At 56.2% G+C, this 57,671-nt stretch carries 42 protein-coding genes (1 of these 42 cut by a window edge); 26 read left to right on the top strand and 16 right to left on the bottom strand.

The window, feature by feature from the left end:
• Window positions 1-520: 520 nt before the first annotated feature.
• From ABIB48_RS08395 to ABIB48_RS08340, 12 genes are all read left to right on the top strand, one after another.
• Window positions 521-1,237: an IspD/TarI family cytidylyltransferase gene (locus ABIB48_RS08395; RefSeq protein WP_354212716.1), complete on the top strand. Its 717-nt coding sequence runs from the start codon at window positions 521-523 to the stop codon at window positions 1,235-1,237.
• Window positions 1,230-2,447 carry a CDP-glycerol glycerophosphotransferase family protein gene (locus ABIB48_RS08390; RefSeq protein ID WP_354212715.1) on the top strand — a complete coding sequence of 406 codons (1,218 nt, stop codon included), beginning with the start codon at window positions 1,230-1,232 and terminating at the stop codon, window positions 2,445-2,447. The genes ABIB48_RS08395 and ABIB48_RS08390 overlap by 8 nt, the downstream gene beginning before the upstream one ends.
• Window positions 2,444-3,682, top strand: coding sequence for an oligosaccharide flippase family protein (locus tag ABIB48_RS08385; RefSeq protein WP_354212714.1), 1,239 nt, complete (start codon window positions 2,444-2,446; stop codon window positions 3,680-3,682). The genes ABIB48_RS08390 and ABIB48_RS08385 overlap by 4 nt, the downstream gene beginning before the upstream one ends.
• A 77-nt stretch (window positions 3,683-3,759) precedes the next feature.
• Window positions 3,760-4,173 (top strand): LbetaH domain-containing protein, encoded by a 414-nt coding sequence (locus ABIB48_RS08380; protein ID WP_354212713.1) that lies wholly within the window; start codon window positions 3,760-3,762, stop codon window positions 4,171-4,173.
• Window positions 4,174-4,310: 137 nt separating this feature from the next.
• On the top strand, window positions 4,311-5,624 hold the full coding sequence (locus ABIB48_RS08375; protein ID WP_354212712.1) for an O-antigen polymerase: 1,314 nt from the start codon (window positions 4,311-4,313) through the stop codon (window positions 5,622-5,624).
• The gene (locus ABIB48_RS08370) at window positions 5,617-6,390 is read left to right on the top strand and encodes a glycosyltransferase (RefSeq protein WP_354212711.1); all 774 of its coding nucleotides are present in this window, start codon (window positions 5,617-5,619) and stop codon (window positions 6,388-6,390) included. The genes ABIB48_RS08375 and ABIB48_RS08370 overlap by 8 nt, the downstream gene beginning before the upstream one ends.
• Complete coding sequence (locus tag ABIB48_RS08365; protein ID WP_354212710.1) at window positions 6,297-7,457, top strand: glycosyltransferase; 1,161 nt, start codon at window positions 6,297-6,299, stop codon at window positions 7,455-7,457. The genes ABIB48_RS08370 and ABIB48_RS08365 overlap by 94 nt, the downstream gene beginning before the upstream one ends.
• A gap of 303 nt (window positions 7,458-7,760) precedes the next feature.
• Window positions 7,761-9,248: a tyrosine-protein kinase domain-containing protein gene (locus tag ABIB48_RS08360; RefSeq protein ID WP_354212709.1), complete on the top strand. Its 1,488-nt coding sequence runs from the start codon at window positions 7,761-7,763 to the stop codon at window positions 9,246-9,248.
• A gap of 138 nt (window positions 9,249-9,386) precedes the next feature.
• Window positions 9,387-10,796, top strand: coding sequence for a sugar transferase (locus tag ABIB48_RS08355; protein ID WP_354212746.1), 1,410 nt, complete (start codon window positions 9,387-9,389; stop codon window positions 10,794-10,796).
• 241 nt (window positions 10,797-11,037) lie between these two features.
• A complete protein-coding gene (locus tag ABIB48_RS08350) occupies window positions 11,038-12,831 on the top strand; it encodes a DUF4012 domain-containing protein (RefSeq protein WP_354212708.1) in 1,794 nt (597 codons plus the stop codon).
• Window positions 12,832-13,005: 174 nt separating this feature from the next.
• Entirely contained in the window at window positions 13,006-13,632 is a 627-nt protein-coding gene (locus ABIB48_RS08345; RefSeq protein WP_354212707.1) for an LPXTG cell wall anchor domain-containing protein, read from the top strand.
• Window positions 13,633-13,733: 101 nt separating this feature from the next.
• Complete coding sequence (locus ABIB48_RS08340) at window positions 13,734-14,192, top strand: VanZ family protein (protein ID WP_354212706.1); 459 nt, start codon at window positions 13,734-13,736, stop codon at window positions 14,190-14,192.
• 47 nt (window positions 14,193-14,239) lie between these two features.
• On the opposite strand, the gene sufU is transcribed toward ABIB48_RS08340, so the two are convergent.
• The 3 genes from sufU to rfbA (ABIB48_RS08325) all read right to left on the bottom strand — a co-directional run bounded on the left by sufU (window position 14,240) and on the right by rfbA (ABIB48_RS08325) (window position 17,580).
• The gene (sufU, locus tag ABIB48_RS08335) at window positions 14,240-14,701 is read right to left on the bottom strand and encodes a Fe-S cluster assembly sulfur transfer protein SufU (RefSeq protein ID WP_354212705.1); all 462 of its coding nucleotides are present in this window, start codon (window positions 14,699-14,701) and stop codon (window positions 14,240-14,242) included.
• Window positions 14,698-16,008, bottom strand: coding sequence for a cysteine desulfurase (locus tag ABIB48_RS08330; protein WP_354212704.1), 1,311 nt, complete (start codon window positions 16,006-16,008; stop codon window positions 14,698-14,700). Before ABIB48_RS08330 ends, sufU begins: the two co-directional genes overlap by 4 nt.
• Before the next feature lie 711 nt (window positions 16,009-16,719).
• Entirely contained in the window at window positions 16,720-17,580 is an 861-nt protein-coding gene (gene rfbA / locus ABIB48_RS08325) for a glucose-1-phosphate thymidylyltransferase RfbA (protein WP_354212703.1), read from the bottom strand.
• 54 nt (window positions 17,581-17,634) lie between these two features.
• On the opposite strand from rfbA (ABIB48_RS08325), the gene rfbB (ABIB48_RS08320) reads away from it, so the two are divergent.
• The 3 genes from rfbB (ABIB48_RS08320) to ABIB48_RS08310 all read left to right on the top strand — a co-directional run bounded on the left by rfbB (ABIB48_RS08320) (window position 17,635) and on the right by ABIB48_RS08310 (window position 21,713).
• Complete coding sequence (gene rfbB / locus ABIB48_RS08320; RefSeq protein ID WP_354212702.1) at window positions 17,635-18,696, top strand: dTDP-glucose 4,6-dehydratase; 1,062 nt, start codon at window positions 17,635-17,637, stop codon at window positions 18,694-18,696.
• Entirely contained in the window at window positions 18,697-20,118 is a 1,422-nt protein-coding gene (locus ABIB48_RS08315; RefSeq protein WP_354212701.1) for a sugar nucleotide-binding protein, read from the top strand. It begins immediately after the preceding gene.
• Window positions 20,119-20,633: 515 nt separating this feature from the next.
• Window positions 20,634-21,713: an IS110 family RNA-guided transposase gene (locus ABIB48_RS08310; RefSeq protein WP_354212700.1), complete on the top strand. Its 1,080-nt coding sequence runs from the start codon at window positions 20,634-20,636 to the stop codon at window positions 21,711-21,713.
• A 420-nt stretch (window positions 21,714-22,133) separates the two neighbouring features.
• Here ABIB48_RS08310 and ABIB48_RS08305 read toward each other — a convergent pair whose 3' ends face one another.
• Window positions 22,134-23,108 carry an acyltransferase family protein gene (locus ABIB48_RS08305; protein WP_354212699.1) on the bottom strand — a complete coding sequence of 325 codons (975 nt, stop codon included), beginning with the start codon at window positions 23,106-23,108 and terminating at the stop codon, window positions 22,134-22,136.
• Window positions 23,109-23,305: 197 nt separating this feature from the next.
• Between ABIB48_RS08305 and ABIB48_RS08300 the strand changes: the two genes are divergently transcribed.
• Window positions 23,306-24,619: a UDP-glucose dehydrogenase family protein gene (locus tag ABIB48_RS08300; protein WP_354212698.1), complete on the top strand. Its 1,314-nt coding sequence runs from the start codon at window positions 23,306-23,308 to the stop codon at window positions 24,617-24,619.
• Between the two features lie 346 nt (window positions 24,620-24,965).
• Window positions 24,966-26,675: a right-handed parallel beta-helix repeat-containing protein gene (locus ABIB48_RS08295; RefSeq protein ID WP_315914140.1), complete on the top strand. Its 1,710-nt coding sequence runs from the start codon at window positions 24,966-24,968 to the stop codon at window positions 26,673-26,675.
• A gap of 91 nt (window positions 26,676-26,766) precedes the next feature.
• Here the strand turns inward: ABIB48_RS08295 and ABIB48_RS08290 are convergent, their stop codons facing one another.
• Window positions 26,767-27,708 (bottom strand): glycosyltransferase family 2 protein, encoded by a 942-nt coding sequence (locus ABIB48_RS08290; protein ID WP_245932003.1) that lies wholly within the window; start codon window positions 27,706-27,708, stop codon window positions 26,767-26,769.
• Window positions 27,709-28,271: 563 nt separating this feature from the next.
• Here ABIB48_RS08290 and ABIB48_RS08285 point away from each other — a divergent pair.
• The 4 genes from ABIB48_RS08285 to ABIB48_RS08270 are packed head-to-tail and all read left to right on the top strand — an operon-like array spanning window position 28,272 to window position 33,314.
• Window positions 28,272-29,468 carry a hypothetical protein gene (locus tag ABIB48_RS08285; protein ID WP_354212697.1) on the top strand — a complete coding sequence of 399 codons (1,197 nt, stop codon included), beginning with the start codon at window positions 28,272-28,274 and terminating at the stop codon, window positions 29,466-29,468.
• Window positions 29,453-30,910, top strand: a complete 1,458-nt coding sequence (locus tag ABIB48_RS08280) for a tyrosine-protein kinase domain-containing protein (RefSeq protein WP_354212696.1) — start codon at window positions 29,453-29,455, stop codon at window positions 30,908-30,910. The genes ABIB48_RS08285 and ABIB48_RS08280 overlap by 16 nt, the downstream gene beginning before the upstream one ends.
• A gap of 2 nt (window positions 30,911-30,912) precedes the next feature.
• Entirely contained in the window at window positions 30,913-31,809 is an 897-nt protein-coding gene (locus tag ABIB48_RS08275; protein ID WP_354212695.1) for an O-fucosyltransferase family protein, read from the top strand.
• Window positions 31,810-31,814: 5 nt separating this feature from the next.
• Window positions 31,815-33,314 carry a lipopolysaccharide biosynthesis protein gene (locus ABIB48_RS08270; protein ID WP_170120864.1) on the top strand — a complete coding sequence of 500 codons (1,500 nt, stop codon included), beginning with the start codon at window positions 31,815-31,817 and terminating at the stop codon, window positions 33,312-33,314.
• A 14-nt stretch (window positions 33,315-33,328) separates the two neighbouring features.
• Here the strand turns inward: ABIB48_RS08270 and ABIB48_RS08265 are convergent, their stop codons facing one another.
• The 11 genes from ABIB48_RS08265 to rfbA (ABIB48_RS08215) form a co-directional block, all read right to left on the bottom strand.
• Window positions 33,329-34,633 (bottom strand): Coenzyme F420 hydrogenase/dehydrogenase, beta subunit C-terminal domain, encoded by a 1,305-nt coding sequence (locus ABIB48_RS08265; RefSeq protein WP_354212694.1) that lies wholly within the window; start codon window positions 34,631-34,633, stop codon window positions 33,329-33,331.
• Window positions 34,630-35,793 (bottom strand): polysaccharide pyruvyl transferase family protein, encoded by a 1,164-nt coding sequence (locus ABIB48_RS08260; RefSeq protein WP_354212693.1) that lies wholly within the window; start codon window positions 35,791-35,793, stop codon window positions 34,630-34,632. The genes ABIB48_RS08265 and ABIB48_RS08260 overlap by 4 nt, the downstream gene beginning before the upstream one ends.
• Window positions 35,790-36,548 carry a CDP-alcohol phosphatidyltransferase family protein gene (locus ABIB48_RS08255; protein WP_354212692.1) on the bottom strand — a complete coding sequence of 253 codons (759 nt, stop codon included), beginning with the start codon at window positions 36,546-36,548 and terminating at the stop codon, window positions 35,790-35,792. The genes ABIB48_RS08260 and ABIB48_RS08255 overlap by 4 nt, the downstream gene beginning before the upstream one ends.
• An 80-nt stretch (window positions 36,549-36,628) precedes the next feature.
• A complete protein-coding gene (locus tag ABIB48_RS08250; RefSeq protein WP_354212691.1) occupies window positions 36,629-37,792 on the bottom strand; it encodes a glycosyltransferase family 4 protein in 1,164 nt (387 codons plus the stop codon).
• A gap of 15 nt (window positions 37,793-37,807) precedes the next feature.
• Complete coding sequence (locus ABIB48_RS08245) at window positions 37,808-43,237, bottom strand: PKD domain-containing protein (RefSeq protein ID WP_354212690.1); 5,430 nt, start codon at window positions 43,235-43,237, stop codon at window positions 37,808-37,810.
• Between the two features lie 29 nt (window positions 43,238-43,266).
• Complete coding sequence (locus ABIB48_RS08240) at window positions 43,267-43,953, bottom strand: DUF4352 domain-containing protein (protein ID WP_354212689.1); 687 nt, start codon at window positions 43,951-43,953, stop codon at window positions 43,267-43,269.
• A gap of 4 nt (window positions 43,954-43,957) precedes the next feature.
• Window positions 43,958-44,959, bottom strand: coding sequence for a glycosyltransferase family 2 protein (locus ABIB48_RS08235; RefSeq protein WP_354212688.1), 1,002 nt, complete (start codon window positions 44,957-44,959; stop codon window positions 43,958-43,960).
• An 8-nt stretch (window positions 44,960-44,967) separates the two neighbouring features.
• A complete protein-coding gene (locus ABIB48_RS08230) occupies window positions 44,968-46,032 on the bottom strand; it encodes a glycosyltransferase family protein (protein ID WP_354212687.1) in 1,065 nt (354 codons plus the stop codon).
• A complete protein-coding gene (locus ABIB48_RS08225) occupies window positions 46,029-47,213 on the bottom strand; it encodes a DUF1972 domain-containing protein (RefSeq protein ID WP_170120865.1) in 1,185 nt (394 codons plus the stop codon). The genes ABIB48_RS08230 and ABIB48_RS08225 overlap by 4 nt, the downstream gene beginning before the upstream one ends.
• Before the next feature lie 102 nt (window positions 47,214-47,315).
• Entirely contained in the window at window positions 47,316-47,777 is a 462-nt protein-coding gene (locus ABIB48_RS08220; protein WP_110104606.1) for an FAD synthase family protein, read from the bottom strand.
• Window positions 47,778-48,216: 439 nt separating this feature from the next.
• Complete coding sequence (gene rfbA, locus ABIB48_RS08215; protein ID WP_354212686.1) at window positions 48,217-49,089, bottom strand: glucose-1-phosphate thymidylyltransferase RfbA; 873 nt, start codon at window positions 49,087-49,089, stop codon at window positions 48,217-48,219.
• Window positions 49,090-49,140: 51 nt separating this feature from the next.
• On the opposite strand from rfbA (ABIB48_RS08215), the gene rfbB (ABIB48_RS08210) reads away from it, so the two are divergent.
• The 5 genes from rfbB (ABIB48_RS08210) to ABIB48_RS08190 all read left to right on the top strand — a co-directional run.
• Window positions 49,141-50,178: a dTDP-glucose 4,6-dehydratase gene (gene rfbB / locus ABIB48_RS08210; protein WP_354212685.1), complete on the top strand. Its 1,038-nt coding sequence runs from the start codon at window positions 49,141-49,143 to the stop codon at window positions 50,176-50,178.
• Window positions 50,175-51,620, top strand: coding sequence for a sugar nucleotide-binding protein (locus tag ABIB48_RS08205; RefSeq protein WP_354212684.1), 1,446 nt, complete (start codon window positions 50,175-50,177; stop codon window positions 51,618-51,620). Before rfbB (ABIB48_RS08210) ends, ABIB48_RS08205 begins: the two co-directional genes overlap by 4 nt.
• The gene (gene lhgD, locus ABIB48_RS08200; protein ID WP_110104609.1) at window positions 51,617-52,810 is read left to right on the top strand and encodes an L-2-hydroxyglutarate dehydrogenase; all 1,194 of its coding nucleotides are present in this window, start codon (window positions 51,617-51,619) and stop codon (window positions 52,808-52,810) included. Before ABIB48_RS08205 ends, lhgD begins: the two co-directional genes overlap by 4 nt.
• Window positions 52,811-53,250: 440 nt before the next feature.
• On the top strand, window positions 53,251-55,869 hold the full coding sequence (locus tag ABIB48_RS08195; RefSeq protein WP_354212683.1) for a WecB/TagA/CpsF family glycosyltransferase: 2,619 nt from the start codon (window positions 53,251-53,253) through the stop codon (window positions 55,867-55,869).
• Window positions 55,870-56,073: 204 nt separating this feature from the next.
• Window positions 56,074-57,671, top strand: the 5' portion of a protein-coding gene (locus tag ABIB48_RS08190) for a DUF4082 domain-containing protein (RefSeq protein ID WP_354212682.1). It continues 283 nt past the right edge of the window; the window shows 1,598 of its 1,881 coding nt (coding positions 1-1,598); its start codon is at window positions 56,074-56,076; its stop codon lies beyond the right edge, outside the window.

Genomic DNA, 57,671 nt, shown 5'->3' with positions numbered 1-57,671 from the left:
AAGGAAGCACTGACAGATTCGTATAGAATAATCTTTCCCAGCATGGATGATATTGTTGGCTCCTGATCGCCTAACGACGTCGTCTCGGCACAACACGGCCTTAAGCCATTGCTGATTCAACGTTGGGCCATGGACTGGCTTCGAAATCTGCCTATTAAGAACTAAGGAGAAAACTGAGGGGACAGTACTGCCTAACTGCTCAGAATCTCGACGCATCCAACGATCCATAGACTATCGAAGCAGCTACAGGGACCTAACCACATACATGCAACTTGAGTGCGGCCTAATGGTCGCTTCACTAATAAATCGCTTCAAGCAAACTTTCAACATCAGAAATTCGAATAAAAAATCCAAGATAGCAAACCGATCTCAGATCCCCAATACATCAAGCATCAGCACACTAGATAAGACGAAGTGGAGACGTTTTTATCCTTGAAAAGGACTGTACACCTTTAACAGACTATAAATTGCCATACGGCAGCACTGCGTAAACATAACAACGAAGGCGTGATCGCTCAAGATGCAAGACAGCCACTGCACCTGCATACTACTGGCAGGAGGGCTGGGGACCCGTTTCTCAGCAAACGGCCCAAAACAGCTCGTTGAACTGGACGGACGTCCAATTCTTTCTCACTCGTTCGACATAGTTGCTAATTCAGATAAAATTGATGAGGTTATAGTGGTCGTCAATCCTATGTGGCACCAACACATAAAAACTGCCATTTCAAAATCAGAACCTATTGGTAAAAACATACAATTTGTGATGGGTGGCTCGAATCGCAATGAATCCGTCCTAAACGGTATCCGAAAAATCCAGCGATTTACCGTCAGAGACAAAGTTTTAGTACATGATTCTGTTAGACCCCTAGTTACTCAGAAACTAGTAGAACGTGTCGTCAGTGCATTGGACACTGCAGATGCAGTAATTCCAGTAATAGAATCTGAAGATCCGCTGATAAACGTCGTTAAAAACAAGGTTATGGCCATCCAGTCACGCAAGCAGGTCCTAAGAGGACAATCGCCTCAGGGTTTTAGACTTGAAATATTACTTGACGCCTTTTCCAGAGCAAGCTCAGACGAAATACGTAGCGCAACAACACTGTACGAGCTAATACTCCAATCGGGCGTAACAGAAAATATTTCTACTGTTCCAGGTGATTTTTCAAACATCAAGGTTACACAGCCAATCGATCACGCAATCGCACTGTCGATACTTCAGGAGAGCAGAAATGTCTAAGACAAATATGCTAATCAATTTCTGCAATAGGATTTTACCCAAAAAAGATCATATTACCATTTCGGGTTACCCTTCAGACGAAGGAAACGTGATCGAAACGATACGAGTGATTCACGATTTAACGACAGCTAAAATTAACGTTTTAGTGGATGATCCAAATATTTGGGATCTAGAAAAGAAATACACACGCGTGCGATTGATGAAGAAAAATTCCGCCAAGGGTGTATATTCCTATTTGACATCGCAATTAGTTCTGTTCACACACGGTCTATTCGGATCCATAGAACCAGTTATTGGTAAGCAAATTTACGTAAATCTGTGGCATGGCGATGGAATTAAACAAAAACCGGAATTTTCTCACTTGGAAACATCGCCTTTCCCTGCAAATTATACTGTCGGGACCAGTCGAGTACTAGCGGACCAGCGCGCTGTCGACCTGCGATACTCTGAATCATCAGTAATTATGACTGGTGCGCCACGCCTCGGTGCAATGCTGAGAACCGACGCCTGCAACAAAATTAAGAATCGTCTCTCTGAAATTACGGGCTTTGAGAAATACGTAATTTGGATGCCTACTTTCAGGACTGCTGGAGTTGTTGGTCGAAATCGCGCACGCTTCGATTCGTCCATTACAGAGTCCGGATTTGCATCTGCACTAAATGATTTGCGTGAAATTTTACATTCTCAGGACACCGCACTCGTAGGTAAATTTCATCCGTTGGAGAAGAACAGCATGGCCAGTCTCGTTGATCTGACCATCTCAGCGGAAATGCTTGATCAGCTGGAGAGCTCTCTATACCTGGTCATAGGAGGCTCGTCGGGCTTGGTGACTGACTACTCCTCGGTATGGATCGAGTACCTGATACTTGATAGACCAATAGCATTTTTCACACCCGACCTAGAAGAATACACCAGCCGGCGAGGGCTCTTCCCTCACGACATCATGGACCGTCTGCCCGGACTGAATCTGAATTCAACGGCAAATATCTCACAATTCGCTTACAGCATTGAGCACGGTGGAGAAGAACTCCTGAGAGCCAGTACACGGACTTGGTTAGGTATTCCACAAATTAGTGATTCACCCGCCTCTGACCTGGTTAACTGGCTTTCCAAGCTTCCCGAATTACGAGAATTACTCATTCAGACACCACCCACACCTATTATGAATTTTGGCCCAGTCTTTTCAAGGAAGACACCCACCTTAAAATGAAGCGACCTATAAAGTTGCTGGCCGGCTTCTCCGGATCAGCGCTCATTGCAGGGATCTCGAGTCTGGTTACCATCCCAATGCTAGTCGCAGGCATCGGGTCTCAGCCCTGGGCGCTTATCGCTGCTTCTCAGGCACTCGGAACCATAATTGCCGTTCTCGTGCAGTTGGGTTGGGGAGCTACAGGAACTGCTGAAGTCGCAGCCATGCCGTGTGACAAACACTTCGCCTTCTACTCGAAATCCGTTCAGTACAGGTGCCTCGCGTTCCTACTTTCAATGACAGCATTGACCCTTTGGATAGTTTTGACCCAATTGTCGAAGACAACCACTACAGAGTGGAACTTTTTTGTTATCGTTGGTTTTGCAGCAACGGGCCTTTCGGCTAATTGGTTTTTCGTTGGGACGAAAAATCCTACAACCATGCTGATAAGCGATGCAATCCCGAGAGCATTTATTACTGTTACTGGGTCTATTTGCACGATGTTCCTAGGGAATATCTGGGCGTACAACTTTGCAATTATTTTGGGGGCATTATTACCAGTATTCTTCTCTTCATATTTGATAGCAAAAAAATATGGAAAACCAATCGGTCATTATTTTATATGGGATACTTCAACAGATCGTCGAGTGCTTATCGAGCAATTGCCTGGACTTGGTACTGCATTAGTCGCAACTGTCTACAAGCAGCTCCCCCTGCTGATTTTGGCATCAATCACGCCAGCTGCTGCAGCGCCGTTCGCTCTTATAGATCGAATCTACAAATTTGCACTCGCAGGATTGCGGCCCATCTCTCAACTGCTTCAGACCACCATCCCGGCAAAATCTGCGGTTGAAACAGCAATTCGCGCGCGATCGAGAATTCCAAAAATGCTCGCATTATCAATGTTATTCGCGATTGGGTATCTAATGTTCGTGTTTACTTTCGGAGAGACGATTGGATCGAACAGCATTAGACTGTCACCATCCCTTATAGCGTTAAGTTCGCTAGCCCTGTTAATGTCGTTCACTAACCAATGGTTAGGAATGGGCGCATTGGTTGCCTTGAACGGGAAACATGAACTTCTCTTGGCTGTAACGATTGGTGCAAGCATATGTGCGATAATCGTCTTTCCTCTTATTAGTAATTTCTATTCAATCGGAGCAATACTCAGTATTGCAGTTGCCGAAACCATAATATTTTTAGTACAGATAATTTGCGTTAGAAAACGATACAATGCAGTATTATCGGTCAGATAGTCAGATTCAAGGAGGACGGACCTATCTATAGTCCACCCAAAGGCCCCGTAGATCACCTAGTCAACTGGTGCATTCGAATGCAGAAGAATCCTTTGATCGGGAAGCTATTCCGCCATGCGCTGAAGCTTCGCGGTATCGACATCCCCCCACAGACTCTTGCGCCCGGTAAGAATCTCTTTCTTCGACATGCAGGAAATGTTGTAGTTCACACAGATGCTCGTTTGGGGAATAACATTATGTTGCACCAAGGCACGACCATTGGACGCGCCGACATATGGCGTGAACCGGACGAAAGTTTCATGGGTTTCGAAATCCAAGACTTCGTAATTCTTGGAGCAAATGCAGTAGTCGTGAGCAAAACCGGTAAATTGATTATTGGAAAAGGCACAGTTCTTGGGGCAAATTCCGTTCTGAATCAGTCGACAGGACACTGGGAAATTTGGGCAGGAAATCCTGCAAAAAAGATTGGTAACAGGAAATCAGAGCAGTAAATAATTCCTCAGCACACTACCCAGAACGACTGCACTCATATGACGCGCAATCATCCAGCCTATTTATAAATTTACTTTATATACCACTGTCCATAGGCGCCTCATTATTAATTGCAATTCAAGTTGATGACCTACGAATGTCGATTGTATTATTTCTTTCCTCAATTCTATGCCTTACCGGTATTTGGCGGTCCTTCAAAAGCGGATTTCGTCCCGCAGCTTTGGTGTTCTACACATTTTCTTTCTGCTGGATAGTGGTGGCCTCAGCTATACAGATTAATGAAGGCGTTGCGGCTTGGAGAGATAGCACAGTTCTTCTAGATACACACCAAGTATCTCGTGCTTTGGAACTTACCCTGCTCGCATTTATGGCTTTCGGCTGTGGCGAATTCTTCTCCAGCGTCAAGAAAAAGAACTTGATTCGATTTTCTGTGGCGTTTGAGATTCGGCCCTGGATGTTATTTGTATATGGAGTCTGTCTGGTAGTTCTCACTCCTCTTGTCATACGGAGCTCTGGTGGCCTAGGCGGTCTCTTCTCTAGTAGAAATGAATTATCTTCAATGCGCCGGAGTGCCGGCGTCTCCATAGACGTCCTGGGTGGACCTGCATATGCTGTAATCCGCATTCTTCCGGGCGCATTAGCAATCGCCATTATTCTACTGCTAATTGTGTATTCAAAATCTCTCCCCAAACGGGCTAAAAGACAACAGACGATTTTAATCCTTGCGGTGATTGCTATTGGAGTAACACTAGTTATATACATAAATCCCTTCACTAGTACTCGATATACGCTGGCAACATTTCTAGGGGCCACACTGCTGATTTTTTTCCGAGTGCGGAGCGTAAGATGGGGATTTATTTCTGCAGTTGGCATGATGTTTGCAGTTCTCGTCGCATATCCCTTTGGTAATTTATTCAGATACTCTGAGACCGTGAGCTTAAGATCAGGCGTCGATGCGTATACAGGTCCTGATTTCGATGGATTTCAACAGATAATCAACACCCTCAATTATGTTCAGGAGAATGGGCACACATTCGGAAATCAGATCTTGTCTGGAATGGGATTCTTCATTCCGCGTAGCGTCTGGGAGACAAAATCCGAGCCTGCAAGTTACGCAGTAGCAGAATCTGCAGGATATAGCTGGACAAATCTTTCTTTGCCACTCCATGCTGAGTTTTACATGGAGTTTGGATACATTGGAATGATAATTCTGATGATTTTTATGGGCTGGTTAATTTTTCGACTTGACGAAATATGGCTCTACTCAGCGACAGCTCCGCATGCCGTTATTAGTGCCTATATTTCATTTGCCATGTTGGGTATTATGAGAGGCCCAATCGGCGCACAGATCCCGACTTGGGGACTTGTGGTCGCCCTGCTCTATATCGCTGTTCGCGCCGCCAAAACTAAAAACTCTATCGCTATTTCGAGGACTTTTGATCATGAATAAAAGCTGGACAATCATTACAGTAACATATAATAGTGAGGCTGTCCTTAGTAAATATTGGGCTAATGTTAGGCTACCACCAAATGTACAGTGGATAGTAGTAGACAATGCCTCCGAAGATGACTCTGTGCGAGTGGCCAGGCAAATCGGTGCGAAAGTAATAGAGCTAGAAGAGAATGTGGGTTTTGCTGCAGCCAACAACATTGCATTGGCAGAGTCAAACGCAGAATTTATAGTTTTTGTGAATCCGGATGTACGTGTGGTTGGGAAGGACTTTGATAAGATTTCTGAAGTTTTATCCGAGAATCCTTTGAGTTTGGTCTCTCCGCAACTCGTTTCCCTTGACGGAACGCTTCAGCCAAATGGCCGAATGGGTCCCTATCTAATATATAAGGTTCTTAATCGTATTTTTCCCAAGCTGGTTACTGGTCGTTATACTAACGTGTTCGAGTCACACGAGACTGGTGCCGTGACATGGCTAACCGGAGCAGTCGTAGCCGGTAAAAGAGACGTATTCCATCGATTACAGGGCTGGGATGATCATTTCTTCGTCTATTACGAAGATACGGACCTGGCATTACGTGCTGCTCATCTCGGCATTAAGTCGATGGTAATCGGCCAACTAAATTGGGTCCACGGATGGGCTAGAGAGGCCAGCGGCCTAAACTTTCGGGGGTGGATGCTCGAGTATTCTTCAGCTTTAAAATTTTATCGGCGTTATCCAAAATACTTGTTCTTGCCAAATCCTTGGTCGTTGGGTTCAAAATGAAATATCTCATCGACGTACTGGCGTCTACTGTCGAATCTGGCGGGATGAAACTTCATGCCACTGAAATGATTCGAGCTTGGATGGAAGATTTTCCTGAAGATGATTTGGTCATTCATGGGCCTGAATGGATTAGGAAGGAGTTCTCGGTCTATAATTGCACTCTCGAAATTTCGCAGAACGAGAACGCCGTTTTTCGATCGTATAACCAGCTATTTCGGACGGCGAGACTGGCTCGGAAACATGCTACTGACGCCGTAATTTCGTTCAGTCCGATTGTGACCCCTTTCGTCGGTAAGCGTCAGTCAGTGGCATTCCAACATGACTGGCGCCATAAGCTGAACCCACAGGAGTTCCCACTTACACAGCGGCTTTACAGGAAGTTATGGGAAATATCTGCGAAATTTGCTGATATTAATGCCTGCATTTCCGAGAAAGCGGAGCTCGAAACCTTGCGCTTCGTTTCTGGTAGCCAGACCTTCCTTTGCCCCAACGGCCGGGACCACGCCAGATTCTGGGATGTTGATAACATCGAACGGTTTCAAGGGATGGTAGTAACATACGGCCACCACAATAATAAAAGACCTGAACTGGTCATTTCAGCATTTGGACTTCTCAGATCGAGTGGAAATATGCCTCCGGGGATGCGTCTGACTGTTTTAGGCGCGAAGAATGATTACCGCAGAACTTTAGTGGCACTGGCTGAGGCGCATAATGTTTTTGATTATGTTGATTTTCCAGGATTTGTTAGCGCCGAAGAATACGTGGCGATCATGACTGGAAGTTCTGTTGTTGTGCTAGTTTCTACTGACGAGGGTTTTGGCCTTCCTATAGCAGAAGCAGAGTATCTGCGAATACCTGCTGTTATTAGTTCCGACAGTGGTATGGCCCAGATCTTTGGTGATGCTGCGATAGCTGTGGACCCAAATGCCCATGATATTAGCAAGGGCATCTTGTCCGTCTGGAATGATTCTCCGGTCAACGACGATGCCACAGATCGCGAGCCCTTATGGCGATGGGGCGATGCTGTAAGAGAGTTGCGTCGTCGGTTGGACGGTTGTCATGTATAGAAGGATTTCTCGATCTTGAATTGTTAGGTCATAGGAATCTTTGTTTGGCATGGTAGGTGTAATGACATATCTTGGTGCTGAATATCCTGCTGTGAGGTAGTCGCAGTTTTGAGTGGGTACTGTCAGCGGGCAAGTGCTATTTTTCCCAAGCTGCTCGGTTTTTCTTGGGAAGTTTAGCGCCGCGAATGCTCCCAGGATGCATTGCGCTAGCACCGGATACAATGGTATGAGATAGCGCAAGTCAATTTGGTCCTGACGTCTACGGACACGGGATTATGGAAAATTTATGGGGGGAACCCACTTTTGGAATTACAGGATTACATACGCATCCTGCGCCGCAACTGGATTATGATAGTGGCGCTTAGTCTCATTGGGCTAGCTGGTGGTGCCGGGTTCTCTGTGCTCAGCAAACCTGTCTACACCTCTAAAACACAGCTTTTTGTAGCGACACAGAACTCAGGGTCTGTACAAGACCTGCAGACTGGAAACACTTTCATCACTGCGAGAGTCTCGTCCTATGTCGTTACAGCCACGACACCAACCGTGCTTCAACCTGTCATTGACACATTGGGGCTTGATGTTACGTCCCAGCAACTCGCCTCGAGTATTAAGGCCAGCTCAGACCTGAAAACCGTACTAATAACTATCTCAGTCAGTGACAATTCTCCCGTGCAATCGGCAGCCATTGCTCACGCTGTAGCCACCAGTCTAATCACGGCCGTCGACACATTAGAAAAGCCGACAGACGGAGGTGTGTCGCCGGTCAAACTATCAGTGGTAACACCCGCAACCGCACCAACACAACCTTCCTCACCCAATCTAAAAATAAATCTGGCTCTCGGATTGGTCATTGGTCTAGCTCTGGGTATAGCTGCAGCACTGCTGCGGACAACCCTGGATACGCGAGTTCGCAGTGAAAGCGATCTGCGGCGCTTCACCGAAGCACCGGTGTTGGGCGGCATTGCCTTTGAGCAGGATGCGCTCAAGAATCCGCTTTTGAACGAAATATCCGGTCACAGTCAACGCTCAGAGTCTTTCAGGCAGCTCCGAACCAATCTTCACTTTGCTCAAATCACCAATAACAGCAAGACTTTTCTACTGACGTCCTCGCTGCCGGGGGAAGGCAAAAGCACTACGGCCACCAATCTAGCTCTCGCAATGGCGGAGGCTGGCCAGAGGGTCGCTCTCATTGACGCGGACCTGCGCCGCCCCATGGTGGCAAAGTATCTGGGGCTCGAGGGTTCTGCAGGGTTGACGACAGCGTTGGTCGGCGATGCCAACATCAAAGATCTCCTCCAGCCCTGGGGTGTTCATGATTTACATGTGCTTACCTCTGGTGTTATACCGCCAAACCCTAGCGAACTGCTGGGCTCAGAGGCTATGTCAACCTTGATACAGCGATTAGAGGAGCACTTCGACGCAATAGTCATCGACGCCCCACCCCTTCTGCCCGTCACGGACGCAGCTGTTCTAGCCCAAAAGGTCGGCGGTGTCATTGTCGTGGTGGGTTGCCACACTGCAAAGCAACCGGAAGTTACAAAAGCCATGGCTACTCTCCAGCTGATCGATGCCAATGTCCTAGGCGTCGTGTTGAATAGGATTCCCGTCAAAGGAGCTGACGCCTACGCCTACAGCTATTATGGCTACAGTGCGAACATGGAAACGGAGAGGCAAAAACAATCCAAGCCGTCCAACTCAACAACTAACGTTGAAGGGTCTCTGGAGCCTCCCGAGGATGACTTTGACAAGTTGTTACGAGGAGCGGAGACCAGAGCCTCTAGGCGAGGGTAATTTCCGCGTCTTGATTAACAAGTTCACTCCAGTAACTGCAGAACAATCGAATTCACCACAGTTCTGGATATCCGCCTCTTTTCACTCACACGCATTTTGGGGAAACAATTGAATTCAAAGAACTGGCGCAAACGCTATGTGCGCCGTATAGGAGCAGTCGACGCAGTCGTTGTGCTGTGGGCTATTATTGGTGCGCACCTTCTCCGCTTTGGTCTGACAAGTGCAGGTACCAACCCAATAGCCGGCACATCCATGGCATCCTACGTAACGGTTTCAACGCTTCTCCCCTGCCTGTGGTGGTTCATGCTCGGCGCTTGGGGTACAAGGGAGACGCGCGTTCTCGGCGCCGGGCCCGAAGAATATAAACGCGTATTTGCGGCGAGTTTGTGGCTATTCGGTGCAGTGGCGATCGTATCTTATGCGTTTCAGCTAGACTTGGCACGAGGCTACGTTGGAATAGCTTTCCCTACCGGAACTCTGGGTTTGATTGCAGGTAGGTGGATATTACGCCAGCATCTAAGTCTAGAGCGTAGCCATGGAGGAAGTGCATCCCGAATCTTGGTGGTGGGAGGCGCGGCGGCTGTTGGACATCTGGTGCAAGCTCTACAACGGCATCCCCATGCAGGTTACTTACCGGTGGCGCTTCACATTCCTGGCCACGACGATCAAAGTGTTACCGGGATACCGGATTTGCCCTTGCTTGGATCGGCGCAAACAGTGGAAAGTATTCAGCAAGCTGTGGCTGTTTGCGGCGCGGATGCTGTGGCCATCACGACAGGAGTACGTCTCAGCCCTTTAATCATGCGCCAATTGGGATGGGCATTGTCTACTTCCGGTACTGACTTGATTCTAGCACCCGCTTTAACTGACATAGCCGGGCCCCGCATCCATACCCGCCCAGTGGCGGGGCTCCCCCTCATACACGTCACGACGCCAAGGCTCGAAGGTGGAAAGCGAGTTGCTAAGCGGCTCTTCGACATGTCATTGTCGGGAATCCTCTTGCTATTCTTCGCACCGCTCATGGCGCTGGTGGCCGTGTTCATCAAGGGTGACAGTAGGGGTCCCGTATTTTTCAAACAGGACCGAGTTGGAGTTCTCGGAGAACCCTTCCGCATGTATAAGTTCAGGTCTATGGGTGTAGATGCCGAAGCTCGCCTGCCTGAACTCCAAACGGATAACGATGGCAGTGGCCTGCTGTTTAAGCTGAAGTCCGATCCACGCGTGACCCGTGTTGGTGCGATTCTACGCCGCTTCAGTATCGACGAGCTTCCACAGCTTATTAACGTTCTAAACGGCGAAATGAGCCTTGTCGGCCCCCGTCCTCCACTGCCGGCCGAAGTTGCAGACTACGAGGATCACGTGCGCCGCCGCTTACTGGTCAAACCTGGCCTCACCGGGCTGTGGCAGGTCAGTGGTAGGTCTAACCTCTCGTGGCAGGACTCAGTAAGGTTAGATCTCTACTACGTTGAAAACTGGTCTATGACCGGGGACATGGTGATCCTAATCCGAACCATTCGCGCCGTTCTGCAACGCGATGGCGCCTACTAATCGTTAGCTTTTGCAATTCAATTTTTTAGTAGAAAGACATTTAAATGTTACTTTCCGTAATTACGGGCGAAATCGTAGGTAAGCTGCGGAGCTCCTGGTGGATGCGCCTCAGCAAGGGGCACCCATAGGTATGTCGGATCCGACTGGGAGCAAGTATCAATCACAAAATTTAGAAAACGGTGCCCAACGAGTCCGTAAGAGCGCTCAGCGGGAAACTCGAAAGAGCAGGCGGCGCAAGCGCGTGCTCAGGCCTATTTTCGCGGCTCTCGCTCTTCTGGTGTTGGTGGTAAGTGCAACAGCATGGTTGGGCTTCCGAGCCATGGAAATCAAGGACAACCTTGAGGTCACAAACCAACTGTTGCCGGTCCTCAAAAAGGACCTGCTGGCCAATGACGTTTCCAGTGCAACCGCCACCGTAAACTCTCTGTCGGAGCACACTGCAGCTGCAAAGAAGGCTGGCACGGATCCCCTCTGGAAGCTGGCCAGCGGGTTGCCTTGGATAGGTCCCAACCTAGCCGCAGCCTCAGAAGTGAGTACAACAGCGGATGATGTGGTGACCCTTGCCGCGAAACCATTGGTGGGCGCCTTTCAGTCCTTGGATTGGAAAGCCCTCACCCCAGTTGACGGAGCCGTGCAGCTTGCCCCACTCCAAAAAGCTGCTCCCAGCGTAGTTTCCGCCGCCAATTCAGTGGAGCTCTCCTACCATCGGCTTGCCGGTATTGACCAGAAGCCTCTGCTTACACAAATCTCAGAACCCTTGAATAGCGCTAAGGACCAGCTGAATGAATTGCGGGGGCTGCTATCCACTGCTGCTGACGCTGCTGAACTAGTGCCTGCCATGATGGGCGTGGATGGACCACGGGATTATTTACTGCTGATTCAAAACAACGCAGAAGTCCGTGCCAGCGGCGGCATCCCCGGCGCACTTGCCGTACTCCATGCTGAGAATGGGAAAATTACTCTCACAAATCAGGACTCAGCCAGCGCCATGGGTGCAATCAGCCCCGCCATCAAGGTGGATCCGGTACAGGAAACCATCTTTTCCACCCGCATGGGCAACTACATGCAGGACGTCAACATGACACCTGACTTCCCCACAGCTGCTTCCACGGCCAGATCCATCTGGCTGCAGCGCCACCCTGGGCAAGTAATTGACGGCGTCATCTCCATTGACCCGGTAGCGCTTTCCTTGGTCATGAAGGCAACAGGTCCCATCACGGTGAACCCTGCCCTGCCAGAGGGCGCCAGCATCGGTGAACTGCCCACCCAATTGACCAGCGCCAATCTGGTTCCTGTGTTGCTTTCTCAGGTGTACGCCGAAATTCAAGAGCCAGTACTCCAAGACGCCTACTTTGCAGAAGTTGCGAAGAAAGTCTTTGATACTGTGGCCTCTGGCAAAACTCCCGGGGATAAACTCGTTGAGTCCTTAGCTACGGGTGTCAGTGATAACCGGATCCTGCTGTGGTCAGCACGCGGAAATGAACAAGCCATTCTCAGCGATACAAAAATTAGTGGCGCCATCTCGGGTCCCAGTGTGCCTGCTGCTGGCTTTGGTGTTTATTTCAATGACGGCACCGGGGCCAAGATGGACTATTACGTTAAACGTACGGTGCAGCTCATCCAGCGTTGCCACGCAGGCGGTTATGCCCAGTACACAGCCAAAATCTCCCTGACCAACACCGCGCCGGCCAACGCTGCCGAGTCCCTTCCCGCCTACGTGAGCGGAAACGCAGTATTCGGCGTGCCCATAGGCAATGTGGCTACCAACGTTATTGCCTACGGACCCGCACAAGCACGTGCGGAGAAGGCCAGGATAGATGGCAAGGACGTTGGCATAGCCTCCTATACCCATGCTGAACGTCCAGTGGGGATTGTGCACGTGCAGCTGAAACCTGGCCAAACCCAGACCGTGGAAATTGATTTTTCCAAAGTGGTCCAGAACGGTCAGGCAGAACTTCGCGTGACGCCTACTATTCAGGACACCAAGGACGTCATTTTGCCCGAACAGAAGGCCACTGGATGTACGGAAAACTAATGGCGTGTGAACGCGAAAAACGCATTCTAACCTATTGATAAAACCGCACTAGCCAAAGGGTGAGACTTCATCCACTCGGTTGGTAAAGTCACACTCAAACTGATAATCTGTCAATAAATCGGGGTCTCACCGGGGGAACCGCCGATACCTAAATATGAATCTGGGGAACATACCTTGAAGAAAACTCTCATCAGCCTTGCCCTTGCGGGCGTCCTGACACTTTCCGTAGGAAGCGTTGCCGCTCAGGCCGCACCTTCCGACTCTTACCCGGCTGGCCCGCCGTCATCCAACGTTTCCACCGGAACCGTTGTTCCCGGTGAAGCTGTCATCTTTGCAGGCTCAGGCTTCAAGCCCGGTGAAATCATTGACATCACCGTTGTCCAGACCAGCCCTGTAGCTGGCGGCGCTCTTGGCTCAATGGGTGGCGGCGTTTCAGCCTCCGTACCCATGATCATCAAGCCTGCTGCTCCGGCACCCACCACCACAACGGCTGATGCCAACGGCGGCTTCTCCACGGCCATCACCTTGGACCAGACGGGTACCTACACCCTGACCGCCACAGGCCGCGAATCAGGCGTTACTGTAAGCCAGGTTGTCAAGGTAGTTGCTGACAATGGCGCAGGCGCCGGCGGCAATGGCTCAGGAAATGACGCAGCTGGCAACAATGATGGCGGCTTGGCCTCCACGGGTATTGATTCCAGCGTTCTGATCTGGTCACTGGTTGGCGTAGGCGCCCTTGGTGCTGGCGTTGGCACCGTGGTGGTTTCTCGCCGCCGCAACCGCGAGTCCGCTAACGCATAAAGAACCACTGCGCTGCCGGGGTAACCCGCTAGCACTAAGAAAGGCCCGGAACCAATGGTTCCGGGCCTTCCTGCATTTATGGGTTCGCCTAGACTGATCATGTGAACACCTGGCGCCGCAAAGTGGCTATCATCCTTGTTGTGGGATACTTTGTGGCATTGGCGGCCATAGTGTTCTGGCCTACGCCCGTTGACCGGCCCGTTGGCGGAGAGCTGCTCAATTTCCTGCGCTGGCTACGGTCCTTGAGTATCCCCCAATGGATTGCCAGCTACACCACCATCGAGTTCACCGCGAACGTCATTATGTTCATCCCGTTCGGGGTCATTGTGGCAGTGCGGCTGCGTCCCTACTTGTGGTGGCTGGCGTTGCCCGCCGGTGCGCTGCTTTCGGCGATCATAGAACTCAGCCAGAACTACTTCTTGCCCGAACGCTTCGGGGACCCTCGCGATGTAGTTGCCAACGCCTCCGGTGCGTTGCTCGGGGCGCTGTGCGTTGCCCTGTTCCGGGTATCTAGGCCCGCGCAGCCACTGGTCCCGCCCGCCTCAGAGCTGCCCACCTAAACCACTGAGACCGGCAAGGCGACCCACCGGCGCTTAGGCTATCTGGCTTACCGGGTCTGGCTCAGGGCGTCCTCGGCAGCAACCCAGGCCAGCATGGCGCACTTGACCCGTGCCGGGAATTTTGAGACACCGGAGAGCGCCGCGGCATCGCCGAGGATCTCCTCATCAGCCACCAATTTCCCGCGAGAGCGCATAACCTCGCGGAAACTCTCAATCAACGCAGCCACTTCCCCGCGGTCAAGCCCCACCACCATGTCACTGAGAATAGAAGCCGACGCCATTGAAATGGAGCAACCGTCCCCTGCCCAATGGATGCCTGAGACCTTTGAATTAGCCGTCTCTATCCGCAAGGTGATCTCATCCCCGCAGACAGGGTTGAGCTGGTGGCACTGGCCCACGTTGGCGGGCAGGTGTTGCCCATCAAGCTGATCGTTGCGCAAATCCGCGCCCCGTCGGGTCTTGGACTCTTCCAAAATGATTTGCTGGTACAGCGAATCCAACGCGCTCACAGTGCTGCTCCTTCCACGCCAAAGTAGCTACGGACCCCGGCCACGGCGGCCAAGAATGCGTCCACTTCGCCGCTGGTGTTGTACAAATAAGTGCTCGCCCTGGTGGAGGAGTTCAATCCTAAGCGGCGGTGCAGCGGCTGGGCGCAATGGTGACCCACGCGGACGGCGATGCCGGCAGCGTCAAGGAACTGCCCGACGTCGTGCGCGTGTACCCCTGCCACCTCAAAGGAGGCCAAGCCAGCCCTGGAAACGCCCGAGGGAGGACCTAGGACGCGGATCCCCTCGATACCTTCCAGCCCCTTCACCAGGCGCTGGCCAAGTTCCGCTTCCCAAGCATGGATACGCTCCATCCCGGTCTCGCTCAGGTAGTTGCAGGCGGCAGCAAGCGCGGCGGCCTGGGAAATGGGCTGGGTGCCCGCTTCAAAACGCTGCGGGGCCGGCAGATAAGCTGCCTCCTCCATGGTGACAGTGGTGATCATGGAGCCACCGGTCAAAAACGGCGGCATGGAATCGAGCAGCTCGGCGCGGCCGTACACGCCGCCAATGCCTGTGGGGCCGAGCATCTTGTGGCCGGAAAACACGGCAAAATCAACGTTCAGGGCCTTGACGTCAAGGGGCAGGTGAGGTGCCGATTGGCACGCGTCCAAGACCACCAGGGCGCCCACGGCATGGGCCATTGCCGTCAGCTCCGCAACCGGGTTGATGACACCGGTGACGTTGGAGACGTGGGTGAAGGCAAGAACCTTGGTGTGTTCTGTAATGAGTGTTGCGGCGGCGCTCATGTCCAGGGTGCCGTCGTCGTGAATGGGGATGAAACGCAAAGTAGCCCCGGTGCGCCGGCACAGTTCCTGCCAGGGAATGAGGTTGGCGTGGTGCTCCATCTCGGTGACGAGGATTTCATCTCCGGCAGTGAGGGCGAACTTTTTGGCAGCCTCTGAAACGGCGCCAACACTAGCGTTGCCGAAGGAGTAGGCGATGAGGTTCAGGCCCGCCGTAGCGTTCTGTGTCCACACCAGCTCATTGTCTGCGGCGCCAATGAAGGCGGCCACCGTGCTGCGGGCGTCTTCGAAGACGTCAGTGGCCTCCACCGCTAAGGTGTGGGCGCCGCGGTGCACTGCAGAATTGCGCTGCTCGTAGTACTCCTGCTCGGCTTCCATCACACTGAGAGGGTTTTGCGAGGTGGCCCCGGAGTCCAGGTAGACAAGCGGCATTCCATTGACTTGTGTCTCAAGGATGGGGAAGTCATTACGGATGCGCAGCACCTCTGTATTATTCAACGGGTAGACGTGGTCAGCAGGTCCTGTCACAAAATCAGCGCTCCTCGGCACTAGCTCAGCCAGCCGTTGTTCGGCGTAGCCGGGATGTATCTGATTACGGCACATCCGCTTCACCTAATTGTTACACTGATTGCCGATGTGAGCATATGAGGTTGGGCTTACTCAGCCATCTACACTCGGCCCTACAACCATCGCTCTCAGGCTCACGCGAACGTCATTTGTCGCATCGATACGGAATTTTAATTAGCTATTCGGAAAGAAGTAGCTAGCAATTTCGCACTGACATTCATCACGCTGGCGATGGAACGGTCTCAACATAGCGATGAATTGGGCATTCGAGGCCCACCAGGACCACGAATTCGAAGGTCAGTGTCAAAAGCTTGCTAATGGATACACGGCGACGGTCGTCATTGACTCTATTTACACCCACCCAATCAGTCAGGACAGGAGGGAGGCCGGCCGACTCAACGCTACGCAGACAATCCGACGAGTGCATATACCTCCAGCAACGTCATCCTTCGGGGCATACGTACGCGTACCCGAATTCCACTGGAGAAGTGAGACTGGCAGCTACACTCTTGACTCACGCCGACATTGCCTGACAACAGAAATTTACACCGCCACCTAACAGCTACGCCCAAGACCGCATTGCCCGAGCAAATTTTGTCCCTCAGGCCTGTGCCGATGGCTTCGAAGCCAAGTATTATGTAGCCCTGGCGCGCGAACCGACCCTTAATCTTCCTACTTCAGCAGTTGGAGCAGGTAGGAGCCGTAGCCGCTCTTGAGAAGTTTTTCACCCCGTGTGCGTAGTTCACTGTCACTAAGGAATCCCATTCGCCAAGCAACCTCCTCCGGTGCACCAATTTTGAGTCCTTGGCGGTTTTCCACGGTTCGCACAAACGTGGACGCATCGTTGAGGTCGCTGAAGGTTCCCGTGTCCAGCCAAGCGGTACCACGCTCCAGTAGCTCTACATTGAGTTCCCCGCGTTCCAGGTAGGCGCGGTTGACGTCGGTGATCTCCAGTTCACCCCGAGGGGAGGGTTCCAGGTTCCTCGCGATGTCAATGACGTCATTGTCATAAAAGTACAGACCAGGAACGGCGTAGTTGCTGCGGGGCTGTTTGGGCTTTTCCTCCAACGAAACAACTTTTCCTGCAGTATCAAATTCCACAACACCATATGCGCTGGGGTCTTTGACCCAATACCCAAATATGGATCCACCTGTGAGTTTTTCATATTTTTGCAATTGGGCACCCATGCCATGGCCGTAGAAAATATTGTCACCTAAGACCAGAGCAACGTTTTCATTGCCAATATGGTCCGCGCCCAGTACAAAAGCTTCCGCAAGACCATTCGGCGAGGGCTGCTGAGCGTAGCTGAGGTTGACCCCGAACTGGGAGCCGTCGCCCAGCAGCCGCTGGAACTGTTCTGCGTCGTGAGGAGTGGTAATGATCAGGATGTCCCTGATGCCAGCCAAGATCAGCGTGGATAACGGGTAGTAGATCATCGGCTTGTCATACACTGGGACAAGTTGCTTGCTGATGCCCAAAGTAATGGGATGTAAACGTGATCCGGTTCCCCCGGCAAGAATTATTCCTCGCATGAATAACATTCTCTCGGGTAATGAGCGTATGACCAAACCGCTAGACTTTTAGGCATGCAAAGAATCCTAGTAACCGGTGGCGCTGGCTTTATCGGCACCAACTTCGTCCACTATGTTTTGAATCACACCGATTATCAGGTGACTGTGCTCGATAAGTTGACATATGCCGGCAACGAGTCGTCCCTTTTTGGCCTACCGGAGAAACGACTAACCTTTGTACACGGCGACATCTGCGACTCGGCCCTGGTAGATTCGCTGGTCGGTGAGGCCGATGCCGTCGTCCATTATGCCGCTGAATCGCACAATGACAACTCCCTTTCCAACCCACTGCCATTCCTGGAAACGAACATCATGGGCACTTATGTGCTGCTTGAGGCTGTACGAAAGCACGGAAAGCGTTTCCATCATATCTCGACGGACGAGGTGTACGGCGACCTGGCCCTTGACGAACCTCAGCGGTTCACCGAGCACACCCCGTACAACCCCTCCAGCCCATACTCGTCCACAAAAGCCGGCTCGGACCTGCTCGTGAGGGCTTGGGTGCGCTCATTTGGCGTGGAGGCCACTATCAGCAACTGCTCTAACAACTATGGCCCGTTCCAGCACGTAGAGAAGTTCATACCGCGCCAGATCACCAATATCATAGACGGTGTCCGACCCAAACTTTATGGCTCGGGCGAAAACGTACGCGACTGGATCCACGCCGACGACCATTCCGCCGCCGTACTGTTGATTCTCCAGCGCGGTGGCCTTGGGGAAACGTATTTGATAGGTGCCGACGGGGAGAAGAACAACAAAGAGGTTATAGAGGCCATCCTTGTCGGTATGGGCTGCTCGGCTGACGATTACGACCACGTGACCGACAGGCCCGGGCACGACCTCCGCTACGCCATCGATCCTTCCAAGCTCCGCACCGAACTAGGGTGGACTCCGAGCAAGGCTGACTTCGCTGCAGGACTCGCTGAAACCATTGATTGGTACAGGAACAACGAAAACTGGTGGCGGAATCAGAAGGCTGGCACCGAAGCGAAGTACTTTGCCGCAGGGGAGCAGCTCCATGTTCCAGATAGTCTAGGCCTCCAGCTCTCCCCGACTATTCATGGGCAGGGCGCCTAAATGCCGGGCCCAGAATTTAGCAAGCCTCTGGCTGCCCGCAGCACCCCTATCCCCGGTGTGCTGCTTCTGAACTTGCCCGTCCATGGGGACAATCGCGGATGGTTCAAAGAGAACTGGCAGCGCGAAAAAATGCTAGCCGCCGGGCTTCCCGACTTCGGACCGGTCCAAAACAATATTTCCTTCAACGGGTCCGTCGGCACCACGCGCGGCATCCACGCCGAACCATGGGACAAGTTCATCTCTGTTGCCGCCGGTAGCGTGTTTGGAGCTTGGGTGGACTTGCGCGAAGGGCCGTCATTCGGCACCACCTTCACAGCCGTTCTCGACCCGACGACCGCCATTTTCATCCCTCGCGGGGTGGGCAACGCCTTCCAAACTCTCGAGCACAACACAGCCTACACATATCTTGTCAACGACCACTGGTCCGCCGACGCACAAGGTCAATACACATTCCTGAATCTTTCCGACCCCTCAGCGGCCATTAAGTGGCCTATCCCGCTGTCAAAGGCAGAACTATCCGAGAAGGACCGCGTCCACCCTTTTCTAGCTGACGTTGCACCTATGCAGCCACGGAGAACCCTGATTCTAGGTGGCGACGGACAGGTGGGCTTAGCACTGCGCAGGATGTACAGCGATAACGATCACGTTGATTTTGTCACCCGGTCCAAACTTGATTTATCCAGTCCGGATCCCTTTTCTAATCTCGACTTTTCCACGTATGACAAAATCGTCAATGCTGCTGCCTACACGTCGGTGGATGCCGCGGAAACCGCCACTGGGCGGGTATCAGCCTGGGCAGTGAATGCCGCAGCTGTCTCCTCGTTGGCCACGCATTGCACCAGACGCGGCATCACGCTCGTGCATATCTCCAGCGACTACGTCTTTGACGGCCAGCTCAAAGAACACCATGAAAATGAACCATTTTCCCCGTTGGGCGTATACGGGGCGAGCAAGGCAGCTGGGGACGCCGCTGCCGCCACTGTCCCGGCGCACTACATACTTCGGACCAGCTGGGTCATTGGAGACGGAAACAACTTTGTTTCCACTATGGCTTCCTTGGCAGGACGCGGTGTTCGCCCTTCAGTTGTCAACGACCAGTTCGGTCGCCTGACTTTCACAGAAGACATCGCAGCGGCCATTAAGCACCTGCTCGACGTTAGTGCACCCTTTGGAACATATAACGTGAGCTGTTCAGGCCAGGTCCAGTCATGGTCCGACATAGCAGAAGATGTCTACGAGATCCTGGGCCACCGGCGCGAGTCTGTCACCGGCGTAAGCACAGCAGAATACTTTGCCGGTAAAGTCAGTGCTGCGCGTCCGGCTCACTCCACCTTGGCATTGACAAAGTTGCAGAGCACTGGCTTCGATGCGCCTGCCGCACGCGATCGTCTCAGGAAGTACCTCCTCGAAGTTAGGAACTAGCAAAAAATCTGAGTAGCGTAATTTTTAGTTGGCGGCATCGTTGACACATCAGTGAAACTCGTACTCACACTCTGAGGAAAGGCCTCATAGCTGGTCCTGTTGGTAAGGGAGCAGCCCCTCCCGCACTCTACTTGGCCCGGCGGAACGGCGCTTCCGAGCATCGAGGCCACAGAAATTAACCAGGGTGGCCCACGCATTAGGGTACTAGCCCCACCTAACCCTGACACTGTGAGACTTACTGCAGCTGGTCTGGGACTGGCTGGCAGGATGGGGACTGGTCGTTCTGCCTCATGGTTGTGACTCTCCTGACACGTGACCCATTGGTGTCTTTCCTACGACTTGTCCAATCATGGGGCGGTCGGCCGGTACCTGCCCGGCCCACCTCGGTGACTTGATAAGAAGGTTGTCCGCTCTTCAGTGCGTGACTCATCACAGTGTTGTTCCGAAGTGACCTCTACCCGGACCGGTACCGGCCGACAACGGCCATGACCATATCCGTGAAGAGGAAGGTAAAGATGACCGTCATGTCTATCGTCGCGCATTCACACGCTTTTGTCGTCGGTGTTGACACCCATGCCCGTAACCACGTTTACTCCATCATCACCACTGCAACCGGTGAACACATTGATACTAGGGATTTCCCCACCACCGGTGCTGGCATCAACCGCGCCCTCGCCTGGGTAGCCCGCCGTACGAGTGCGGACCTTTCCGCGCTGTGGGTGATCGAGGGCGCTGCTTCCTACGGGGCGATCCTCGCCGGCACGGTGGCCGGTGTGGGGTACCCGGTAGTCGAAGCGGCACGTATGGATGCAAGGGCCCACCGCGGCGTTGGCAAGTCCGACGAACTTGATGCACAGCGAATAGCCAGGGCCGTGCTCTCGTTGGAGGAGCAGCAATTGCGCCGTCCGCGGCTGAATGAAGGCGTCCGCGCTGCCCTGAGGATCTTGGTGTGCGCCCGCCATTCAATGACCGGTGAGCGCACCCGTGCGGTGAACGCGCTGAACGCCCTGTTGCGCGTCAACGCGCTCGGATTGAATGCCCGCAAGGCCCTGACGGGCGTGCAAATCGCAGCGGTGTCCCGGTGGCGGGACCGGGACGAGGAGCTGGCGCTTTCGGTGGCCCGAACAGAGGCCGTCCGGCTAGCGAAGCGGATCGATGACCTCGACAAGGATGTGGCCAAGAATACCCAGCAGATCACAGACCTGGTCAAGGTCAGCGAAGCTGCGCCACTTCTGAACGTGACGGGCTTCGGCGCCATCACGGCCGCCACATGCCTGACCGTGTGGTCCCATCACGGCCGGGTCCACTCGGAAGCCGCGTTCGCATCCCTAGCCGGGGTTAATCCGATCCCCGCCTCATCAGGCAACACCGTCCGTCACCGGCTCAACCGAGGCGGTGACAGGAGCCTGAACTGCGCACTGCACATGGTCGCCATCACCCGCATGACCCACGATGAGGAAACTCGTGGATATGTGCAGAAACGCGAAGCGGAAGGGCGCACCACCAAGGAAATTCGACGATGTATCAAACGCTATCTTGCCCGAAGGGTCTATCGAATCTTCAACGCATTTGAGGTAGCAGGAAAAGACGTTTGACAGACATAGAAGGGTCGTAGGGAAACGGCAGGTTCCTTAGATTTAGTGACCGCTTGGCTCGAGGTGTTCCTCCGAGCTGCTGCCTGAAGCCTCCCAAGATCCAGCAGTATATCCCCACGTCTTCTGACGCAGATTTTAAGCTTCTTGCACCGCCGCCTCAAGGTGGCGGGTGGGGCTTGGTGCCTAGACGCCGTAGCGCCGCGGAGAGCTCTTGAGGTTTCCGATATTTCCTCCAGAACTACTCCGCCCAAGTTCCGGAAGGCAGTAGCGGATCTTATCCGCAAGGTCTTTCTCGGAGCCGCGAGCTCCCCTGTATCTCGGGCATGAATTTGTGAACACCATGCACCTGCGCAAGACTGCACTGGCTTATCTGCTGCTCCATATATCGTCTTGGTGCTGACACTCGCCGCTTATCCCCACTCAGCCGTCCACGCGGCTTGATACGATCTTTGTTGGATCAGGCGCTTGGAACAGCCACCTCACGGGAATGACTTGACGCCACTTGGACAACAGCGTGCAAATAACCAGCGAGAGGATCAGTCCCGGAATAGCAATCAGCCACACGTTGCCTAGTCCCATGGCCTCCACCAAATAGAGCACGCACAAAATGATTGGAAAGTGGGCAACATAGTAGATCAGGGAGTTCCTGCCTACGAAGGCAACGGGACGCACCCACCGCGCCGCGGAGTACTTCTCAGTGAGGGTTATTGCTGCCACAATCCCCATCAGGCTAAAGAGAGCAAACTCCCCGCGGTACGCCAGCTCAGTGCCTCTGGCGGCAGAGACAATCCCAAAGAGTGCAGCAATAGCACCGCAGTATCCCGCAATAGGCCACTGCGTGAGTTTTGCGAGAATATTCCGGTGTTGCATGGCTAGGTGTCCAGCGAAGAAGAATCCCGCAAAGTAAAGCAGTTTCTTGGCCAGCCCGTCCTCCAACGGGATGGAAGCCACTATCAGCGCAATGGGTGGCAGCCACGCGGGCAGTTTCGTTACTAGGGGCGCCACCATGTAGTAGCAGGTGATGTAAAAAAGGAACCACAAGTATCCTGTGGCAATCCATGCGCGGGGGCTTGATAACTCAAGACCGTGGCCATAGAGCACCATGTGCAGTCCGGCCCAGAGTAGGTACGGCCAGAGGAGCGCTTTGAACTTCCCCACGTAATATATCTTCAGCCCTTTGCCCATGGAGCGGGTCAGCAACAGCCCTGAAAGAAACATGAGCGTTGGCATTCTCAAGGGGAGGAAGAAGTTATTTACGGCTTCGAGCCACAGTGGCATCTCATAGCCAAAGAGTGCCGGAATGGCTGGTGCATGCCAGATAAGTACGAGAAGAATGGCTAAACCCCGCAGAGTATCCATCCATTGGAGCCGTGTACCTGCCTGCGGAACACTCATCAAGTCCCCTCCCCTGGTGTGACCCACCGTGCATATCCGAAGCCTAGTGCAGCACCTCTTCCTTAGCGAGCACTTCCTAGCTCTGCTGCTTGGCTCTGCTGCCGCCCACTTCTTTCCACCACTTAGCCGCGCACCATGGCCTACACTGGCCCTGACATCAGAGGGCAGTATTCCTTTGCAAGGCTAAAGGGGTTTCCATGCAAATTTCAGTCATTGGCTGCGGCTATCTGGGCGCGGTTCATGCAGCCTGCATGGCCGATCTAGGGCACACAGTGGTGGGGGTGGATGTTGACGTTACTAAGGTTGATGCCCTCAATGCCGGAATTGCCCCGTTTTTTGAACCAGGTATGCCGGAAATACTCGCTGACGCACTCGCCTCAGGCAGGCTGACCTTCACTACGGACATAGCCGCCGTGAAGGATTGCAAGGTTCACTTCCTCACTGTTGGTACTCCCCAGCGCAAAAACGAGAAGGCCGCTGACCTCACATTTGTCAACGGCGCCATCGAAGCTTTGCTCCCCCATCTGCTCCCAGACGCCATTGTGGTGGGAAAATCCACGGTTCCGGTTGGTACGGCGGCACGCCTGAGTGATCAGATCCAAAAAAGCTGCCCCGAGGCTATTCTGATTTGGAACCCAGAGTTCCTCCGGGAGGGCTTTGCCGTCTCAGATACCCTCTCCCCCAACCGCTTGGTGTACGGCATCCGGCCGGGCCACGATGAGGCCACCTTGGTCTTGGATGAAATTTACGCATCAGCGCTGCATGCCGGAGTGCCCCGCATCATCACTGACTTCGCCACAGCGGAACTGGTCAAGGTTGCCGCCAACGCTTTTTTGGCCACAAAAATCTCCTTCATTAACGCCATGGCCGAAGTGTGCGAGGTTTCCGGGGCTGATGTTGTCCAGTTGGCTGATGCCATGGGCCACGATCCCAGAATTGGCAGGAAGTTCCTCAATGCAGGCCTGGGCTTTGGCGGCGGCTGCCTGCCCAAGGACATCCGCGCGTTCATGGCCCGGGCCGGTGAGTTGGGCGCTGATCAGGCCCTAACGTTTCTGCGGGAGGTTGACTCCATTAATATGCGCCGCCGCTCCCGCACCGTCGACCTGGCCCGGGAGGTCTGCGGTGGCAGCCTGCTGGGGAAAAAAATTGCCGTCCTGGGGCTCGCCTTCAAACCCAATTCCGACGACGTGCGCGACTCCCCCGCACTGAGCGTGGCTGCCCAATTGCAACTTCAGGGCGCCTCCGTGGTGGCCACCGATCCCAAAGCCGTGACCAACTCCGCCAAACGTTTCCCTGACCTTGTACTCACGGAGTCCCTAGAAGAAGCCGTCCGGGGTGCCGATGCCATCATGGTCCTCACCGAATGGCAAGAGTACGTTTCCATGGATCCTTATGAACTGGCCAGCCTGGTTGCCACGCGGACCATTGTGGATGGACGCAATTGCTTGGATCCGGAAAAGTGGCGCTCGGCAGGCTGGACATACCGCGCCTTGGGACGTCCTCAGCTATAGCGCCGAAAGTCAGTCCTGCAGCGCAGCTACAAGTGCGCGACCCACAGGTCCATAAACCACCTCAGCTGCGCTAGATGTGAGTGTGATGGATAACAAATACGTCTCTGTGTGAACAATCACAAAACCTCGCCTGACATGTGACTTGAACCACTTTGATTCGTCACAAAATGACCCAAAGATGCCTGCAACAGGGGGATGCCTCAATACAAAACCCCTACTTGGTACAAATGGCACACAATGACGCTTATACCCGAAAGTTACGGCCAACAACACCCATTAACTTGGGTGATTAATAACAATAAGGTTACGATCATTACCGTTGCCTTCCCCCCAGCTAAGGATTTTCATGCACAGCCCTGTTCCAAACCGCCGATTTACCGCGCGCAAATTCACTGCCGCAGCTGCCACAGCAGCTGTTGCAGCCGCCGCGCTACTTGGCGGAAGTGCCACCGCAATGGCGGCCACCTCCACAGTGACCGCCACAGATTCCTTCAACAGGAGCGTATCTAGTGGTTGGGGCGCAGCCGATTCCGGTGGCACCTGGATAGCAGCCGGCGGCCAGACTCTAGTCAACGGCAGCAGCGGAAATCTTGTGATCAAAAACGGCCAAGGATTCTCCAACTCACTCTCCGGCTTCAGCTCCCGCACCAGTGATACTCAAATTGCATTCTCAATGAACAAGCTGCCCGTGGCCGGTGACATGTACATGTACATCACCCCCCGCCAGGCCGGCAAAAACGAATACCGCCTCAAGGTCAAGGTCAGCCCCAACGGCGCCGTGCGTTTTGACGCAGTGCGTATTGTCAACGGCGCTGAAACACTACTGCAGAGCGCAGCAGGCGGCTTCACGGCAAAAGCCAGCGGCACCATCAATGTCAAGGTTTCCCTGAAAGGTCTGGACAAGACCACACTGAGTGCCGTTGTCTGGCCCTCAGGTTCACCGCTGCCTGCCAACCAGCTCACCGTCACTGACTCCACCGCAGCACTTCAGACCACTGGCACCGTAGCCTTGGGCGGGTACCTCAGCGGCAGCGCCACGAACGCGCCCATCACCGTGCGTTATGACAACCTGAAGGTTTCCGGCAGCACCGAAAACAACACAGCCCTGCCAGGCATTCCCAGCCTCGATCAGGGGCGCGATTCCCTGGTACCGGGTGCGTACAAGCCCAGCGAAAGCACTACAGGGGTTCTCTCCGGTACGGCACTGAAGCCGTACAACACCAGTGGCGCCCCCCTGATCATCACCCAGGACGGAACAGTTCTGGACGGTATGGAGATCTGGGGTGACATCAAGGTCCGCGCTGCAAATGTCACCATCAAGAACAGCCGTCTGCACGGCGGAGTGGAAATCCCCAAGTCCAACACCGGTGTGGTGGATGCCAATGACGCCAAGGTCAAGAACCTTGTGGTGCAGGATTCAACCATCATCCCGCAGAGCCCTTCCTACTACCGTGATGGCATTGTCGGCCACGACTACACGGCGCTCCGCAACCACATCAAGGGCACCAATGACGGTCTCGGCATCTTCAACCGTCCCACCGGCCCGGCGGCAGCCAATGTCACCGCCAAGGGAAACTACATCCATGCCTTGACGTACTGGAGTAAAGACCCCGCCCACAAGGACGGCACCCACAATGACGGTATTCAGCTCCAGGGTGGAGAGAACATTCTAATCTCCGGCAACAACATTGTTGGTGATGTGGTTCCTGGAAAGGGCAGCGCCGCCCCGGTACGTGGCCTCTACACCACCACGGCAATGTTGCTGCAACAGCATGTCACCAAGCTCAAGAATGTTGTTGTTGAACAGAACTACGTTGATGGCGGCTTCACCAGCATCACCATCGATCACAGCGCCAACAAACAAAGCCACATTGACATCACTGTGCGCAACAACTACTTGGGCCACAACCAGTACGCCTGGGACGGTGCTAAGTACCCCATCCGCGTTGTGGACCGCGCTGCCAGCACGGTGACCGGGCTTTCCACCAACAAGTGGGCGGACACCAAAACCCCCTTGACCGAGGGCACCAACAAGGGCATTTACTTCAACAAGTAACGTTGCCTGGGCCAGCAATGGCACCACCTAAACGGTTCCGGACGTGTTTATTTCACGACCGGGGCCGTTTTGGCGTTATGCACCCCGGCCTCTACTGACGCGGGTGGCGGCGGTACTCACTGTAGACGTACCCGAAAGCCCCTGAGAGCATGCCCAACCCTCTGGCGACGGTCCGCATCCCCTTGGCCCGGTGGCTGATGCGCCTCACTGCAACTCCTGCAATGTAGCGCCCGCCTCCGCCTACCAGCCGTACTCCGCCGAGCCCGGCCAGCCGCACCCGGGCGGAGATTCGCTGGAGTGGGCCCGGGGCAAGTTCAAGGCAAACCCGTGCCCAGGAATTACCACTGCGCAACGCCCTTCTGAGCACCCAATCAGTGGTGAGCCGCCCTTCCGGCACCCTGTCAATCACTACTGCTTCATCGCACCACACCATTTTTGCCCCATGCTTCACCAGCTGCCGGGTAAACAAAGTATCTGATCCGCCACTGAGCCCAAACCGCTCATCAAACTCCAGGCCCAATTTGCGGATGGTGGCTAGATCCAACAGCAGATTGTTGGTGGCGGCGACACTCAGCCGGGTACCGGAGGCCATTCGCCTGCGAGTAAAAAATTCTCCCGCCTTGATCCACTCTGAGGGTTCGTGTGCGTATTCAGATAGCACCGGCCCAGCAACAGCAGTGGCTCCTGTGCTCCGCTGCACCTCCAGCAGCTGGTTGAGCCAGTTCTCCACCGGAACCTCGTCATCATCAATAAACACCAATAGGTCTGCACCGGAGGATTCCATCAATGCCCGGTTGCGGGCGGCCGAGATTCCTGGCTTGGTTTCATTGACATAACGTAACTTGGCCGTTGCCAGATCTTGGACACTTTTGCGGGCGCTGCCGTGGGGATCATTGTCAACCACCAGCACGGTGGCTTCCATGGTGGCTGAATCAGCCTGCTGCAACAGCCTAGGCAAGGCAAGTTGCAGATCCTCAGGGCGCTGATACGTCAAGACGGCAATCACCACTGAAGGGTTGGCTGGTGCCTCCACTCGCTTCTCCTCATCTTGCCGGGGCCACTGTAGATCATTCCCTCGGATGGAACGTGCATCACGGTTTGTTACAGCTCTATCATGCAGGGAAGTCTGCGGGCAATGCCCCTTCTCTGGTGATGAAATTGCCACAACAGCACCAACTGCTTCATCTGAGCGTAAACCCCAAAGTGGTGTGCTAGGCTCGCCGTATTCTGGCTCAATCCGGTAAACGCAGCGTATGGAGGGACCGCAATGATCACTGCTCTCAGGGCTTTGTGCGCCAAGCTCCTCCGTGATGAAATGTTGGCATCCAGCGCTGCCCTGTCAGTACCCGCAGCCTTCACGGTAGCTAGGTGATGCCGGTTGCGGCGGTCTACATGCCCGTCATCAAGGTTCACTGAGCCCTTTCCGTCTCTCCAACAACTCACCGGGCAACGTGCGGGGTCAACCCCATGACCGAATCCCTTATTCGCACGCCGCTTCTTCTGGGAACTGCCCTCGCAGCGCTCTTGATCCTCGTGTTCTTTTTCAGGCGGTCTCCAAAATCCATGATGACGGTATGGGCCGCCACACTTTTTTGCGTGCCCATTTGGCTGGGCGCACAGGTGGGTGTTTTCTATTCAGCCATAACCGTTGTCACCCTGTTGGTCATTGCGTCATCGTCAGTGCATGGATTCCGATTTTCCGTAGTCGATTTTCTTGTTGGTTCCTTCGCCACCTTGGTGATTCTGGGGTGGGCTTTGGGTTGGGTTCAGTGGGGCCACCTGGTGATTGTCTGCTGGGGGTGGATGATCCCTTACATGGGAGGGCGGCTCATGCCCTCCCGCGTTAACCCCCAATGGATTTACAGCTGCATTGCAACGGGGGCATTGGCAGCGTCTTGTTTGGCCATTGCCGAGTTCCTGAGCGGGAAGAATCTGTTCGTGTTAATCAAACTGAACAACAATCTCTACCAGGCCTGGCACACCTTGCGCTATCGAGGGGGCGAGCTCAGGGTAGAAGGAGCCTTTGGGCAATCCATTGCCCTTAGCGCCAGCCTGGCGATGTGTTCGGTATTCATACTTGTGGTGTGCTGGCCACAGTGGTTGAAGCTGCTCTCATTGCTTATCCTTGCCACGGCGGTAGGGCTCACCTTTAGCCGAATTGGGATGATAGTTCTGCTCTTGACCCTTGTCATCGGTTTACTCACCTTGCACCGAGAAATGCTGCCGGCGTTTCGCTGGAAAGTGGCCGGCTTTTTGGCTGCTGGTTCCCTTGTTGGCCTTCCGCTGCTGGCTGAAGTATTTTCCGCCGCCGGTAGCGAAGCCACGGGAAGTGCCGCTTACAGGGAGGAAATATTTTCCCTCTTCGATACAGCTTCCTTCCTGGGTTTGGCGAAGAGTTGGACAGCAAGTGCGGATGGAAAGATCTACTACGGTACTTTCCAATCAATTGACAGCGAGTTGGTCCTGACGGCCCTGCGGTTTGGACTCATCCCAGTGTTCTTGCTCATTGGCGCAATAATTTGCTGTGTTCTCACGGTGATGTTTAAGCGGGCCACCCCGGCAGCGGTGGCAGTGACCGGCATGATCCCAGCCTTCGCTACCGTTGCATTGATCACTCAGTACGCAACGCTGGCATGGTTTCTGGCGGGCTTGGCGGTGGCAACATATCCCCGTGCAGTTACAACTCTGGGCGCCGGAGCCCTCGCACTGACCACGCACACCCGCCCAAGCACCGCCACCACCACCGCCCCCCTGAAGGTTTATGGAGAGGAAGCACCATGGCTTCGATCATGACAGCAGGCACGGCGCGTTCAGCACGCATTATGCCCACCCTAGCCAAACGTTGGTATGTGGTGCTGGTGGCCGTTGCAGTGGCTGCGTTAGCCGCGTTTGCGCTGTCATTTACGGTGACACCTGTCTACACCTCCAGCACAACGCTGTTCTTTTCATTGCGTAGCGCTGGTTCAGCCACTGATATCAATCAAGGCTCCGCGTACACGCAAAACCAGATGCTCTCCTTTGCCCAGCTAGCGTCCTCATCCTTAGTTTTGGATCAGGTCCTGAAGGATCTTGGCCCGGCAGCCACTAAAGAGAACATTCGTCGCAGCATGAGTGTTTCGGCCCCCCAAAACACGGCTATTCTCGATATTTCAGTGGGGACCACTAACCGGGAGCTCTCGGCTAAGACAGCCAACAGCATAGCCAAGAACTTGACGGCTGCGGTGACCAAGGTTTCTCCCGATGAAAGCACCAAGCAGGGCGGAATTGTTGTCAATGTTATTGAACCTGCTGTCCCAGCACAGTTCCAGTCATCGCCCGATAAGCGAAAAAATGCCCTGTTGGGCGGCATGTTTGGTGGAGCTCTTTCTATTCTTGCCATTGCTCTGACGGTGATGCTGGATACCAGAGTCCGTTCCACCGCTGTTCTCAAGAGCATGAGCGACCGCCCACTGCTGGGCACAGTAGAGCAGAACCGGGCCAGTAATGACTCCCGGCCTGTGGCCTTGCGGGCACCAAACGGTTCTGCCACGGAAAGATTCCGCCAGATCAAAGTGGGGTTGAGATTTGCGGCGGCAAGCCATCAGATGAAAGCCATCGCCATCACTTCTGCCATCCCCTCAGAAGGCAAAACGCTCACGGGCCTGAACTTGGCAATCATCATGGCCGAAAACAAGGACCGGGTCCTGCTCATTGACGCGGATCTGCGCCGGCCAAGCGTGGCAGGATCTCTGGGATTTGAAGGCGCCGTGGGGCTGACAACGGTATTGGTTGGAGACGTGAGCTTCGATGACGCGGTCCAGCATTTGGGATCAACGTCTCTTGATGTCCTCGCCGCTGGTGCCATCCCGCCCAACCCAGCCGAACTGTTGGGCTCTGAACCCATGCGCCTCCTGCTCGAAGAAGCCAAAGCGAAGTATGACGTTGTCTTAGTGGACACCGCGCCGGTGCTGGCTGTTGCCGATGTGGCCGTCATTGCACAGTTGGTGGACTCGATTGTCTGGGTGGTGGATTCGCGAAAACTGCATCAGGCCCAACTTGACCAGGCGTCAGAGGCCCTCGACGCCACGGGTGCACACGTGGCGGGAATTATCCTCAACCGTGTCAAACCGCTGCGGCTACACGATGTCTATTACACGGAGGGGAAAGGCGAGCCAGCTCACCTCGAGAAGACCCGTGTCCCGCACAGTGTTGTCTCTGAAAGCAGCCGGGCCCACATTTCACAGGGAACGGAATAGCCATGTCTCCACTGGCCAATGATGTGTTGGGTTTGCTGAGCAATCCCGCGCTCATTGCCGTCACTGACAAGCACCATGGCTTGGGAAACCGGATCAGGGCCGTGTTGGGTGCCCGGATCCTTGCCCGTGATGAAGGGCGTGCTTTTGCTTATACGTGGCCCGTGGGGAAGGCGTTCGGTGCCGCGTTCAGCGAGCTCTGGGATTTTCAGGAACCCGTGGTGAGCACGGCGATATCACGCCTTGTTTCTCCATGCTTTCCCTATAAAGACAACAAGCTGCTCTGGCTCAATGCCGCGGCCAGGGCCCAGCGTGTATGGCAAATACGCACCGCTCACGCGCTGCTGCTGCCGCCTGACTGCACGCCGTGGGAGCAGGAGCTGCGAGCGCTGAGCCCCGCCGAGGCTGTGCGCTCAAGCATCCAATCCGCCTTCGCGGAAGGCCCCAGCGGTGTTCCGTTCATTGGGGTCATGATCCGCACCAATAGCAACGCTCATCAGGAAACACTCAAGCATTCGCCCTTGGAGTGGTATCTGCACCGCATGCGGGAGATCCGGCAATGGTGGCCGGAGGTACCTTTCTACGTTTCCGCTGACACTCCCGAGGCCTTCGCCGAGGTACAAAAGCATTTTCCTCACACTCACGGCAATGCCAACAAGGGGCCTTACAACAGTAAGCAGGCGCTCTCCTCCTCCGTTGTTGATGTGTACATGCTGGCAGCGGCCACTCATGTGCTGGGCCCCCACTATTCTTCTTTTCCGGAATTGGCGCAGCGCCTTGCCGGTCCGGAACTGCGGTTGGAAACCTCCCAAACCCCTACAGCCACCAGGCTTACGGACCGTACCGGGCTGTCCTCCCCGGCTGATCCGCTACTGCCGTACGTGCGCAGCCGGTTGGGGTGAGGGCTGTGGAACCACGAGTTGAGGAGAGCGGCCTAGGAGAAGGTCTGGGCCAAGGACTGGGCCGCCGGGCCGTTCACGGTGCAGCCGTCACCGTGGTGGGTCAAGGAGCCAAGGTCCTGCTCCAAACCTTGTCAGTTATCATTTTGGCCCGGTTGCTGAGCCCCAGCGATTACGGCTTGTTCGCCATGGTCATGGCCGTAGCGGGAGTTGCGGAGATCTTCCGGGACTTTGGCCTCTCACAGGCAGCTGTCCAAGCCAAAACGCTGTCTCGGGAACAGCGTGATCAATTGTTCTGGATCAACACCGCAATTGGTGTTGTTCTTGCCCTGAGCGTCTACTTCGGGGCGTGGCTCATAGCCGCCTTCTTCAGACACGATGAGCTGGTTCCCTTGATCCAGGCGCTCTCACTGGTGTTCTTGGTCAATGGTGCTGCCACTCAATTCCGGGCAAGCCTGACGCGCTCTCTGCGCTTTACGGCCTTGGCTGTGATTGATTTCCTCTCAACCGTGGTTGGGCTGGCGGCTGCTATTGCCTTTGCTCTTTCCGGGTTCGGTGTTTGGTCTCTTGTCCTTCAAGTGCTGATCTCCTCACTGGTTGTTTTACTAGCCTCAGTGATCTGTTCCCGCTGGCTTCCCGGACGGCCCAGGCGTGGCACCCAGATAGGTGGTTTCCTGCGTTTTGGCTGGCACATGGTGGCAACCCAGGTTGTTACGTATGTGGGAAATAACGCCGACACCGTGACAATTGGGTTGGTGTTTGGTGCTGCCCCGCTAGGTAACTACAACCGGCCCTATCAACTGGTCATGAACATTGCCAACCAGTTGCGCAGTCCTATCTCCAATGTGGCCATTCCTGTCTTGTCCAGGTTGCAGGATGCCGGCGCTAAGTACTGGGAGTTTGCACGGGTGGGCCAACTTGCCCTGGGCTACACACTAGTGGCTGGCCTTGCCGTTGCCACGGGGGCGGCCGTCCCTATCACTGACATCCTTTTGGGGCATGAGTGGGTGGCCTCAGCACCCATTTTGAGCATGCTCTCTGCCGCCGCCATCTTCCAGACGCTGGCCTACTTTGGCTACTGGATCTACGTCTCCAAGGGCATCACTAAAGCCCTGTTCAAGTTCAATTTGGTGGGTGTTGGGGTCAAGGTGGTATTTCTGGTGGTGGGTGCTTTTTGGGGCGTCAACGGTGTTGCGGCCGGCTACCTGATTTCCACGTTCTTGAAGTGGCCGCTCTCGCTGTATTGGATTGCCCGCTCAGTGGAGCAGGTGCCCATCAGAATGTTCGTGACGGGGTTCTTGCGCATGTCAGCCCTGGCCGGGCTGGGGGCCGCAAGCGCCTTCCTGGCAACTGTATTACTGGCCAACCAAGGCAGGTGGGCCCAAGTGCTGGTGGCGATGGCCGCAGCCGTACTTGTTTATGCCCTGGGACTTTTTGTCCCGGCGGTGAGGCGGGACGTGGCGGATCTGCTCTCCGCAGCTAGTAGATTGCGCAAGAAGCAGTTGTAAGCGCGCGCCTAGCGCTACTTTTGCCGGTCCAGACCCCGGCGCCGCCGGAAGGTTCCGCGCGCTGTCCGGAGGGATTCCCTGAGCCGGGGCAGGGCCAGACGCCACAGGGAAAAACCAGAAAATCGTGGCACTGATCCGCCGGCAGCCAGGGTGCCAGCCAGCCTGGCTAAAAGTGTTTCGCGGCGTTTTCGTTGCAGTGGCTGGACGGCCACCAGTTCAGCCACGTCCATTGCCTTGAGAGTGAGCACACCGGCAGCGGCTGCGGCCAGCACAAGGCTCCTGCCCCGTTCCGTGCGCGCGATCAGGGCACTAATACCGGCCCGGTCGGTAAACAGGGGGTACCCGGTGGCGTCGGTGCGCCAAAAGTCTGCGGCAGTAATGTCTGCACTCTCCCCTACCCCATCAGGACAAATCTTGCACCGCCATTGCGTGGTTGGACCGAGGTACTGACCCCACGATTCGTCATAGCTAGCGTTCCGCACTGTGCCATCGGTGTCGGTGATGGAAAAGTCTCCCGGCCACCCCTGCCCGCGGTAACGAAGTTCACTAACCCCGGCTCCTTCTGCCACCCCCAAATCAGCGGCTAGACGGTCCGTGGCATTCTGGCTGGGAGTGCCGGCACAGAAGAACGACAATAGGAGAGGGCCCTCGCCAGCAGCCGCCTCTCCCCCATCTTCTGCGCTGGCGCGTTCGCCACGGGGGCCTAGGGCACGGATGGCAGAGACCTCACACGGTTTACCCACGAAGGCTGTGCCAGCGTCCCGAGCACCGGGTACCGAGGCATTTGCCACCGGGGCGTAGCGGGAACCGGCAGCTTTGAGGGCTTGCTCCTTACTGATTATTTGTACCGGCACGGTCCTTCGCGCATTGTTCGGATCAGAGGCTGCGCCAATGACCGTTGCGGCCTGCCCGGTCTCCAAAAGCCAGGCGGCGAGTGCGCTGAGTGTGCCGCCGCTGCTGCCAGCATGGCGCACTGCTGGATCATTTGCCCACGCTTCCCAGGCCTGGACTACAGGACCGAGCTGGGCATGGCGGTGTGATCCGGGAGGCCGTTGAGCTACAACCCGGACGCCGGGGCACGCCGCAGCGAATTCGCGTTCCACATCCCTCCCCGGTCTCCCGGCAGCACCTATTGGGGTACCTGCGCGAGCCTCTGGTGGGTAAACGTCCGGACTCTTACGGATGGGCCGGAGATAGCCTTCCGCGTCCAATTCCATGGTGAGCCCTGGATCAAGTTGCACGCAGCCCCCACAACCGGAGCAATTATCTGCCTCAACTACACGTTTGATGGCGGCGTCTAGCCGTTCGTGTGGGCTCATGAAAGGGACCGCAGTGCTTGCTCGGCCCGGAGCAGCAGGCGCTGCGCATTTTCGGCTAAGGCCGCAAGATCGCCGGCCATGGCGTCTGCGCCAAGTTGGTGGAGGACTGCTGCCACAGGATCCGTGGACGTGTCCCGCAAGTCAACGGTGTGCTGCCAGCCCAGATCCCGCAGCAGCGGTTCAAACTTCCGGGAGTAGGCCAAGGGAATGGCGGGGGTACCAACCGAGAGGGCGTTGAGGCAAGCGTGCATCCGAGATCCAATGACAACGTTGCCTGATGCCACTGCGGCACGGACCTCATCAAGATCCTTAGGGATAAGCACCTCAGCCTGGCTTTGCGCACTGTTCAGGAACTCCCTGATGGCCGGAACGTCATTATCTTTACTGGTGGGCTGTTGTGTGCCCACCCCTGGGTAAGGGTCTAGGACGTGGGCCAGAAGTGTCAGCTGCCGCCCTTGTGCGAGCAGCCCATCATGCAGGCGGGTCACAATATCCCGGTAAGAGCGGAAATCAACGTGGGGGTTGGGATTCCATAGCAATCCGGAAATGTTCAGGATCACGTCCCGGCTTTTCTCTACCTGGGGGACTTCCATGGCAAAGACAACGTCCGTGCTTTGCACATCCACTGCCCGGCCCAGCCTGGCGGCTGCGTCAGCGCTTTCGGCGTCCCGGACCATGAGCACTTTGGCACGAGAGAGGGAGCCTTTGGCAAGGAGTCTGCCGCGTTTGGAGTTGAAGGGCCCCACGGTCTGCGGGCCTAGCACCAAGGGAATTCCGGCCCGGCGCACGCACGCTGCCACGGCCGTCATGATGGTATGCCGCTTCAAGCCGTAAATATCAGCGAAGCTGTCTCCTGACCGGGTATCAATGACCAGATCAAAGCCAGAGAGCCACTTCTGCATGCCGCGGCGCCCGGTGACTTGTTCACGCACCAGTGAACGCAGCCGGCCCATGGGCAGGTGCGGGGAACCGTGCCCGTAGTTCACGAAGGTGATGGCGGCGTCTGGCCACACGCGCCGCACAAGCGCTGCGGTTCCTCGGCCCAGTGCACGGACTCCCAGGTTCGGTGAACTATCGTCTGCCCAGAGGACCAGCACCTGCAAAGGCCCTGGAGCTTGAGGTTGCAGCGCGGCTGGCCCTGCCCCGGTGCCGTTCATCATGCCAGGGCCTTCATATCAGCGAACCATTTCGGCAAGGCCAGGATCAGGTAGCCCAAGTTTGCCACGAAGATCAGGGTGTAGATGACGAAGAAATACTGGGGCCAGCCGAGTAAGAGGAAAATCAGGCACAGGACGCCGTAGTCCGTGGGGAGCCCCACCAGGGAGCGAAGGGGTGTGCTGGCTTTCGGTTCGGTGAGGTTCTCGGGGCCAGGATGCCTGGCTTTGAGCTGATCGTTGAGGATGCTGGCAAAGAAGGAGACAGCTGAAACCATGCTGAAACCCAGTGGTACCAGCAGCCAACCTTGCGGGCTCAGATTGAAATGCAAGAATGCGCTCAGCAATACAGCTAAATGCAGGGTTGAGCACTTGATGCAATCGAGAACGTGGTCAAGCCACTCCCCCGCCGGTGAACCGCCGCCGCGGAGCCGGGCCACCTGACCATCGGCAGAATCGAAGGCGTAGCCGATGACCAGCAACGCTGTGACAAGGACTCCCAGCCACACTGTTGGTGGCAGCACCGCTAACAAGATGATGGCACTGAAGGTAAAGAACGCACTGATCAAGCTGACGGTGTTGGGCGCCAGCCCCAGCAGGAAAGCCGCTGCGGCCACACGCCTGCCAAGAGGCCGGTTGACATAGATGGAATAGGCTGGCGCACCGCGTCCCCGCTTTTTCTGGGCCGTTTCAAGCTGTGCCATGGTGGCACGAAAACGGCCCCGGTGCGACTGTGCATCCTCGGCCACGGATTCACTCATCTCCTGCTCGTTTCAACGATCATTGGCAATGCCCCCAGAATGAATACTGCCCGCCCCTGTAACGGGGATTACGCACCACACTAGCCCTTGGACGCGCCAAAGACACGGACTTCTCTGGGCGAGATGATCTGATCAACAATCTCGGAAAGGTAATCCGTGTAGGCGTCAACACTGTGGCGTTTTTTGGCCGTCTGTAAGTCACGGGTGAGCCGTGCCTGCATGTCAGCCCACGTGGCCATCATCTTTTGTACCGCGTTGGCCAGTGCCACGGGGTCATTTGCCTTGACCGGAGTGCCCGCTTGGTAACCGGCAATGGCTTCAATCAAGCCTGTGGTTTCACTAGCAATGACCGGCCGTCCAGCGAGGATGGCCTCGACGGCCGTATTCCCGAAGGGTTCATCCGCGCGGGAAGGCACCACAACAATGTCACTCTGTGCCACCAAGTCCCAGATCTCCTCCTTGAAGCCCCGGAAGCGTACCTTTGTCTCAAGTTCGTAGTCACGGACCTGTTCGTGGAGCTGGTCCTGGTACCACTCATAGCCGGAATAGACGGCACCAATCAGATCTAGTTCTGCATCGACACCCCGTTGCTTGAGGATTGACAGCGCGTCGATGGCCACATCCACACCTTTGCGCGGCGAGAGCCGGCCAATGTAGGCCAGCCGCAGAGGACCCGCAAGCTCAGTGCGCACCGGTTCAGGGGTGGCGGGCCCGGGAACGGCGTTGTAGAGAACTTGGATCCGGGCGCCCAGCCGCTTGAAGGAGCTCTTGATGACTCCGGCGCTGAAGTTGCTGTTGGCAACAATGGCGTCCGCTGCGAACAACGGCAACGCCAACGCTTTTCTCATCAAGGCCCCGGTTGACGCTTCACCCTCATGGACGTGGACTAGCAGTGGTATGCGGTGCATTTTTGCCAGCATGTTCCACAGCGGAATGGTGATGGTATTGACGTAGATGAGCTCGGGCTGCAGCTGCCGGATCAGCCGCGAACCTTGGGTTATGCCCCGCAGGCTCTCTGTCACGGCATGGACAAAGCCCCGTGGTGTGAAAATGCTCTTGCGCAGGATGGGGCTGGGGCAGACAAGGACTTCCGCGCCCCGGGAGCGGAGCTCCGCTTCCAGCGGGCCTGCTTCCGCCAGTGACACGAACACTGCGTGACCGCCTTGCATCATGGCGGAAACGCTTGCCAGGAAAACTCTGTCGGATCCGTAGAGTTCCGCCGTTGGGTGCACCAAGAGAATCATGGATGCTTTTCCTTCCTATTTCTGCCAAATGGAGCTGATGGGAAGCGCGGCCTTGCTGGCGTCATTGGCTGGCAAGGCAAAGGCGTCTTCCAGGGTGCACACAACGCTGAAGGGTGTGGCTGCTTCCGTGTACGTTCCCGGAAGAACCTGTTGGCCGGTGATGAGAGTGGGGATCTGCTGCCCATCAGCTGCTGCGCCCCACGTCAGGATCAGCAAACTATTGTGTTCTTGTGCCCAGGCAACGTACCCGCCAAAATTCTTCTTCAGCCAAGCATCACTGTCAGCAATGGAGCCTTGGTGCCCGTCATGGTCCAGGTTAGGAACCACGTAGGAGACAGCAGGCAGCTTGGAGAAGTCGGAAGGAAACGCCGTCAGAGGCTGGTTGGCCGAGGCCGGGACAGCGGGCCAATTCACCCACGGATTATTGACACCTGCATAGCGGCCGCTCACGCAGCCGGTGAATCCGGCGTTGGGCAGATCCTCAGCAAAACCCGTGAAAGTCTTGCCGGCGCTTGCAAGCTGGGTGGCAATGTTGTCCGTGGTGAACGCCTGAGGGCAAAGCCCACCGGCGGCGTCCTGGGTCTGCCCCGAGAACAGGCTCAGGTTATCTGGCCCAGCCACCGTCTTGGACATTGTTGCCCCGTCCTTGGCCAGCGAATTGATGAAAGGGGCTTCTTGGTTGCCCATGACATCAGCCGATGACCGCTTGCCCATCATGACCAGAACAACATGCTCAGGCGTGGGGACCTCCGCCGCAGCCGGGGCTGCCGGGGCAGGAGCAGGTGCCGGGACCGCAGGAGCAACTGGTGCAGCAGGGGCAGCAGGTGCTGCAGGAGGATCAGCGGGCGCCACCGGAGCGGGCTTAGGGGCCGGAGCAGGAGCAGGTGCGGGCTTAGCCTCCGGAACAGTAGCCGCCGGTCCGGGCTTAGCCTCCGGAGCAGGTGCAGGTGCCGGTGCGGGAGCTAGTTTAGCGTCGAGCCCGGCAGCAGCCTTGTTCGCGGCGGGGGTTTGGCTGGTAGTGACCACGTAATCATCGAAACTGGTCTGAACAGCAGCAGTAGCTGAACCGGCAAGGTACGCACCCAGCCCAACACTGCCAGCAGTTTGCAAAGCAGCAGTGCTATCCGTAGCCGACGCCAACCACGCCACAGGCTCACCCTGACCCGCCGGCCAAATCTTCCCCTGCACCGTAGTGGGCGAAGTACCCGTCACTTGCAAACGCATGGTCAAGACCATGTTCGCTGAATACGTCAGAGACGGAACCTGGACCAACTTCAACGTCACCGAATCCCGCAACAACACCAACCACACAGACCCATCAGCCTTAACCCAGGACTTCATCGAATACGAGGACGCATCCACCCGCCGCCCAGCAACACTGGCATAGTTCCCACCACCAGTAGGCACACTATTCAACGCCACCGTCACCGTAGAATCCGTATCCGTAGAAGAGACCGAACCCAACGTGGCAAACCGTGTTGAACCAGCACCCAACGGCATCTTTCCCACACCGCCAGAAACCTGGAACATCGCCGCCGAACCAGTCAAAGACCAGGCCCCACCCGTATCAGCAGAACCCCAACCATTACTGACAGTGCGCCCAAACGCATCCTTGGCCACAACATTCGCCGGCTCCACAGGATCCGCAACCACCGTCACCGACTTCGTCACAGCCGCAGAAGCAAGCCCCTGATTATCAGTGACCACCAAAGAAACCGTGTAGCTACCAGCAACAGCATAAGTATGCGCCGCCGTCGCCCCCGTCCCCGTAGACCCATCACCAAACGCCCACGCATAGGAGGCAACCGAACCATCCGCATCCGAAGAAGCCGAACCATCCACAGCAACACCCAACCCCGAAACCACCGCAGCAAACCCAGCCACCGGAGCCACATTCGCGGCGGGGGCTTGGCTGGTAGTGACCACGTAATCATCGAAACTAGTCTGAACAGCAGCAGTAGCTGAACCGGCAAGATAAGCACCCAACCCAACACTGCCAGCGGTTTGCAAAGCAGCAGTGCTATCCGTAGCCGACGCCAACCACACCCCAGGCTCACCCTGACCCGCCGGCCAAATCTTCCCCTGCACCGTAGTGGGCGAAGTACCCGTCACCTGCAACCGCAGGTTCAACACCATGTTCGCCGAATACGTCAGAGACGGAACCTGGACCAACTTCAACGTCACAGAATCCCGCAACAACACCAACCACACAGACCCATCAGCCTTAACCCAGGACTTCATCGAATACGAGGACGCATCCACCCGCCGCCCAGCAACACTGGCATAGTTCCCACCACCAGTAGGCACACTATTCAACGCCACCGTCACCGCAGAATCCGTATCCGTAGAAGAGACCGAACCCAACGTGGCAAACCGTGTTGAACCAGCACCCAACGGCATCTTTCCCACACCGCCAGAAACCTGGAACATCGCCGCCGAACCAGTCAAAGACCAGGCCCCACCCGTATCAGCAGAACCCCAACCATTACTGACAGTGCGCCCAAACGCATCCTTGGCCACAACATTCGCCGGCTCCACAGGATCCGCAACCACCGTCACCGACTTCGTCACAGCCGCAGAAGCAAGCCCCTGATTATCAGTGACCACCAAAGAAACCGTGTAGCTACCAGCAACAGCATAAGTATGCGCCGCCGTCGCCCCCGTCCCCGTAGACCCATCACCAAACGCCCACGCATACGAGGCAACCGAACCATCAGCATCCGCAGAAGCCGAACCATCCACAGCAACACCCAACCCCGAAACCACCGCAGCAAACCCAGCCACAGGAGCCACATTCGCAGCGGTTACAGTGACGGTGCGGGAGGTGGTGGCCGGAACTCCAGATCCGGTTTTAACTGTGAGCACCACGGTGTACGTTCCGGGGTTGCTGTAGTTGTGGTTAGCCTGGACGCCAGTGCCAGCTGGCGTGCCGTCACCAAAGTCCCATTGATAAGAGGCAATGGTTTGCCCTGACGGTGCTGTGGACGCCGACGCGTTGACGGCGAGCGCCAAGTTGTTCGATGTTGCTGTAAACGATGCTGTTGGCACCCCTTGACCTGTTCCCAGTGCGTAGTGTGAGGCTACTTGCGCCGCAGAGAGCGCACTGTTGTACACGGCGAAATTATCCAGTGTGCCGTTGAAGTAGTTACTGGTGGGCGCGTTGGGCCAATTTCCCAGAGTGTCTCCGCCAACCCGCCAGTAGCCCAGGTAACTTTGGGCCGTGGTTGTTTGGGCATCGCTGCCCACCACCTGCCCATCCACGTAGAGCACCATGCCGGCGCTTCCCTGAGTGGCAACTACGTGGTGCCACGCGCCGTCGTTGTAGGCAGTTGCGCTGGTCACTGTCTTTGTTGCCCCTGTGTAGACACCAAAGGACAGTGCCCCGTTGTTCAGCATGTAAACATGCCGGTCATAGCTGGAAGAAGTTCCTGAATTGCTGGAACCGTACCCCATGAGCTTGCCGCCACTGGTGGTGGTTGTCTTGAACCACAGCTCAGTGGAGAACGCGGGGCTCACTGCCACTGTGGAGGTGGAGCCAATAACACCGTTGGCGGTGCCGTTGAAGGTGGAGGCTGGTGCCGTATCCCCGGCAATGGCTCCTCCCCCGGCGGGCGTTGTTCCAACTCCGGTGCCAACCTTGCCGTCATTGCCACCAACCCAGTCAGCCGCAGCGGTGGCTGCCGGGCCGCCCAGAGGCCAGAAGAGGGAAGGGTTGTCATTGAGAACACCGCTCACATAGGGCGATGCCACAGCAGAGCCAATGGTTAGCGAGACTTGTGGACTAGAGACGCTGTTGCCATCAGGATCGGAGGCCACCACGTAGTAGCTTTGGGCCGAGCCTGGAGGGAGCCCTGTATCGGTCAGAGTGATGCTTGGCAGGTTCCAATAGGTGGATTGCACGGTGCTCGTAGCCACTGGCTGCGCCTTGCCCACCCGCATCAAGCTGTAGTTCAGGAACAGATCATCCCTGTCCCAGTTGGCCAGGATGCTCACACGTGCCGAACCTGCTGCGACGGACTTGGCCGTGGGCGTCCACGCAGTCCCTGACAGCCGCGGGCCCTGCTTTGGACCGCCCGGCGGGTTTGAGGAGAACCTGACCAGTCCCTGTTGTTGCTGGTTGTTGACGCCCACAAATTCACCGCCAACAGAGATGAAGCCACCAGTCCCAACAATGGAGAAGCCCGCCTGTCCCATGCCGGTGGCGGTCCCGGTGAGCCAATCCGGATACCAGTCCACCACAGCGGGGGCAGGGTAACCGCTCCAGTCCTTGTAAATGCTGTTGACCCACGGACTGCGGCTTAGTGTGCCCTTGGGTGCTGCCGTGGTGGCGCTGGCGTTGCGCATGTTTTGCGGCTGCTTTTGCACCATGCCACCGGCCGATTCACACGCGTGCTCATGACTGGTGGTGTAGACAGTTGTGCCGTCCGAATAAACCCCGTAATGGTCTCCGTGGCAATCGGCAATCCACCGGATGCTACCGTCTTCTGGTGCGGCGGCAAAGGTGCCTTCCAGGTTTCCCACAGTGACATCGGCATACACCCAGCCTGTTCCGTACACGGCGTTTTGATCCGTGGTGAGTCCCCAAATTCCTGCTTTGCCGGCTCCGCTGCCACTTCCCTTACCGTTTTGAATGATGGTGGGTGCCTGCCACGGAAGCAAGGCTCCTGAGGAGAGGTCAAGGGCAGCCAGCCCGCGCTGCGAAACACCGTTGATGGTGCCAAAGCGGCCTGCCGCAATCAATTTATCCTTTTGCGGGGTCAGGACCATGGCGTCCACTTGCAGATCTGAGGTGGGCGCCCAGGCAAGCAGAGCGCCGCTGGTAGTGAAGGCGGCGAAGCTCTTGCGGACAACGCCGTTGCCAGCACCGATGAGCCCGGCAACATAAACCGCAGTATTTGTCACCACAATGGCGTTGACATAGGAGCCACCCACCGCCGCCTTGAAGGTGGATAAAAGCGTGCCGCTAGCTACATCAAAGGCCGCCAGATTAAAACGGGTCTGGCCGTCAACGGATGTGAAGGAACCGCCCACGTAGAGCTGTTTTCCATCCGGGGATGCCGCGAGCGATTTCACGGTGCCGTTGATCTTGGGGGCAAAGGATGTAATGATGCCCGTCCTGATGTCATAAGCCAAAAGGTTGCTGCGCGGCATGAGGTTGGTGCCGGGGGCAGCTTCAGCCGGGCGGGCGTTGGTGAACGCGCCGCCGGCGTACACAATGTTCCCAATGATTTGTTGAGTCCACACCACCCCGGAATCGATCTGCACGGTTGGCAGCCGGTCACTCGTCACAGTGGTGGCGCTGCGCTGTTCTATGGGGGCCGGGCCAGGCAGCAGATCTGCTGCCTGCGCGGGTACCGTGAAACCCATGACAGTGAGGCTCAATGCGCCCAGCAGCGCAGCCAGGAATATGAAGGACCGTCGCAGTGCTCGGGTAATGGTTTTCATCGCTTGTCCACCTCGGTTGTCATGGCGCATCAGGAAACACTGCCCACAAATTGGGCGCTTGCCTGACCGGCGGCATATTCCACTGACAGGCTCAGCCCGGTTCTGGCATTTGTTGGGATAAGAAATACGTAAACGCCCTGCGTAGAAGCTCCGGGTGCAAGCTCCCCTGAGAAGGGCAGGTATGGGTCTGAGGTTGTTGGCTGCCCCAGAACACCGCTGGCATTGCTCAGTGTCACTATTGCCGAATCGACACTGATGCTCTTGAGCGAGCCATTGCGAATGGAAACGAACATGGCCACGGCCGGGCCAGCAATTTCACCCGGTGTGGTTGCTTTTGTCTCCAAGGCTTCCGCCTTGGAGACGGTGATCGAGACCTTATCCGGCAGGGCCGCCGTCTTGTTGAGCTCAACTTTTGTCACCGGCCCGGGGCTGACTGCGGGAACCTTTTGCAAAATGGACCCGCCCGACGGCGCCGGAACAGGCTTGCTTCTCCCTGGCGCCACGCTTGGTGTTGCCACCGGCTGAGCCGGGGACGCCGCCGTGGGTGCCGCTGTGGGAACCGCTGTGGATGCAGCGCTGGCTCCCGCCGTGGAACCAGCCAGCGGTGCGGGATCCGCCGCCGTGGTTGAGGTACATCCGGTGAACAGGACTGCGGAAAAAGCCACCAACACCGTGAGCGCCACGGGTGCCAGTCTGTTTGCGCCAAAGTAACTCATGGTTTCACCTATTCCCTAGTGTTCCGCTGATTGCTGCTCCGGCACCCGATGCCGGCGAGGTCCTGCGCAGCTGTTTGGCCCGTTCACGGCTGCGGATCTCACGCGCCCTTACCAACCCGCTGAGAATTCCGCGGACATAGGCGCGCAGAGGTGCCGGTGAACGCAGCAATTGCCTACGCCCGCCCCGGCACAGAATCTCGTAAGAAACCTTGGGTGTTGCATAAATCCAGCTCCGGAATTGTTTTCCCTGAACATGTTTAGCGCCGTAGAGCAGGCGGTTGCGGATGTTGTAGAAATAGTAGATTTCTGATTTGGTCCCCTCCCCGCTTACCCCGGTTTGTGTTCCGCCAGGGTCATGCACCGCGGAAATTTCGCGAAGGACAGCCAGGCGCCCGCCGTGACTGACAACCCGCCGTGAGAGGTCCACATCTTCCCAATACAGGAAGTAATCTTCATCAAAGCCGCCCACTGTCCGCCACATCTGCCCGGAGATGGCAAAGCAGGCTCCTGACAGCCACGGTTGGTGCGGTCCATCCGGTAGCGGACTGCGGCGGCTCGCCACCCTCCCCGAGGCCGGGTACAAATCCATCCCGTCAAACCACACCTCGCCACTGCTGGTCCTGATCAGGGGTGCGGCCATGAGAGTTGCCTCGGCAGCGACTGCGCAGACCAGCGCCACCAGGTCACCGGTGTCAATCCGGGCATCAGGATTGAGCACTGCCAGCGCCTGGGCCCCCTCGCTCAAGGCCACAGCTGCCCCCGCATTGACAGCGGCGCCAAATCCCCGGTTGCTCTCCAACGCTAGAACGCTCCAGCCGTAACGGGTGGCCAGCACGTTGAGCCGGGCTAGTTCCGTGGCACTGGTGAAATTATCAACAATGACAATGCGGCCCCCAGCTGCTTTCAGCTCAAGTCCTTGGAGGTTTTCCTCCAGAAGGTTCGAAGAGCCGTAGTTGACAACTAGCAAGGCGAAAGCTGTGGGAGTTCCCCCTGAAATATGCGCCATGGCCCCTCCTAACCCACATCTGAATTGACGGCAAGCCTGCTGTGTATCCCCGCACCGTGCTTCGCTTGGTGGTCAAGCGCGTTTTCAAAAACCCGCAGGTGTTCAGCACCTGTGGACTGCCATGACCGTGCCGATAAGTTCGGTGCGGTTCTGGAGGAATGCTCGCGCAGACGCATGAGTGTGCCTTCTACAGCGGCTGCCGTGAGCTCATTCCTGAACAGATACACCCATCCGGGCCCTGCCTCTTCTTGTAACAACCGGTTGACGGGCGTATCAGGTAGCAGTACCGGACGGTCTAAGGACAGCGCCGCCATGGCCGCACCTGAATTGTGCATAGCGCAATACGGCAGAACAATCAGTTCTGCTTGGGTGACGGAGGCCACCAACTCGGCATCGGAGAGGTAACGGAAATCGAACTCCACCCGGTCATCTCCCTGTGCCATCTCCAGAAGGTTGTGGCTGATCTCTTCCGTTGCGGCTTTGCCGGAAATTGATAGGGTCAATCCCGCCAGCTCGGTTTTCAGAAAGGATTCGAGCAGGGTTTCCACTCCCTTATAGCGACGGATCAGACCAAAAAAGGTGATGCGCCCTGGTGTGGGTTCGTTAACAGCTATGCCGGCAAACCAGTCCCGGTAATGGCCATGCAAGATGGTGGAGGCCGGCATGTCCGGGCCATGGTCGGTGCTGCTATTGAGGGTGATGGTTACGCGGGTTAGGCGCTCCAGCCACCCTTCTAACAGCAGTTGGCTGCGGGACAGGGATTCATGCGGCGCTATATTGTGCCGGGTTCGCACCACGGGTTTCCCCGATAGTTGAAGGCGGGCCAGGACCGCGGCAAACGACAGTTCACGGGCAACGCCCTTGAGCCCGCGGTTTCCAGCGTAAATCACCTCGGGCCAGTGAACGTGAAAAACATCGTAAGGCGCAAAGAGCGCACGCTTGAAGGAGAATGTGAGCACTTCGCACCCCGGCTCCTGTTCCAGAGCCCGGGCCAATTGCACAATATAAGGATTGGTTGTGGGCCTCGGTTCAGCAAAAGATTCCAACACACGCACCGTTGTTCTAGATTTCATCGTGATGCACCATGCTCCGGAACCACAGTGTGGCGCCTCAGCGGCGCGTTGAGTTCAATCTCCGGCACCGGAACCACCCGGCCCAGATCCCGCCTGACTAAGCGCAGGCACAGATTCTCATAACTATCAGCAACGTCATCCCAGCAATACGCTCCGGCCCGTGCCAAGGCCTTTGCTCCACGGAGGGCAACGTTTGATTCGGCACATTCTGCAGCGGTTACCAGTGCGGGAATTTGTTCTTCAGTAGAAAAGTACTGGCCGGCGTCTGCGAGTACTTCCCGGTTGAAATTCACGTCAAAGGCATTGGTGGCTGCACCGGCACCCATGGCTCGCAGCAGAGACGGGTTGGTCCCTCCCACGGAGTGCCCATGCCAGTACACCAAGGCGTGTGAGTAGAGCTCGTTGAGAAGGTCCTGGTCCCATACTCCGCCCAGAAACCGCACCCGTGAATCAGCAGCGTTGTGTATTTGTTGGGTGTACTGCTCCGAATACGGTGCCGAGCCCACCACTACCAGCGGGTACTTTGCATCGCTACGGCTGAAGCCTTCAACAATGGTGTGCACATGATTTTCGGGTTCAAAGCGAGCAACCAGCAAATGGAATTTACCGGGTGTTAAACCGATGCCGCGAAGTTTTTCCGAACCTATGGCCCCCAGAATGGGGGCGCCGTAGGCCATCAAATGAGTTTTTGCGCCATATTTGGTGGCGTAGTATTCCTGGATGCCGGCGGCATCGGCAATGAGGGCATTGGAACAACGCACGGCCATGCGTTCTGCCCACTGGTAGTAGCTTTTGCCGGCACTGCCCCATTTGGCCCGCTGCCATTCCAACCCGTCAACGTGAGTGGCCACAGGAATTTGTGCGGCTCGCAGAACCGGCAACCACGGCGCATTGGCGGCGTTGAAAACCACTGCCGCGTCCACCCGATGGGCCAGAAGATGGCCAGTGGAAAGCCCCGTGTGCACCAAGGTTTCCAAGGACCGGCGCCGGGGCGCCGGCAGCGTCACCAGGTTCATTCCCAAGTACGTTGTTGGCGGAGGTGAACTTGCGTTAGTTTGCCGGCAGTAGACAGTAACTTCATGCCCGCGTTCAGCAAGCCTTCGGCCCACTTCTTCTACACACGTTTCAAATCCGCCATAACGCGCAGGCACTCCCCGTGTACCGATTAGTGCGATGCGCATTGCTTGCTGCCGATCATCTGACCGAACCATAATTGCCCCCAGACATCTTTTTTTTGTAATAATGAGACCTGCAGACCGTCTTCGCGGCTGCGTTGATGAGGTTCACCGCACTAGTCGATGAATCTTTTTTGCCTCCTCGCTCTCTCGCTCCAGAAGCTCAAGCGTTCGCCTCAAGATGGTGCTGGATGTGTGGACGGTATAGGGAAAATAGATAATTTCAACGCCTAGCGGCGCAAATTCCTGTTCGAGTTCTAATCCCTTGGCTGTGCCCTTCCAGTCATCGCCTTTGAAGAGAACGTCAAACGTGGTTTGGCGCCACATATCCACCTTGCTCGCCAAGGTTTCTGCTATTGCCTCATCCACGAATCCAACATTGCGGACTATTTCAAGGCGTTCACACAGCGGGATGACAGGTGTTCGGCCCTTACGGGCAATCAGCAACTGATCGGAGACCACCCCGGCGATGAGAAAGTCGCAGCGTGAGCGGGCTTGGCGCAACAGGTTTAGGTGGCCAACATGAAAGAGGTCAAAGGCCCCGGCTGCGTATCCAATTCTCATTGCCATGTCATTCTCCGCGTAGTGTGCTTTGCACTGGGAGGACTTTCAAAATGGCGCAATGAAGAATTTCGCAGCCACACATGGGGTGTCACTACTGCTCCGGTAATTAACGAAATGCAGCGTACCCCCGGGTACCCCTGGCAAAACATGTGAGACCTTCTTGTAATAGACCTTGCGTCAAGTGGTTAGTCCTTGTTAGTCCCATTAAAGAATCAACTCAGCCCGAAAGCACTACACGCCACTACCCGATTCGGGCAGCACAAAAGGGGCCGTGTACTTGTGTAGTACTTGCATATTTGTGAGGACTACTTGGTTTGCACAGTCGTGTCCCAGCTGTGTCCTAGAAGTTGCTGGCAAGTTTTGGGCGCAGCTGATAGGCCCGGGAGTTTCGGGCACATGTCAGCGCAAATCGCGCGGGTCAAGCGGGATTGGTGTTTGCTACTTTTTAGAGCAGTTCTTGTTCCAGAAGCTGCAGCAGATAGCTTCCATAGCCGCTCTTGAGCATGGACTCGGCGCGCTGGCGTAGTTCTTGGTCACTGAGGAATCCTTGGCGCCAGGCAACCTCTTCCGGGGCGCCTATTTTTAATCCCTGACGGCTTTCTACAGTGCGCACAAAGGTGGAGGCATCATTGAGATCGGCAAAGGTACCTGTATCCAGCCAAGCTGTTCCTCTAGGCAGGATTTCCACATGGAGTTCCCCACGCTCTAGATAGGTGCGGTTGATATCCGTAATTTCCAGCTCTCCGCGCGGAGAAGGCTTTAGATCTGCGGCGATTTCGATGACATCATTGTCATAGAAATACAGCCCAGGCACAGCGTAATTGCTGCGCGGCTTCTCCGGCTTTTCTTCCAGTGAGAGAACTCGCCCGTCGGCGTCGAAATCCACCACACCGTAGGCCCGGGGGTCCTTGACCCAGTAACCAAATATGGAGCCCCCGGAAACATATTCATGCTTTTGCAACTGGCCACCCAAGCCGGGACCATAGAAGATATTATCTCCGAGCACCAGTGAAACGGTGTCATTACCTATGTGTTCGCGTCCTAAAATAAACGCTTGCGCCAAGCCCTCAGGTTCCGGCTGGACTTTATAGCTGAGGTTGATACCGAATTGGGAGCCGTCACCTAGAAGCCGCTGAAATTGTTCGGCATCGTGGGGCGTGGTGATAATCAGGATGTCACGGATCCCGGCCAATATCAGGGTAGAGAGCGGATAGTAGATCATGGGCTTGTCATAAACCGGAACAAGTTGCTTACTAATGCCCAGAGTAATTGGGTGAAGCCGCGAGCCGGTTCCACCTGCAAGAATGATGCCACGCATTATTACCGTCCTGTACCTTGTTTGCATGGCACCTACAGCTACGCTGTTGCCATGATGCAAATACTGGTGACCGGCGGTGCCGGTTTTATTGGGTCCAACTTTGTCCACTATGTCATGGCTCACACCAACTTTGAGGTGATGGTGGTGGACAAATTGACGTATGCCGGGAATCTGGCCTCGCTTGCGGGCCTGGACCAGTCCCGCTTCCGCTTCATAGAGGGCGATATTTGCGATGCGGAACTGATGGATGAGCTGGTGTCCGGCGTTGATGCAGTGGTCCATTACGCGGCGGAATCGCACAATGACAACTCCCTTGCAGACCCAGCACCATTTTTGGCCACCAACATCATGGGTACCTACACCCTGTTGGAGGCTGTGCGCAGGCACGGGAAACGCTTCCACCACATTTCAACGGACGAGGTGTACGGCGATCTTGCCCTCGATGACCCGAACCGTTTCACTGAGCACACCCCGTACAACCCATCAAGCCCCTATTCCTCAACAAAAGCAGGATCAGATCTGCTGGTCCGGGCTTGGGTGAGATCGTTCGGGATTGCGGCTACCATCAGCAATTGTTCAAATAATTACGGCCCGTACCAGCATGTAGAAAAATTCATCCCCCGCCAGATCACCAACGTGATTGACGGTGTGCGGCCCAAGCTCTACGGTTCCGGAGAAAACGTCCGCGATTGGATTCACGCGGATGACCATTCCTCTGCTGTTCTGACCATTTTGGAAAAAGGCACTCCGGGAGAAACATACCTGATCGGTGCTGACGGCGAACACAATAACAAGGCCGTGATCGAGGCAATATTGACCGAGATGGGACAGGATTCGCACGCCTACGATCAGGTTAGCGACCGTCCCGGACATGATCTGAGGTACGCCATTGACCCCACACGGTTACGCACAGAACTTGGCTGGCGCCCCTCTCACGCCGATTTTTCCGCCGGGCTGGCAACAACCATCCAATGGTACAAATCCAACGAGTCCTGGTGGCGTCCGCAAAAAGACGCCACGGAAAGTAAATATGCAGCCGCGGGCGAGCGGGTTGTGGAAGCACAAGTAAAGACGGCGGCCAAACGATGAATCCAACAGCGTCACCTCACGGCCCGGTCTTTGGAAAGTCTCTTGGCAGGCGGTATACCCCCATTCCGGGTGTTCTTCTTTTTGATCTGCCAGTCCATGGCGATAACCGTGGCTGGTTCAAGGAAAACTGGCAGCGTGAGAAAATGGCGGCTGCGGGGCTGGCTGATTTCACTCCCGTGCAAAACAACATTTCCTTCAATGAAACAGCTGGCACCACCCGTGGCATCCATGCCGAGCCTTGGGATAAATTCATTTCAGTGGCCACGGGCGCAGTGTTCGGTGCCTGGGTTGACCTGCGCGAAGGAGCATCCTTTGGCACCGTTTTCACCACAGTGCTGGACCCGTCCTGCGCTATCTACGTACCTGCCGGGGTGGGTAATGCCTTCCAAACCTTGGTAGATGACACGGCTTACTCCTACCTGGTCAACGATCACTGGTCAGCGGCAGCTCAACACCTGTACACATTCCTCAATCTTGGTGATACTACAGCGAACATCCCCTGGCCTATCCCCCTAGACCAGGCGGAATTATCGGAGAAGGACAAAAACCATCCTTTCCTCTCCGAGGTTGTACCCATGAAGGGCAAAAAAACGCTGGTACTGGGCTCCAACGGGCAGTTGGGCCGCGCCATCAAGGCATTTCACGGCGCAGACCCCCACGTGGATTACGCAACACGCAGCGACCTTGAGCTGGCCGGCCCGGCACCCTTCTCCAGCTTTGACTTCACTGCTTATGACACCATCATCAACGCAGCCGCCTATACGGCTGTGGATGGGGCGCAGACACAGGCCGGGCGAGCCGCCGCGTGGGCAGTCAACGCCACAGCTGTTGCTGCGCTGGCGAGCGCCTGCACACAACACAACATCACGTTGGTGCACATCTCCAGCGACTACGTCTTTGATGGCAGCCTGGAAGTGCACGGTGAAGAGGAACCCTTCTCCCCCCTGGGTGTCTATGGCCAGTCAAAAGCTGCAGGTGACGTGGCTGCTGCCACCACACCCAAGCACTACATCATCCGCACCAGCTGGGTGATAGGGGACGGCAGCAACTTTGTTGCCACCATGGCCACACTCGCTGCCAAGGGTGTGAAACCAAGTGTGGTCAACGATCAATTTGGGCGCCTCACCTTTACCGAGGATATTGTCCACGCCGTGAAGCATCTTTTAGACACACGCCCACCGTACGGCGCCTATAACGTCAGCAACACCGGACCCACTCAAAACTGGGCTCAGATTGCTGCGGACGTCTATGAACACCTCGGGTACCCCCGTGACTTCGTGACAGGAATTAGTACGGCAGACTACTTTGCCGATAAGGAAAACATTGCTCCCCGCCCTGTCCACTCAACGCTGAATCTCGCCAAGCTCCAAGCAGTAGGGAACTCTCCGCCACCGGCAGCTCAACGGCTTGGCGAGTATCTGCAGTCACGGCGGGAGAGGTGAGCGGGGTGCGGGCCGCAGTGGTTGGTGGGGGCATTATTGGTGTTGCGGTGGCCCGGGAACTGCTGCAGTCAGGATCTGCCACCGAGGTGGTCCTGTACGAGAAGGAAAACGAACTCGCCCAACACCAGACCGGGCACAATAGTGGCGTGGTCCATGCCGGCCTCTATTACGAACCAGGCAGCCTCAAAGCGCGGCTGTGCAGGCGCGGTGTCAGCTTGCTACAGGATTTGGCTCAGCGGCAAAATCTGCCTTTCGATGAATGCGGGAAGGTGGTGGTGGCACGGGACGGCAGTGAGCTTGGACGCCTTGCCACCATTCTGGAACGGGCCCGTGCCAACGGTGTTCCCGGCGTCCGGATGATCGACGGCGGGGAGCTGGCCCGGATTGAACCTCATGCCCGCGGCATTGCGGCACTGTACTCACCCACCACGGCCATCACCGATTACAAGGCAGTAACACTGGGCTTGGCCCGTGAGTTTGAAGAGCTCGGCGGCGAGGTTCGCCTTGGCCTGCCCGTCACGGCGTTGGCGGATAAGGGCTCTGGAGTGGGCGTTGGCACCAGTTCCGGTTCAGAGAATTACGAGCTAGTGGTCAACTGTGCCGGGCTGCAATCCGACAGGGTAGCCAGAACCGCCGGGGATGAGAATTTCCCGCGCGTCGTGCCTTTCTTTGGGTCCTATTTCCTGCTCAAGGACACCAGCCGCCATCTTGTGAACGGACTCATTTACCCCGTCCCGGACCCCCGCTACCCTTTCCTGGGGGTGCATCTGACCAAGCGGATCGACGGCGAAATTATGGTGGGTCCCAATGCTTTCCTCGCAGGTGGCCGGGAAGCCTATGCGCCGTGGCAGCTCTCGCCCAAGGATTTGGCGCAAACTCTCTCGATGCCAGGGTTTTGGCGCTTTGCCGCAGGCAATATCCCGGCAGCAATCCGTGAAGGACGCACTGTTCTTAGTAAACGCTCCTTTATTGGCGCGGCCCGTGATTATGTCCCGGACCTCACCCTTGGCGATGTTCGCCCCGGCAGCCGCGGCATACGCGCGCAGGCCATGAATGGTGATGGCAGCCTTGTGGATGACTTCGTCATTACAGGTTCGGCGAGGATGGTCCACGTACGCAATGCCCCCTCCCCCGGAGCCACATCATCCATGGCAATTGCCGAGCACATAGTCCGCGAGATCACGGGCTAAATCCGCCCTCCAGCGACCCAAAAATTACCTGCCCCCTGCGCCACAAACCAAGTACACGCCAGCATGAGCACTGCTACTTGCAAGTACCAAGCTACTCTGGCGGCCGCTTCTGCGTGCCCATAAAGTCGGCATCGATACGTCTTTTTCTGGCATGCCGAACCTCAGCGTGCGGTGCCATCTTGGACGTGTCCGGCTGTGTTCTCACCCATTGCGAACATAGCGGGTTCACACTCAAACGGCCGGGGGGCAAATGTACATCTGCATGTCTACGTGCGCGGAGATCCGTGGGCAACGTGAGAGTGCTAACCCATGCCCCAACGTCTGCCGAATGTGTTTCCCACAAACATTCCTTGAAGAGGTTGGCCGATCCACCTGCGGAATTTCCCGCACGCTGACCGGCAGTTTGGCCCGCCTCTCACCGCAGAAGGCAGGTCTTCACCGTGGCCATTGATGTTCCCGAATCCATGTACTCAGCAGGCATTCCAGTCCATCTGGTTGATTTTGAACGCACCATGTCAATTATCTCTCACCGGCTGGTTGAAGCCGCCCAGATACCCCTTTGTGTTGTGTCCATCAATCTCGATCACATTCACCATTTCGGCACCTCAGGCCGCTGGAATGGCGCTTTGGAACATGCGGGCCCTTCGGAGTTCCTGAATTTGATTGACGGCGCACCTATTGCGGCACAGGCCAGGCGTTCAACGGGCCGGGTGTGGCCGCGGCTTGCTGGCAGCGACCTTATTGAACCAATCCTGGAAAAGGCGATCGGGCACGGATCTCGTATTGGGTTTCTAGGTGGCTCGCTCGAGACTCAGCAGGCTCTGCAAACCCGTTTTGCTGCCGAACGCCCTGACATGGCTATTTCCGGGTGGTGGTCCCCCGAGCGGAGTCAATTATCCAACCACGGACTGTCCAAAGAATTGGCGGCGGAAATCCGTGCCGCCCAAACCGATGTGCTGGTTGTGGGGCTGGGAAAACCCCGTCAAGAGTTGTGGATGGCAGAATACGCCGCCCACACTGGTGCCAAGGTACTGCTCGGATTCGGCGCTGCCGTGGATTTCATGGCCGGAAAAGTTGCCCGCGCCCCGCGGTGGGCCTCGGACAACGGTCTTGAATGGGCGTGGCGTCTCTCCCGCGAGCCGCGGCGACTGAGCCGGCGCTACCTAGTGGACGGGCCGTCGTCGTACGTGGCACTGCGTGCCAGCACGGGCGTGAAAACTGCGCCGAAGGGCCATACCTCCAGGGAGCCGTATCGGATCAAAAGTGCCCGAGCCGTCCCCGTTGCCGGAAGCTTTGCCGGGCCGGAGGACACGGCGGATGTGGCAGTTCTGGTTGTCACCTACAACAATGCCGACGATATACCCAAGCTACTGAAGTCGTTGCGGGAAGAAACGGCGGATCATTGCCTTCGGGTGATTGTTGCGGATAATTCCTCCTCCGATGCAACACTGGAGACGCTAGCCGCCCATCCTGACGTCATCACCGTCAGCACCGGAGGTAACCTTGGCTATTCCGGTGGTATCAATGTTGCTGCCAAGCTTGCCGGCACAGCCGAGCACCTCTTGGTCCTGAACCCCGATCTATCTGTGAGCCGGGGTGCCATCAAGGCAATGTTGGCCCGTATGCGCCATTCGGGTGCTGGGGCTGTTGTGCCGCGCTTGCTCGATGACGACGGCCAAATTTATCATTCACTGCGCCGGGAACCTTCGCTGTCCAGAAGTATTGGCGATGCGGTGGTTGGTAGCCGTTTCCCGGACCGCCCGGCGTGGCTTTCGGAAATAGAAACAGATGCAGAAAGTTACGTTTACGCCAGGCAGGTCTCATGGGCCACAGGAGCCGCGATCCTTATTCGTAGCGAGCTGGCCGCGAAACTAGGCCCGTGGGACGAACGGTTCTTCCTGTATTCCGAGGAAACCGATTACTTCCGCAAGATTCGAAACGCTGGCGGAACCATCTGGTTTGAACCTCTCGCTGTCATGAACCATGAACGCGGCGGTTCCGGTAGCTCAGCCGGCCTCACGGCTCTCATGGCCGTCAATAAGGTCCGCTACGCCCAAGCTCACCATTCCCGGCTCTACTCACTGGCCATGCGCGGCATTGTGGCAGCCGCTTCGGTGGCACGTGCCACCCAGCCCGGGCACCGAATGGCGGCGGGGATGCTGTTGGGCATGCGGTCCTGGGAGAACCTGCCCAAGGCTTCACCTGGTGCACGGCCTCTGCATAGAGCAGAGGGGGCGTTTCCTTCCGGGACCGTGATCATCCCGGCCTATAACGAAGCGGGGGTCTTGGCGAGGACTCTTCGTCCGTTGGCGAATCTGGCCGCTTCCGGGGCCATTGAAGTCATTGTGGCCTGCAATGGTTGTTCAGATGGGAGCGCTGCAGTCGCCTCAACATTCCCGGGAGTAGTGGTTCTTGACCTGCAAGAGCCGGGCAAAACTTCAGCGCTGAATGCCGCTGACGCCATCGCCACACGCTGGCCCCGGATCTACCTTGACGCGGACATCGAGATCACTGCCGGAGCACTTGCCGAGGTCTTCGCCCATCTGGCCCAGCCTGGGGCTCTGGCTGCCCGCCCCACCTTCCGTTATGACACCTCCGGAGCCGATCTGCGGGTGCGCTCCTACTACAGGGCCAGGACGCGGATCCGCGGAATGCAACAGCATCTTTGGGGTGCTGGCGCGTACGCTGTGAGCGCGGCCGGGCACGCCCGTTTTCCCACCTTTCCCGAGGCCACAGCGGATGACGCCTACGTAGATTCGTTGTTTATGCATGGCGAAAAGGTCATTTTAGATACGCCACCGCTTTTGGTGCGGACACCGCGCTCCACCCGCGAACTACACCACACCCTGCGCCGGATTTATCGCGGTAATCATGAACTTGCTCCCGGCACCGCCATGAGCTCCGGATTGGCGAATCTTGCTGCGAGCATTACCGGCCCTCTGGAACTTATGGACGCTGGGGTTTATGCATCGTTGGCGTTCGCTGGCAAGTTGCGCAGAGGCAATTCACTGACTGTGGGCGGCGGATGGGACCGGGATGAAAGCAGCCGCTTGGCCTAGTTCAAACAGGGGCGGAGCCTTCCAGGCCAGCCGACGCGCCGAGGTAGTATGTTACGATTTCATCTCGGGGGGAGATTGCCTAGGTCTAAACGACAATCCTTCAGGACTATCCCAATCATGCAAAACATCACTGATCGCAAGCAGTCTGAGCGGGGTTCAACCCGCTGGGACTTCAAAAGCCGTCGAAAATCAACAATTGCCGGAATGGCGACCCTAGCTCTGCTAGTTCCACTTTTTGTGGCGACAACTTCAGGAAATTCGCCCAGTTACGCATCAGCAGTTTCAGTTATCGACGCTTCTGCGCCCGGTGTCCTTGTGGACCCGGATACCGTTTCTGTTGAACTGGGAGCCAAATTCACAACGTCGCAAGATGGCTCCGTTTCGGCCATCCGGTTCTACAAGACTGCCGAGAATACAGGGCCTCACGTAGCGAATTTATGGTCTCCGCAGGGACGTATCCTGGCTACCGCTACTTTGCCCTCAACATCTGAAACGGCATCAGGATGGCAGACGGTGACCTTGCCGGAGCCAATCAAGATTGCCGCGGGGCAGAAGTATCTGGCTTCCTACATCGCTCCGAACGGTCGGTACTCAGCTGATGAGCAGGGCTTGAGGGAAGCAAAGAGCAAGGGACCACTGACCATTCTGGCTGGCGGAGGCGTTTACGCCTACGGCAAGGGTGGCACTTACCCGAGCAGTAGCTACAACAACTCCAACTACTACGTTGACGTAGTCTTCAACCCGGCTTCAAGCACCGAGCCGACGGCACCACCGACCACCGCACCCCCCACGACAGCACCGCCCACCACAGCACCACCAACGACAGCACCGCCCACAACCGCACCGCCGACCACGGCACCGCCCACAACGGCGCCGCCCACAACCGCACCGCCCGCCAATCCTCCTGTCGCCGGGGACTTGAACCTTCCCCGGATTCCCTGGGAAGGCGGGGCAAGCTATTGGAAGCAGTTCAAGCACGCCAATGATGCCGGGTGGTCAGATCCTTCGTTCTTCCCCATCACGGTCTGGTACAACGGCATCAGCAGCAACGCTGAAGCCCAGTATGACAAGAAGGCGGGTTTCAACACCTACATCGGCATGGACGCCAACACGCCCTACAGCCTCTTCAAGGACAACGATGTTTACTGGATCGGCGGAAAACTCAACAACACCTTCACCGATGACAGCACCAACTGGGTGGGTAACTTCCTTGACGACGAGGTTGACGGCCGTTTCACCCCTGAAGCAGGCCGCAAGTGGATGCAATCGATGAAGGACGAATACGCCGGAAACGGCCGTTTCAATTACTCCAATTTCACCCAGATGGTCATTAGCAATGACATGAAGGCCTCCGATTCTCAGGCCTACGTCAATAACTACACCGACGCGGTTTCCTTGGACATGTACTGGTACACAGTTCCGTTCTGCAGTTGGACCCCCTACCGCCAGAACTACATCACGCCCGTTTACCAGGAAAACTGCCGAACCGCCTCAAGCTACGGCAAGACCATGAAGTCCCTTCGCCAGCAGGATGCCGCTGACGGCAAACTGCAGGCACCGTGGCAGTTCATTGAACTGCTCAATGGCGGCCCGGGCGGCGGACCGTTCACGGACAACATCACCCCGGGACAGTTGCAAGGTGCCGTGATGAGCTCCATCATCAATGAGGCGCGCGGCTTGGTGTACTTCAATCAGAGCTTGTCCGGACCGTGCCAAGGTGGCAGCCTGCTGCGTCAGTCACAGGTGAGCAACAATTTCTGCGGTAAGCCCCAGGTTGATGCAGCTGCCAAGGTCAACAACCA

The sequence above is a fragment of the Arthrobacter sp. UYCu511 genome (genome assembly GCF_040547105.1).
GTDB lineage: Bacteria > Actinomycetota > Actinomycetes > Actinomycetales > Micrococcaceae > Specibacter > Specibacter psychrochitiniphilus.
This window is presented reverse-complemented; position numbering and strand designations above follow the sequence as displayed.

Coding starts and splice junctions, on each gene's coding strand:
- ABIB48_RS08395 (WP_354212716.1), top strand. CDS start 521: ATGCAAGACAGCCACTGCACCTGCATACTACTGGCAGGAGGGCTGGGG.
- ABIB48_RS08390 (WP_354212715.1), top strand. CDS start 1,230: ATGTCTAAGACAAATATGCTAATCAATTTCTGCAATAGGATTTTACCC.
- ABIB48_RS08385 (WP_354212714.1), top strand. CDS start 2,444: ATGAAGCGACCTATAAAGTTGCTGGCCGGCTTCTCCGGATCAGCGCTC.
- ABIB48_RS08380 (WP_354212713.1), top strand. CDS start 3,760: ATGCAGAAGAATCCTTTGATCGGGAAGCTATTCCGCCATGCGCTGAAG.
- ABIB48_RS08375 (WP_354212712.1), top strand. CDS start 4,311: ATGTCGATTGTATTATTTCTTTCCTCAATTCTATGCCTTACCGGTATT.
- ABIB48_RS08370 (WP_354212711.1), top strand. CDS start 5,617: ATGAATAAAAGCTGGACAATCATTACAGTAACATATAATAGTGAGGCT.
- rfbA (WP_354212703.1), bottom strand. CDS start 17,580: ATGCGAGGAATAATTCTTGCCGGGGGAACCGGATCACGTTTACATCCC.
- rfbB (WP_354212702.1), top strand. CDS start 17,635: ATGCAAAGAATCCTAGTAACCGGTGGCGCTGGCTTTATCGGCACCAAC.
- ABIB48_RS08315 (WP_354212701.1), top strand. CDS start 18,697: ATGCCGGGCCCAGAATTTAGCAAGCCTCTGGCTGCCCGCAGCACCCCT.
- ABIB48_RS08310 (WP_354212700.1), top strand. CDS start 20,634: ATGACCGTCATGTCTATCGTCGCGCATTCACACGCTTTTGTCGTCGGT.
- ABIB48_RS08305 (WP_354212699.1), bottom strand. CDS start 23,108: ATGAGTGTTCCGCAGGCAGGTACACGGCTCCAATGGATGGATACTCTG.
- ABIB48_RS08300 (WP_354212698.1), top strand. CDS start 23,306: ATGCAAATTTCAGTCATTGGCTGCGGCTATCTGGGCGCGGTTCATGCA.
- ABIB48_RS08295 (WP_315914140.1), top strand. CDS start 24,966: ATGCACAGCCCTGTTCCAAACCGCCGATTTACCGCGCGCAAATTCACT.
- ABIB48_RS08280 (WP_354212696.1), top strand. CDS start 29,453: ATGGCTTCGATCATGACAGCAGGCACGGCGCGTTCAGCACGCATTATG.
- ABIB48_RS08275 (WP_354212695.1), top strand. CDS start 30,913: ATGTCTCCACTGGCCAATGATGTGTTGGGTTTGCTGAGCAATCCCGCG.
- ABIB48_RS08265 (WP_354212694.1), bottom strand. CDS start 34,633: ATGAGCCCACACGAACGGCTAGACGCCGCCATCAAACGTGTAGTTGAG.
- ABIB48_RS08260 (WP_354212693.1), bottom strand. CDS start 35,793: ATGATGAACGGCACCGGGGCAGGGCCAGCCGCGCTGCAACCTCAAGCT.
- ABIB48_RS08255 (WP_354212692.1), bottom strand. CDS start 36,548: ATGAGTGAATCCGTGGCCGAGGATGCACAGTCGCACCGGGGCCGTTTT.
- ABIB48_RS08250 (WP_354212691.1), bottom strand. CDS start 37,792: ATGATTCTCTTGGTGCACCCAACGGCGGAACTCTACGGATCCGACAGA.
- ABIB48_RS08245 (WP_354212690.1), bottom strand. CDS start 43,237: ATGAAAACCATTACCCGAGCACTGCGACGGTCCTTCATATTCCTGGCT.
- ABIB48_RS08240 (WP_354212689.1), bottom strand. CDS start 43,953: ATGAGTTACTTTGGCGCAAACAGACTGGCACCCGTGGCGCTCACGGTG.
- ABIB48_RS08235 (WP_354212688.1), bottom strand. CDS start 44,959: ATGGCGCATATTTCAGGGGGAACTCCCACAGCTTTCGCCTTGCTAGTT.
- ABIB48_RS08230 (WP_354212687.1), bottom strand. CDS start 46,032: ATGAAATCTAGAACAACGGTGCGTGTGTTGGAATCTTTTGCTGAACCG.
- ABIB48_RS08225 (WP_170120865.1), bottom strand. CDS start 47,213: ATGCGCATCGCACTAATCGGTACACGGGGAGTGCCTGCGCGTTATGGC.
- ABIB48_RS08220 (WP_110104606.1), bottom strand. CDS start 47,777: ATGGCAATGAGAATTGGATACGCAGCCGGGGCCTTTGACCTCTTTCAT.
- rfbA (WP_354212686.1), bottom strand. CDS start 49,089: ATGCGTGGCATCATTCTTGCAGGTGGAACCGGCTCGCGGCTTCACCCA.
- rfbB (WP_354212685.1), top strand. CDS start 49,141: ATGATGCAAATACTGGTGACCGGCGGTGCCGGTTTTATTGGGTCCAAC.
- ABIB48_RS08205 (WP_354212684.1), top strand. CDS start 50,175: ATGAATCCAACAGCGTCACCTCACGGCCCGGTCTTTGGAAAGTCTCTT.